General features: G+C 33.6%; 58 protein-coding genes (1 of these 58 cut by a window edge). 35 read left to right on the top strand and 23 right to left on the bottom strand.

Features of this window, described 5'->3' with window-relative positions; all coding sequences use genetic code 11:
- The 7 genes from rsmA to V6624_RS10720 all read right to left on the bottom strand — a co-directional run.
- Nucleotides 1–39, bottom strand: partial view of a 16S rRNA (adenine(1518)-N(6)/adenine(1519)-N(6))-dimethyltransferase RsmA gene (gene rsmA / locus V6624_RS10750; RefSeq protein WP_111284938.1) — the 5' portion only. 747 nt of this gene lie to the left of the window's left edge; 39 of the gene's 786 nt are visible here — the first part of the coding sequence; it begins with the start codon at nucleotides 37–39; its stop codon lies beyond the left edge, outside the window.
- Between the two features lie 177 nt (nucleotides 40–216).
- Nucleotides 217–528, bottom strand: a complete 312-nt coding sequence (locus V6624_RS10745; protein ID WP_111284937.1) for a DUF4286 family protein — start codon at nucleotides 526–528, stop codon at nucleotides 217–219.
- A 118-nt stretch (nucleotides 529–646) separates the two neighbouring features.
- Nucleotides 647–2,428: a tetratricopeptide repeat protein gene (locus tag V6624_RS10740; RefSeq protein ID WP_338841737.1), complete on the bottom strand. Its 1,782-nt coding sequence runs from the start codon at nucleotides 2,426–2,428 to the stop codon at nucleotides 647–649.
- A 205-nt stretch (nucleotides 2,429–2,633) separates the two neighbouring features.
- A complete protein-coding gene (gene lgt / locus V6624_RS10735) occupies nucleotides 2,634–3,467 on the bottom strand; it encodes a prolipoprotein diacylglyceryl transferase (RefSeq protein ID WP_111284935.1) in 834 nt (277 codons plus the stop codon).
- Between the two features lie 88 nt (nucleotides 3,468–3,555).
- Nucleotides 3,556–4,827, bottom strand: coding sequence for a serine--tRNA ligase (gene serS, locus V6624_RS10730; protein WP_338841736.1), 1,272 nt, complete (start codon nucleotides 4,825–4,827; stop codon nucleotides 3,556–3,558).
- A 158-nt stretch (nucleotides 4,828–4,985) separates the two neighbouring features.
- Nucleotides 4,986–5,903: a hypothetical protein gene (locus tag V6624_RS10725; protein WP_338841735.1), complete on the bottom strand. Its 918-nt coding sequence runs from the start codon at nucleotides 5,901–5,903 to the stop codon at nucleotides 4,986–4,988.
- Between the two features lie 78 nt (nucleotides 5,904–5,981).
- Nucleotides 5,982–6,521, bottom strand: a complete 540-nt coding sequence (locus V6624_RS10720; protein WP_111284932.1) for a DMP19 family protein — start codon at nucleotides 6,519–6,521, stop codon at nucleotides 5,982–5,984.
- A gap of 149 nt (nucleotides 6,522–6,670) precedes the next feature.
- On the opposite strand from V6624_RS10720, the gene V6624_RS10715 reads away from it, so the two are divergent.
- Complete coding sequence (locus V6624_RS10715) at nucleotides 6,671–7,357, top strand: hypothetical protein (protein WP_338841734.1); 687 nt, start codon at nucleotides 6,671–6,673, stop codon at nucleotides 7,355–7,357.
- A gap of 187 nt (nucleotides 7,358–7,544) precedes the next feature.
- Nucleotides 7,545–7,994 (top strand): protease complex subunit PrcB family protein, encoded by a 450-nt coding sequence (locus V6624_RS10710; RefSeq protein ID WP_111284930.1) that lies wholly within the window; start codon nucleotides 7,545–7,547, stop codon nucleotides 7,992–7,994.
- On the opposite strand, the gene V6624_RS10705 is transcribed toward V6624_RS10710, so the two are convergent.
- Nucleotides 7,995–9,548, bottom strand: coding sequence for a patatin-like phospholipase family protein (locus tag V6624_RS10705; RefSeq protein ID WP_338841733.1), 1,554 nt, complete (start codon nucleotides 9,546–9,548; stop codon nucleotides 7,995–7,997).
- Nucleotides 9,549–9,571: 23 nt separating this feature from the next.
- Nucleotides 9,572–10,138, bottom strand: a complete 567-nt coding sequence (locus V6624_RS10700) for a hypothetical protein (protein ID WP_111284928.1) — start codon at nucleotides 10,136–10,138, stop codon at nucleotides 9,572–9,574.
- Nucleotides 10,139–10,370: 232 nt separating this feature from the next.
- On the opposite strand from V6624_RS10700, the gene V6624_RS10695 reads away from it, so the two are divergent.
- A complete protein-coding gene (locus V6624_RS10695; RefSeq protein ID WP_111284927.1) occupies nucleotides 10,371–11,273 on the top strand; it encodes a PhzF family phenazine biosynthesis protein in 903 nt (300 codons plus the stop codon).
- A gap of 39 nt (nucleotides 11,274–11,312) precedes the next feature.
- On the opposite strand, the gene V6624_RS10690 is transcribed toward V6624_RS10695, so the two are convergent.
- From V6624_RS10690 to V6624_RS10680, 3 genes are all read right to left on the bottom strand, one after another.
- Nucleotides 11,313–12,203, bottom strand: coding sequence for a DinB family protein (locus tag V6624_RS10690; RefSeq protein WP_338841732.1), 891 nt, complete (start codon nucleotides 12,201–12,203; stop codon nucleotides 11,313–11,315).
- A gap of 373 nt (nucleotides 12,204–12,576) precedes the next feature.
- Entirely contained in the window at nucleotides 12,577–12,804 is a 228-nt protein-coding gene (locus tag V6624_RS10685; protein ID WP_263523607.1) for a CDGSH iron-sulfur domain-containing protein, read from the bottom strand.
- 245 nt (nucleotides 12,805–13,049) lie between these two features.
- Entirely contained in the window at nucleotides 13,050–14,552 is a 1,503-nt protein-coding gene (locus V6624_RS10680) for a family 43 glycosylhydrolase (protein WP_338841731.1), read from the bottom strand.
- Nucleotides 14,553–15,034: 482 nt separating this feature from the next.
- On the opposite strand from V6624_RS10680, the gene metG reads away from it, so the two are divergent.
- The 12 genes from metG to V6624_RS10620 all read left to right on the top strand — a co-directional run bounded on the left by metG (nucleotide 15,035) and on the right by V6624_RS10620 (nucleotide 26,274).
- Nucleotides 15,035–17,170, top strand: a complete 2,136-nt coding sequence (gene metG / locus V6624_RS10675) for a methionine--tRNA ligase (RefSeq protein ID WP_338841730.1) — start codon at nucleotides 15,035–15,037, stop codon at nucleotides 17,168–17,170.
- 25 nt (nucleotides 17,171–17,195) lie between these two features.
- Nucleotides 17,196–18,083, top strand: coding sequence for a DUF488 domain-containing protein (locus V6624_RS10670; protein WP_338841729.1), 888 nt, complete (start codon nucleotides 17,196–17,198; stop codon nucleotides 18,081–18,083).
- Between the two features lie 3 nt (nucleotides 18,084–18,086).
- A complete protein-coding gene (locus tag V6624_RS10665; RefSeq protein ID WP_111284921.1) occupies nucleotides 18,087–18,902 on the top strand; it encodes a hypothetical protein in 816 nt (271 codons plus the stop codon).
- Between the two features lie 97 nt (nucleotides 18,903–18,999).
- On the top strand, nucleotides 19,000–19,275 hold the full coding sequence (locus V6624_RS10660; RefSeq protein WP_111284920.1) for a hypothetical protein: 276 nt from the start codon (nucleotides 19,000–19,002) through the stop codon (nucleotides 19,273–19,275).
- A gap of 117 nt (nucleotides 19,276–19,392) precedes the next feature.
- Nucleotides 19,393–20,280 (top strand): DMT family transporter, encoded by an 888-nt coding sequence (locus V6624_RS10655; protein ID WP_111284919.1) that lies wholly within the window; start codon nucleotides 19,393–19,395, stop codon nucleotides 20,278–20,280.
- 161 nt (nucleotides 20,281–20,441) lie between these two features.
- The gene (locus V6624_RS10650; RefSeq protein ID WP_111284918.1) at nucleotides 20,442–21,149 is read left to right on the top strand and encodes an HAD family hydrolase; all 708 of its coding nucleotides are present in this window, start codon (nucleotides 20,442–20,444) and stop codon (nucleotides 21,147–21,149) included.
- Nucleotides 21,149–21,778, top strand: coding sequence for a chloramphenicol acetyltransferase (locus V6624_RS10645; RefSeq protein WP_338841728.1), 630 nt, complete (start codon nucleotides 21,149–21,151; stop codon nucleotides 21,776–21,778). The genes V6624_RS10650 and V6624_RS10645 overlap by 1 nt, the downstream gene beginning before the upstream one ends.
- A 33-nt stretch (nucleotides 21,779–21,811) precedes the next feature.
- Nucleotides 21,812–23,206, top strand: coding sequence for a hypothetical protein (locus V6624_RS10640; RefSeq protein ID WP_338841727.1), 1,395 nt, complete (start codon nucleotides 21,812–21,814; stop codon nucleotides 23,204–23,206).
- Between the two features lie 180 nt (nucleotides 23,207–23,386).
- Nucleotides 23,387–24,523, top strand: a complete 1,137-nt coding sequence (locus V6624_RS10635; protein WP_338841726.1) for an OmpA family protein — start codon at nucleotides 23,387–23,389, stop codon at nucleotides 24,521–24,523.
- A gap of 190 nt (nucleotides 24,524–24,713) precedes the next feature.
- Nucleotides 24,714–25,232: a ferritin gene (locus V6624_RS10630; RefSeq protein ID WP_111284914.1), complete on the top strand. Its 519-nt coding sequence runs from the start codon at nucleotides 24,714–24,716 to the stop codon at nucleotides 25,230–25,232.
- Nucleotides 25,233–25,313: 81 nt separating this feature from the next.
- Nucleotides 25,314–25,499, top strand: coding sequence for a hypothetical protein (locus tag V6624_RS10625; RefSeq protein WP_111284913.1), 186 nt, complete (start codon nucleotides 25,314–25,316; stop codon nucleotides 25,497–25,499).
- Between the two features lie 82 nt (nucleotides 25,500–25,581).
- Nucleotides 25,582–26,274: a DUF2461 domain-containing protein gene (locus V6624_RS10620; RefSeq protein ID WP_111284912.1), complete on the top strand. Its 693-nt coding sequence runs from the start codon at nucleotides 25,582–25,584 to the stop codon at nucleotides 26,272–26,274.
- A gap of 315 nt (nucleotides 26,275–26,589) precedes the next feature.
- On the opposite strand, the gene V6624_RS10615 is transcribed toward V6624_RS10620, so the two are convergent.
- Nucleotides 26,590–26,922 carry a single-stranded DNA-binding protein gene (locus tag V6624_RS10615; protein WP_111284911.1) on the bottom strand — a complete coding sequence of 111 codons (333 nt, stop codon included), beginning with the start codon at nucleotides 26,920–26,922 and terminating at the stop codon, nucleotides 26,590–26,592.
- Between the two features lie 177 nt (nucleotides 26,923–27,099).
- Here V6624_RS10615 and V6624_RS10610 point away from each other — a divergent pair, with 177 nt between their 5' ends.
- The 12 genes from V6624_RS10610 to V6624_RS10555 all read left to right on the top strand — a co-directional run bounded on the left by V6624_RS10610 (nucleotide 27,100) and on the right by V6624_RS10555 (nucleotide 40,696).
- Complete coding sequence (locus V6624_RS10610; protein ID WP_338841725.1) at nucleotides 27,100–28,629, top strand: bifunctional GNAT family N-acetyltransferase/carbon-nitrogen hydrolase family protein; 1,530 nt, start codon at nucleotides 27,100–27,102, stop codon at nucleotides 28,627–28,629.
- On the top strand, nucleotides 28,626–28,973 hold the full coding sequence (locus tag V6624_RS10605) for a hypothetical protein (protein ID WP_111284909.1): 348 nt from the start codon (nucleotides 28,626–28,628) through the stop codon (nucleotides 28,971–28,973). The genes V6624_RS10610 and V6624_RS10605 overlap by 4 nt, the downstream gene beginning before the upstream one ends.
- A gap of 16 nt (nucleotides 28,974–28,989) precedes the next feature.
- Complete coding sequence (locus V6624_RS10600; protein ID WP_338841724.1) at nucleotides 28,990–31,383, top strand: M28 family peptidase; 2,394 nt, start codon at nucleotides 28,990–28,992, stop codon at nucleotides 31,381–31,383.
- 94 nt (nucleotides 31,384–31,477) lie between these two features.
- The gene (locus tag V6624_RS10595; RefSeq protein WP_338841723.1) at nucleotides 31,478–32,314 is read left to right on the top strand and encodes an NAD-dependent epimerase/dehydratase family protein; all 837 of its coding nucleotides are present in this window, start codon (nucleotides 31,478–31,480) and stop codon (nucleotides 32,312–32,314) included.
- Between the two features lie 129 nt (nucleotides 32,315–32,443).
- The gene (locus V6624_RS10590) at nucleotides 32,444–33,019 is read left to right on the top strand and encodes a hypothetical protein (RefSeq protein WP_338841722.1); all 576 of its coding nucleotides are present in this window, start codon (nucleotides 32,444–32,446) and stop codon (nucleotides 33,017–33,019) included.
- A gap of 216 nt (nucleotides 33,020–33,235) precedes the next feature.
- Nucleotides 33,236–33,712 (top strand): methylated-DNA--[protein]-cysteine S-methyltransferase, encoded by a 477-nt coding sequence (locus V6624_RS10585; protein ID WP_338841721.1) that lies wholly within the window; start codon nucleotides 33,236–33,238, stop codon nucleotides 33,710–33,712.
- A 190-nt stretch (nucleotides 33,713–33,902) separates the two neighbouring features.
- The gene (locus V6624_RS10580) at nucleotides 33,903–34,616 is read left to right on the top strand and encodes a 3'-5' exonuclease (RefSeq protein WP_111284905.1); all 714 of its coding nucleotides are present in this window, start codon (nucleotides 33,903–33,905) and stop codon (nucleotides 34,614–34,616) included.
- A gap of 68 nt (nucleotides 34,617–34,684) precedes the next feature.
- The gene (locus V6624_RS10575; RefSeq protein ID WP_338841720.1) at nucleotides 34,685–35,758 is read left to right on the top strand and encodes a winged helix DNA-binding domain-containing protein; all 1,074 of its coding nucleotides are present in this window, start codon (nucleotides 34,685–34,687) and stop codon (nucleotides 35,756–35,758) included.
- Between the two features lie 347 nt (nucleotides 35,759–36,105).
- On the top strand, nucleotides 36,106–37,545 hold the full coding sequence (locus V6624_RS10570; protein ID WP_338841719.1) for a nucleoside recognition domain-containing protein: 1,440 nt from the start codon (nucleotides 36,106–36,108) through the stop codon (nucleotides 37,543–37,545).
- A gap of 20 nt (nucleotides 37,546–37,565) precedes the next feature.
- On the top strand, nucleotides 37,566–38,246 hold the full coding sequence (locus tag V6624_RS10565) for a hypothetical protein (RefSeq protein WP_338841718.1): 681 nt from the start codon (nucleotides 37,566–37,568) through the stop codon (nucleotides 38,244–38,246).
- A gap of 21 nt (nucleotides 38,247–38,267) precedes the next feature.
- Complete coding sequence (locus tag V6624_RS10560) at nucleotides 38,268–39,011, top strand: hypothetical protein (protein ID WP_111284901.1); 744 nt, start codon at nucleotides 38,268–38,270, stop codon at nucleotides 39,009–39,011.
- Between the two features lie 80 nt (nucleotides 39,012–39,091).
- Nucleotides 39,092–40,696 (top strand): fumarate hydratase, encoded by a 1,605-nt coding sequence (locus V6624_RS10555; protein ID WP_338841717.1) that lies wholly within the window; start codon nucleotides 39,092–39,094, stop codon nucleotides 40,694–40,696.
- A gap of 126 nt (nucleotides 40,697–40,822) precedes the next feature.
- Here the strand turns inward: V6624_RS10555 and V6624_RS10550 are convergent, their stop codons facing one another.
- Together V6624_RS10550 and dinB are read right to left on the bottom strand one after the other, a co-directional pair.
- Nucleotides 40,823–41,323, bottom strand: coding sequence for a PAS domain-containing protein (locus tag V6624_RS10550; protein WP_111284899.1), 501 nt, complete (start codon nucleotides 41,321–41,323; stop codon nucleotides 40,823–40,825).
- A gap of 101 nt (nucleotides 41,324–41,424) precedes the next feature.
- A complete protein-coding gene (gene dinB, locus V6624_RS10545; protein ID WP_338841716.1) occupies nucleotides 41,425–42,507 on the bottom strand; it encodes a DNA polymerase IV in 1,083 nt (360 codons plus the stop codon).
- Nucleotides 42,508–42,646: 139 nt separating this feature from the next.
- Here dinB and V6624_RS10540 point away from each other — a divergent pair, with 139 nt between their 5' ends.
- Both V6624_RS10540 and V6624_RS10535 read left to right on the top strand, forming a co-directional pair.
- Nucleotides 42,647–43,381 carry a metallophosphoesterase family protein gene (locus V6624_RS10540; RefSeq protein ID WP_263523630.1) on the top strand — a complete coding sequence of 245 codons (735 nt, stop codon included), beginning with the start codon at nucleotides 42,647–42,649 and terminating at the stop codon, nucleotides 43,379–43,381.
- Nucleotides 43,382–43,431: 50 nt separating this feature from the next.
- Nucleotides 43,432–43,959, top strand: a complete 528-nt coding sequence (locus V6624_RS10535) for a DUF6646 family protein (RefSeq protein WP_338841715.1) — start codon at nucleotides 43,432–43,434, stop codon at nucleotides 43,957–43,959.
- Between the two features lie 93 nt (nucleotides 43,960–44,052).
- On the opposite strand, the gene V6624_RS10530 is transcribed toward V6624_RS10535, so the two are convergent.
- The 6 genes from V6624_RS10530 to V6624_RS10505 all read right to left on the bottom strand — a co-directional run bounded on the left by V6624_RS10530 (nucleotide 44,053) and on the right by V6624_RS10505 (nucleotide 50,469).
- Nucleotides 44,053–44,496 carry a hypothetical protein gene (locus V6624_RS10530; RefSeq protein ID WP_338841714.1) on the bottom strand — a complete coding sequence of 148 codons (444 nt, stop codon included), beginning with the start codon at nucleotides 44,494–44,496 and terminating at the stop codon, nucleotides 44,053–44,055.
- Nucleotides 44,497–44,668: 172 nt separating this feature from the next.
- The gene (locus V6624_RS10525) at nucleotides 44,669–45,325 is read right to left on the bottom strand and encodes a 3-oxoacid CoA-transferase subunit B (RefSeq protein WP_338841713.1); all 657 of its coding nucleotides are present in this window, start codon (nucleotides 45,323–45,325) and stop codon (nucleotides 44,669–44,671) included.
- Nucleotides 45,326–45,412: 87 nt separating this feature from the next.
- Nucleotides 45,413–46,114, bottom strand: a complete 702-nt coding sequence (locus tag V6624_RS10520; protein ID WP_111284893.1) for a CoA transferase subunit A — start codon at nucleotides 46,112–46,114, stop codon at nucleotides 45,413–45,415.
- A gap of 166 nt (nucleotides 46,115–46,280) precedes the next feature.
- Complete coding sequence (locus V6624_RS10515; RefSeq protein ID WP_111284892.1) at nucleotides 46,281–48,587, bottom strand: penicillin-binding protein 1A; 2,307 nt, start codon at nucleotides 48,585–48,587, stop codon at nucleotides 46,281–46,283.
- 9 nt (nucleotides 48,588–48,596) lie between these two features.
- A complete protein-coding gene (locus V6624_RS10510; protein WP_111284891.1) occupies nucleotides 48,597–49,076 on the bottom strand; it encodes a gliding motility lipoprotein GldH in 480 nt (159 codons plus the stop codon).
- Nucleotides 49,060–50,469, bottom strand: coding sequence for a PSP1 domain-containing protein (locus V6624_RS10505; protein WP_111284890.1), 1,410 nt, complete (start codon nucleotides 50,467–50,469; stop codon nucleotides 49,060–49,062). Before V6624_RS10505 ends, V6624_RS10510 begins: the two co-directional genes overlap by 17 nt.
- A 355-nt stretch (nucleotides 50,470–50,824) precedes the next feature.
- Here V6624_RS10505 and V6624_RS10500 point away from each other — a divergent pair, with 355 nt between their 5' ends.
- Genes V6624_RS10500 through V6624_RS10475 form a run of 6 tightly spaced genes read left to right on the top strand, consistent with a single transcriptional unit; the run spans nucleotide 50,825 to nucleotide 55,868 of the window.
- Complete coding sequence (locus V6624_RS10500) at nucleotides 50,825–52,006, top strand: ankyrin repeat domain-containing protein (protein WP_111284889.1); 1,182 nt, start codon at nucleotides 50,825–50,827, stop codon at nucleotides 52,004–52,006.
- Between the two features lie 28 nt (nucleotides 52,007–52,034).
- Nucleotides 52,035–53,384 carry an ankyrin repeat domain-containing protein gene (locus V6624_RS10495; protein ID WP_338841711.1) on the top strand — a complete coding sequence of 450 codons (1,350 nt, stop codon included), beginning with the start codon at nucleotides 52,035–52,037 and terminating at the stop codon, nucleotides 53,382–53,384.
- A gap of 20 nt (nucleotides 53,385–53,404) precedes the next feature.
- On the top strand, nucleotides 53,405–53,947 hold the full coding sequence (locus tag V6624_RS10490; protein WP_338841710.1) for a hypothetical protein: 543 nt from the start codon (nucleotides 53,405–53,407) through the stop codon (nucleotides 53,945–53,947).
- 43 nt (nucleotides 53,948–53,990) lie between these two features.
- Entirely contained in the window at nucleotides 53,991–54,224 is a 234-nt protein-coding gene (locus V6624_RS10485; RefSeq protein ID WP_338841709.1) for an ankyrin repeat domain-containing protein, read from the top strand.
- 9 nt (nucleotides 54,225–54,233) lie between these two features.
- On the top strand, nucleotides 54,234–55,055 hold the full coding sequence (locus V6624_RS10480; protein ID WP_338841708.1) for an ankyrin repeat domain-containing protein: 822 nt from the start codon (nucleotides 54,234–54,236) through the stop codon (nucleotides 55,053–55,055).
- Nucleotides 55,056–55,115: 60 nt separating this feature from the next.
- Entirely contained in the window at nucleotides 55,116–55,868 is a 753-nt protein-coding gene (locus V6624_RS10475; RefSeq protein WP_338841707.1) for a hypothetical protein, read from the top strand.
- A 276-nt stretch (nucleotides 55,869–56,144) separates the two neighbouring features.
- On the opposite strand, the gene V6624_RS10470 is transcribed toward V6624_RS10475, so the two are convergent.
- A complete protein-coding gene (locus V6624_RS10470; protein WP_111284884.1) occupies nucleotides 56,145–56,375 on the bottom strand; it encodes a ferredoxin in 231 nt (76 codons plus the stop codon).
- Nucleotides 56,375–57,616, bottom strand: a complete 1,242-nt coding sequence (locus tag V6624_RS10465; RefSeq protein WP_338841706.1) for a peptidase U32 family protein — start codon at nucleotides 57,614–57,616, stop codon at nucleotides 56,375–56,377. Before V6624_RS10465 ends, V6624_RS10470 begins: the two co-directional genes overlap by 1 nt.
- Nucleotides 57,617–57,671: the final 55 nt, after the last annotated feature.

Here is a 57,671-nt window from a genome sequence, read left to right as displayed (position 1 = left end):
GTGCTGTCCTAAATGTTTTTTGGCTTTTACTTTTTCCATTTCATTTATCTTGTTTGCCACGAGGCTGCAAAAGTATTCTTTTTACTGTAAAGGCACTAAGAAGCAAAGCTTTATTTTTTGTTTTTTTGCCACGAAGACTCAAAGACGCCAATATTTAGTCCCTTTCTTCTCAATTAAAAAACTGAAAACTGCGACCGTGACTGAAAACTAAAAAAATTAATGCTCCGAAATAACTTCCAATTCTGTTCTGAAAGAAAGCATTTTATCGGCAAATAAACCTAACGCTTCTCTGTGAAATTCTGGTTCGTCTTCGATATAAAACTTCTCTAGGGTTTCTTTACTGTCTGTTACATATTGTACAGAATAGGTAATTCCTCCCATTTCTTCTTCAACTAGAACTTTTACAATTCGCGCCGAAGAAAATTTCTGAGTTGCCAGAATTTCTGGTATGTGTTTTTCCTGCATCCATTTTAACCATTGGTCATGAACGCTTTCGTGTATATTTGTGGTAACGTTGTAAATAATCATTTTTTCTAAGGTTCTGAGATGCTAAGGTTCTGAGTTTTTTTCTGAAACTTAAAAATCAATTCTCATATTACTAATTTTTCTTGTTTAATCGGTTAATCGATTAACCGATTAAACCAAACTATAAATTCTTATCTCCTCTCAATTCTCGGTATTTTTTTCTGGCATCGACAAAGTAAATACTGTCTTGATGGTTAAAAATTACTTTTTCATATAAAGGTTTTGCCTTTTCTGGATCTTTTAGTTCGTCGTTGTAAATTTCGGCTGAGAAAAATAGTGCTTCATCAACATAAATTCCGTCGCTGTGATTGTCTATAATTTGCTGATATTGGCTTAAAGCTGAAGCAAAATCCTTCTGACTTTCGTAAACTTTTCCTAAACGAAGTAAAGTAACCGCTTCAATTTCCTGACCTTTAAAGTTTTTTAGAATATTCTGAAACTGCGTTATTGCTTCTTGCTTTTTATTCTGATAAATTAAAAAATCTCCTTTTGCAAATTGCTTCAGAGCCACTTGAGTCGAATCTGCTGCGGTATTATCATTAATTAAAAGAAAATATTCTAAAGCATCATTGGCGATTAACTGCGTGTTTGCTGCTTTTAATTCTTTAAATTGTTTATTCGCCCACTCAAAATCACCTTTGTAATAACTTGTTTTCGCCGCTTTCAAACTTGCTTCATGTGCCATTACATCATTCTTCAGATCCAATTGAATTTGCGAATAGTAAATAAGCGCCTGATTGTACTTTTCTTCCAAAAGCAAAATATCAGCCAATTCCATTTTAGCATCGGCTTTTTGATATTCGTTTAAATTTAATTCTAAAGCCTTTTTGATTACTGCCTTTCCTTCCTCTGTTTTTTTCAAATTAAAAGCCAGAAAATGGGCTTGAATGATTTGCAAAGATAGGGTAAAAGGATTGATTTGGTAAGTTGCCAGCAATTGCTGCAATTCTTGATCTATGGCTGGATAATCTTTTTCCTGCGCTTTATCGATCTTAATCTGCATCAAATATGCATTTGACTGAATCAATAAATCTAAATCTTTTGTGTTTTGAAGAATGAAATTCAAAATTTCTTCTGCTGTATCAGTATCGTCTTCAGTCAATGCAAACTGACTCAAATTAACAATGCTTAACAGCGATTCTGGTTCGCGTTTGTAAATCGCTTTTTCTTGAATAAACGCTTTTCCGAATTCTTTCTGCTGTACATAAAACCAACTCAAATAATGATTCCAGAAAACATCTTGATCTTTCTGAGTTTTTAAGATTAATGCTTTACGCATAGCATCTTTAAAAGCCGTATTATCGGTTTCGCCGTTCATAAATCGAGACAATTGTGTCTGAATCAGATTGGTGTTCTGCGGATTTGTGAAAGATTCTGTCAATAGTAAATCGATCATCAAATCGGTTTTTCCTAATTGACCGTACAACATTCCGATTTGGAAATTGAAATTAAAATTTGGCTGAACCTGCATTGCCGTTTGATACGATTTTAGAGCATATTCCAACAATACTTTTTTCTCGAATGAACTTGCAATTCCATAAACATCATTCGGATTTACTTTTATTTTCTCGATTGCCTGTTCGTAGTAATTTTTGGCTTTCGAATCATTTTTCTGCAATTGAAAATTATATCCTAATTCAACTAAAAAAACTCCTTGCTTGTAACGGTTGAAACGATCTTGAATCGCTTTTTCAGCATTTGCGTATTGCTGCAATTGCTGATAACAATCAACCGTTCTTAAAAAATATTGGGTATTAGATGGCGCACTTCTTAAAAGCTCTTCATAACTGATTTTAGCTTTTTCGAAATCACCTTTATCGTAGTAATATTGTGCCAGTTGCTCGTTTTGGCCAAACGCAAAACCAGAACATAACAAAACGATACAAATCAATATGTTTCTCATATTTTTTAAGTTTTCAGTCGCAGTCGCGGTTTTCAGTCTAAGTTTAACTGTAAACTGGTACTTTTTTTAGTTTTCAGTCGCAGTCACGGTTTTCAGTCTGGTTAAAACTGCAAATTGGCACTGCCAACTGGCACTTTTTTTAGTTTTCAGTCGCGGTTTTCAGCCTTGTTAAAACTGTAAACTGCGACTGTAAACTGTGACTATTTTAGTTACTGTCCACTGAGACTTTCTTAGTTTTCCAGAAAATCAAACCTAGGCCAATTAAAATGAACGGAATACTCAAAATCTGTCCCATATTAATTAGCATACTGTTTTCAAAAGCTTCTTGGTTTTCCTTGAAAAATTCAATTATAAAACGAGCCGTAAATAATAAAGTTAAGAAAGTTCCAAAGATTAATCCCTGTGCATTTCTAATTTTCTCCGATTTATACATATAAAACAGAATTCCGAAAATCAATAAATAAGCAAAAGCTTCATATAATTGCGTTGGATGTCTCGGAATCAAATCGTCTCTCTGAAAAACTACGCCCCAATTTCCGTTGGTTGGTTTTCCATAGATTTCAGAATTCATAAAATTTCCCAGTCTGATAAAAGCGCCCGTTACAGGAACTGCAACTGCCATTTTATCTAAAAGTCCGAAGAATTTTACTTTGTATTTTCGGCAGTATAAAATCATTGCCGTTATAACTCCAATCGAACCTCCGTGACTTGCCAAACCTTGATAACCCACAAATTGATAAGCTCCTTTTATTTTTTGAATTGGTAAAAGAATTTCTATCGGATGTTTGAAAAAATACTCAGGTTCGTAAAAGAAACAATGTCCGAGTCTTGCACCTAAAACGGTTCCGACAATGACATAAATAAGTAAAGAATCGAGATTGTCTAAAGAAAGGTTTTCTTTTTTATAAATGTTTCTGACGATGTAAAACCCGAGAAGAAGTCCGCAGGCAAAAAGAGCTCCGTAATATTTTAACGGAAAAGTATCTGTGATCCAGAAAATGACAGGATCTACGTTCCAATTTAAAATTCCGTTTTTCATTGGTATGAGTTTTTAGTTTTCAGTCGCAGTCGCAGTTTTCAGTCCAGTATGAAACTGAGACTGAAAACTGCGACTGAAAACTAAAAAACTAGTTTATAATATCAAATCCGCAGTAAGGACGTAAAACCTCTGGGATTACGATTCCTTCTGGAGTTTGGTAATTTTCAATAATTCCAGCTAAAACACGAGGAAGCGCTAATGAACTTCCGTTAAGTGTGTGAGCCAATTGGTTTTTTCCGTCTTTATCTTTAAAACGTAATTTCAAACGGTTTGCTTGGAAAGTTTCGAAGTTAGAAACAGAACTAATCTCTAACCAACGATCTTGAGCAGTTGAAAATACTTCAAAATCATAAGTCAAAGCAGATGTAAATCCCATATCGCCTCCGCAAAGACGTAAAACTCTGTATGGTAATTTTAGTTCTTTTAAAATCTCTTTTACATGTTCTACCATTCCGTCTAATGCTGCATAAGAATTATCTGGATGCTCCACACGAACGATTTCTACTTTATCAAATTGGTGCAAACGGTTTAATCCACGAACGTGCGCTCCGTAAGAACCTGCTTCACGACGGAAACATGGCGTATACGCTGTATGTAAAACAGGAAGATCACTTTCGTTTAAAATAACATCACGGAATAAATTCGTTACTGGAACCTCAGCCGTTGGAATCAAATATAAATCATCAATTGTAGAATGATACATTTGTCCTTCTTTATCTGGTAATTGTCCTGTTCCAAAACCTGAAGCTTCGTTTACCAAATGAGGAACTTGAACTTCATTGTATCCTGCAGCTGTATTTTTGTCTAAAAAGTAATTGATTAAAGCACGCTGTAAACGAGCTCCTTTTCCTTTATAAACAGGAAATCCTGCGCCAGTAATTTTTACACCCAATTCAAAATCGATAATATCGTATTTCTTCACCAATTCCCAGTGTGGCTGTGCGCCTTCGTGTAAGACTGGAATATCTCCTTCTTGAAAAACATTTAAGTTATCGTCTGGCGTTTTTCCTTCAGGAACAATATCTGCCGGAAGGTTTGGTAAAGTGTACAATTTATTGGTTAACTCAACAGCCAAAGCTTCTGCTTTTTCGCTAAGTTCTTTACTTTTCTCTTTTAGTGAAACTGTTTTTTCTTTTAAGATTGCTGCTTTAGCTTTCTCACCAGCTTTCATCAATTCACCAATATCTTTGGACAATTTATTAGATTCTGATAAAGTATTGTCTAATTCCATCTGTGCAGCACGACGATTTTCGTCTAATTGAACCACCTCTTCAACAACGCTTTTAGCATCGATATTTCGTTTTGCTAAAGCTTTGATTACTTTCTCTTGATTTTCTCTAATAAATGCAATTTGTAACATAGCTTGATTTTTATAACTATTGTATTTTTTATAACGGAAGCAAATTTAAGGAAATGTTTGTTAACAATAGGTCAAAGTTTTGCAGGAAAACTGAAATCTCCTATAAACAGCAAAAGCACCTTAAAAGTGCTCTTGTTGTTTTTTGATTTTTTCTAAATTTATTCCAGAAAACGATGCCTATCATCTCTATTGAAAGCATATTCTTTTCCGTTAAACTTGAGCTTTTCAAATTCTCTTTTAGTTTTAAGATCGCTTTTTTCTTCTACTCCATTTTCTAAATCATCTTCAACCGCTTCTTCATAAGAAAAGTTTTTGGTGATCATTAAATCAAAGTAACCATTGGTTTTTTCGTCAGAAAAACTCATTCCGGTTTCTAGAGTTTCGATCTGAAAAGTACCGCTTCCGTTAGAATCTCCATTCGTCAAGCGAATAGGATATTCGTACAATACTTTTTTGATTTCTTTATTAGCCAAAGTTACCAAAGTGAATTTTTGCTCCGAATACAATACAATTCTACTGCTTGCGCTGGCTTCAGTGTAAAAAGCAACTGCAGGAGTTTTTCCGTTTAAAAAAACGAGGTCTTTTAAAATATGAGATTTTGAAAATCGGATGGCTTCATTATCGTAATAACCTAAATTATCATCAAATTCTTCGGCAATTACACTTCCGTTTTCCCGATTTACAAATAAGTACTTGCGCTGAAAATAATTGCCTAACTCTTCCTCATCATTCTTTATCGCTTTTTTATTGTGTTCTACAATTGTCAAAACAAAAAAAGCGGTTTTATCATCGTAGTTAATCGAACTCGTTTCGCTAATCTTGATGGCAGAATATTTAATTTTAAGATTTGTCGCGACTTTCGAAAGCAATGGAAGATCCAATTCTGTTGAATCTTCAATTTCATCTGTGTTTTTAAAAATGAGTTTCTTAATCTCCTTTTTATTTAAATCCGCATCAATTTCGGTCTGGGAAAGTAGTTCTTGATTCTGAATTTGTGTTTCGTCTTTGATCTTATCACTTTTCCCGCAGGAAAGCAAAAGCACCAAAATTCCGTTCAAAAGGGCAGTTTTTTTCATAGGTTTTGGTTTATTAGAAAATTTTAGGGCACTTCAAATATAAAATTTTCTTACAAACCATAACAAAAAATTGAAATTTTAATCTCTCTTAATTTCGTGTCCAACAAACTCTTCCAGTGCTTTAAACATTTCTTCAACCGAAAGAACTTCTGTATCAGGATGCGATTTTAAAAACGTTGCATTTAATTCAGCCAGATTTTCATCCAATTCAAAATAAGCGTTATTATTTAGCAAATCCTTGAAAGCGTTTGGAGCATCAAATTTCTCTTTTAGAAATTTTGCTAATTTGATATTGCTTTGCAAACGAAGCTTTCGGCATTGTTCTTTAAATAATTCTAAATGTTTTTCGGCACCAATTAAAGCCAAACCTTCTTCTATTAATTCATTCAATTCTTTATTCCATCCTGAATCATGAACGAATTTTGAAAAATTTCCTTCGGCATATTTAGACGCATAAAAATCCAGATAATAGCTCATTAAAGCATCTTCATGAATCAAATCATCGTCGATTTTTTCTTCGCGCATTAAATTGATTACCGAAATATTCGAATTTACAACATCTTGTGGATTTTCACTTTTTGCTGCCGTTTCTGAAATAATGATTTTACCGAATTCCATTTACGTATATATTTAGAGGATTATTTTGCAAAGTTGGGGGAAAATTTTGAAGAAAAGAAATTGTTTTCATGATGTAATTTTGAATGTAAACGACCTACTTTAAAGTAAGAAAAAAATTACTATTTTTGCAGTATTTATAAAACTCAAAAATGGATTCAAAAATCATAATTCGTATTCTTCTTATTATTGTTGTTTTAGCTGTTAGTTATCTATTAAAAAAGACTTTAGCAAGGAAACAAGAAGTATTGTTTGATGAGTCAGACAATAATTTAGAAATTGATAATGCAATAGATTTCGGTTACAAAATGCAATGGTTCGCAGTAAAAACAGATAATAAAAAAAGAATTGCAGAAATTTTAAAATTACAAAAAGTATCAAATTGTAATTGGGAACTAGGAATAAAAAAAGCCTACGACAACTCAATTTTTATTACGCCACAAATCGGCAAATGGACATTAGTTTGTGGAAATAATTTTTCTTACGGTACAGAGAAACAAATTTTAATAGAATTAAGTAAAGAATTTGGTGAAGCTCAATTTTTTGCGACACACAGAGTTTCTGATTATCATTGTTGGATGAAAGCTATTGACGGAAAACTGATAAGATTATTTACATATTCTGACGAATATGAAAATGGCTATATTATGGAAGGCGAAACAACTGAAATTGAGAAAAAATATGTAGTTCTAAATAGTTCTACAGAAGATGATGCAGCTCATATTGATTTTATAGATGAAGAAATTGTGATGGAAATTGCAGAAAACTGGAGCATAAATCCAACAAAATTAAGTCAACGCAAAGATGTTAAACATGAATTTGGAATATTGGGTTTATGATGCTATTTAAAAATATTACAATTGTTTTTAATTTTTCTTAACTAACACACAATTTTTAATCAAAACTTCCGTTATGGTTAAATTAGTTTTAAAAAACCTAACACCTTTTTTACGCAACTATTTAGAGACAAATGCATCTATTATAGATAAAGCTTTATACTAAAGTTTCAAAACCAAAACCAAAACCATGAAACAAATTATATTAATTGTTAGTATTCTGCTTGCATTAACTAGTTGCGAAAGTGAAGATTTACCAAACTCTGATGTGCAATTTTCGTTAGTTGCAAAAGGAGATTCTTTTCCAAATGATCAAAGTCTTGCGCCGAGACATTTAATTATCAAAGACCAAAAAAACTGGGATAAACTAGTTAAGGAAATGAATGCTTCAACTAATCTTTCCAAATATTTTAAAGAAAACACTATTGATTTTAGCAAATATCAAATCATTGCTGTTATAGACAAAACGCAAACCAGCGGTGGACATTCTATAGATATTGTTGAAATTAGCGAAAATCGAAATACTATAATTGTAAAAGTCGAAAAACTACAAAACGGTAATAATACTTCCAAATTATCTAGACCTTACGATATTGTAAAAACAGACAAAACAGATAAAAAGGTTATTTTTGAACAGTAGTTATCCTCTATTCTCAATCAATAATTCTTTCAATTCATTCGTTTTCAAATAAGTTGCAAAACGTCCAGCCAAGAGCAACATTTCTTTTTCTTGGGGTGTTATTTTTAGCTTGGTTTCTACGTGAGACGAATATTCATATAACATCAAAAGTTCGGCAGCGCCAAATTCTTTAAATTTTTCTTTGTCTAAACTAGAAAGCTGCACTTCGCCGTATTTATCTTTTTTAAAACTATCTATTCCAAATTTTGCAATTAACTGTGCTCGAAAATCATCATGAAGTTTAAGCCAGCTTGTCGCATCATCATCAGTATTTTTTAATTGCGTTACCAAATCTTCGTAAGCTTGATCTTTGTTTAGCTTTAAAAGATAATCCCGCAATGTTGTAAAACCAATTATCTGGTAATTTGAAGTTGGAATTTTATATTTCTCCAGATCACTTTCGACATCTTTTTCAAAAGTTATGTAACGAGTTTGAACCGTATATAAAGAAGCGGTTTCTAATAAAGAAATCAATCTGATTTTTTCATCATTTATAAAAGGTGCCTTTTTTCCTTGTCCTAAACAATCAATAAATAGCGCTTTTTTGTTTTTGTCTTTAACTTTTGTATCGTTGTGAAGCAGTTCGATCAGGGTTTCGTAACCCATATTATCAGACGCACCGCCATCAATCACACATAAAATTTTATCTTGATTTTTGATTCCGAATTTGGTTTTTGGAAGAACACCAGGAAAAGCAGAACTTGCTGTAATAGCATAAGTCAAAGGAAAATCATAACCATTATTAATATAATTTTCGTCAAGCGAAAGTGACGCTTTATTGGGAGCCAAAGACGAATTGATTTTTAAAGCCCGAATAATATGTGGCATAAACGGAAAACGCTCGCCGTTGTTATAAGCCGTTCCGTTGGCAACCAAAATTGGCAATTGCGGATTCTGTTTACTGTCTTTTGGAATAAAGAAATCAGACAAAAGCATTTGCGTTTTAAACTTATTCTGATTCTCTGGATTGCTGCTGTTATATTGCAACACTTCCAAATCTAAACGTTGTGCCATAGAGATTTTTTCTCCTTTTTCGTTTCTGCTATTATTCAAAAGCGAAAAAAGTGTCGCCGATTTACTGACATCCGATTTAAAGGCATCGGCTTTAGAAAAATAAAATTCGTTGAAGGTACAATTGTCATATTGCAGTTTGTTTTTCAAAATCGTCAAATAATATCCCGCCGAATAACAGCCTCCCGAAACGGTAGAAAAGTAATCTACTTCATTTAGAAAATTACGACTCGAATTGTCTTCCTGAATATCTTCTAAACCTAAAAGAACTCCCATACTAAAAAACTGCGCTCGCGATCCGCCACCCGAAATACCAACTCCTAAAGCAATATTCGGATTCTGAAGCCTACTGTCACGATCCTGAACCGATTTATATTCGCTTAAATCAACAGCAGGAATTGAATTATAATTGATTTCTGAAAAGAGATTTATTTTATTCTGGGTTATTCCTTTATTTATTATAAAAAGAAAAAAGAATCCTAGAGAAAGACTTTTAATTTTCATCTTAAATTCCATTTAATTACTATCTATTCAACATTAAATAATCGCAATATATACGAGAGTTCGTAAACAATAAAAAGTGCCACTAAAATAGTATGAAACTTTTTATTATCTATTTTTATTGCTATTAAACATAAAATTATGTGACTTATAACCCGAACAAAATATTCGTTTTGGTTGTATAAAAAATAGTCTCCGCCTTTGATTGCCGTATCGATTATATCGGCTCCGAAACTTATTGCCAATACCGAAAAAAACCATTTTTTTCTGGAATAAAAATAATCTTCATATCCTGTATAATCTACTAAATCGTCGGGATAAAGAATGGCACAAAGCAAATAATAGATTAAGATATAACAGATAATGAAGAAATAATCTGCAAAATACCACTCATGGATTAATTTTAGATTAAACTCCCACCACCAAAAATGAATAAGCATCAAGAATACGTAAAACACCCATAAAGCATGTACAAAGTAGAATTTCTTGCGCCCGGGATGTTGAATAAAAATTACGGAACCTTTTATAAGATGCGTTAAACTTAAACCCAAAATGATTCCGATAATCGATTTGACATGCGTAAGTTCTTCCATAAATAAAGATTATTTACAATGAACTAAAATTAATTGAATTAATTCAAACCTAAATGTTTTTACACTGATTTTTAAATCTTTAAGATTCTGGCCTAATCTTACTGATTGATTTCAAAAACAAATTTTTAATCAAAAAGTAATATTAAAATAACCGTGAAATGTAAAACCTATAAATAAAATACAAGAATAAACAGTAATTTTATTGCATTCAAACTCAGTTTAGCAGAAAAGTATGAATCAAAGAAAAGTATTAGAATATTACGTTTTAGACGTATTCTCAAACGAGAGCTACAAAGGAAATCCGCTTTCTGTGGTTTTTACAGATGGAAATCTAAAACTAGAAACCTATCAGGATATTTCTAGAGAATTTCGCTATTCTGAAACCTCATTTGTCTATTATTCTACAAGAGAAAAAGCACTTGTAGTCCGTTCGTTTACTCCAATCGGAATCGAAATTGATGGTGCGGGGCACAATTTATTAGGTGCAGTCTGCGGCGCTCTCCTAAAAGGAATGCCCATTTTTGATGAACAAAATGAAAGTGAGCCTTTTGTAATTATGAAACATTCTGCAATTCCAGTAACAGTAAGTATTGATTCTGATACTTTTTCGCCAATGGTTCAAATGCATCAAAAATCGGCAGTCATTAAACAAGAAATTCCAACGTATAAAATTGCAGTTGCTCTGGGCTTAAAGATTGAAGATTTGGATGTAAATGCTTTTGTGCCAACAATTGTTAAAACAGAAGTTGCTCATACAATGGTTCCTATAAAAAACAGCCAGATACTTAACAGCTTTATTCCTGACAACCAACTTTTAATTGAAATCTCAAAAGAATATGATTTTGAAGGGTTTTATTGTTTCACCCCAGCTGAGGAAGGCCTAGATCACATAGTCGAAACAAGATTTTTTAATCCCATAATCGGAATAAACGAAGACCCTGCAACAGGAACTGCAGCTGGACCATTAATTGGTTTTTTAACGCAAAAGAAATTCACTAAATCTGAAAAGGAATATAAAATTCTTCAAGGCGTAAAATTAAAACAGCCTTCAATGATCGAAGTTATGAATCGCGAAGAAGATATTTTGGTAGGCGGTTCTTCGATTATAACTATGAAAGGAGAGCTTTATATTTAAAGTAAAAAGCTGCATTGTATAATGCAGCTTTCATCTATTCTATTTTTTAATTTCCTGTGGTAACGTTTTTTTCTGTTCTGGCGGAATTCTCTTTTTCAGAAACAAAATCTGACCTAAATGACTCGATTGATGTTCCATAACATGAAACCAGCAATATTGGTTTGTCCAATCGTATCTTGTTTGTACTTCTGCAAACCAAGCATCGTCTCTTTTCTTTAATTCTTCAATTGTTTTTGCTCTTACTTCATTATAGATATCCAAATAATATTGAATATCATGACCTTTAAATTCGTCTCTTCCGCCTTGATCCAAATCTAAAGCATTTCCCCACTTTTTCTTTTCTTCTTCATTAAAATCTCTATTTTCAAAAGTAAAGACCTGATAATATTTTTCGGCTGCAGCCAAATGCATTACCAAAGCTCCAATTCGGTTTGCTTCTGCATCATGAAGATAATCAATTTCATATTGGCTCATGTTTTTTACTGTTCTCTCAACACGAGCTTTTAAATCTTCAAGCATAGAAATCATATCTGCAATTTTTGGAGATGCTCCTTCAACATTTCCAATTTTAGCTTCTAATCTTGGTTTTATTCCTTTTCCTTCTATAAGTAAACTGTTTTTTCCATCAACACTAGATTTGTCCGAAGTAATTTTATATTCTTTTACTTTAACAATTGCATCGTTGCTTATTCCTTGAATCCATTTTGGAACATCTCCATTACTTATCGGACTTTCAAAACTTGAATTTAAAACAGTCACAGGTTCGTAAACACCTTTATCATTTTCAATAAAAAGTTCAAATTTGTCAAAGTAAAACTTCCCGTCAAATAGACATAAACCTCCAAAACTTAATGATTTACTATTCTTATCGACAGTTCCTTCAACAGTGTATGAATTCCATTCTTTAGATTTTACTGGTCTGTCGCTCATATTATCAAAAAAACCATCTTCATCGTTTTTGGTATCAACACGAGCCCAAACTCCCGCCCATGATTTTGGTTCTGTAGTTTCGACTTTAACATAAGCAGTTACTTTAAATTTTTTCTTTACAGAAGTCTAAATAGCAATAGTCTGACTTATAGATGTCCAATCTGTAGAAACTGTTTTTACAGTTTGAGCCTGACTCATACTAAAAAATAAAAACAGCAGTGGTATTATTAGTTTTTTCATTTTTGGAAAATTAATGTTGCTGTAAATGTAATATTGTTTTCCTAAGTAATAACTTACTTTTACAAAAAAAACTTCATAAAAAAACCGCATCAGGCAGGATGCGGTTTAAAATATTTAAAACTAGAAAAACTTCTTAGTTCGTTTTCATTGGCGGTAAATCAAATGCCTTTGAATCGTGTTCGAAGCTGTTTCGGTGTGCTCCATCGCAAAATGGTTTGTTTGCAGAATGTCCACAACGGCAAAGACCTAATGCAGTTCTTCCTTGTAAGCCATAAAGTGTTCCTTCTGGATCCATAATTTCGAAATCTCCTTCGATTTTTATTGAACCATTTTTATTGATGATTAATTTAGCCTTGCTCATAAATTTTGTTTTTTTCGACTGCAAAGATTGCGAAATATATTCTCATTTATAAGCGTGAAACGTAGTTTAAACTGGTTCTATTTTATGTGGGTTTTGCCACGAAGACGCGAAGGCGCAAAGTTTAATCCCAATCTTGTCATCCTGACGAAGGAAGGATCTCACGCGTAACTCCGCAAAGAATATTCACCAATCTTTGTCGAATTTCTAGTGTGATCCTTCGTTCCTCAGGATGACAAACGGAACGATTACTCTAAAGTTTTATAAACAAAATTCTTAAACTTCACACTTCCCTTTCCAATCGAACAAAGACCAATTCTTAATCCCAAAAACCCGCTTAAGACATTATGATTATATCCTGAAACTTCTACAGAGTTTTCGATTTTCTTCCAATCTTTTCCATCAATGCTGTAAAACATATCTACTGTGTTCTTGATGTTTTTTAGTTTAAGAAAGACTTTTCGCGTATGAGTATTTTTCTCCGTTGGAAACTGCCAACCCCTCAAATTCGCCAAGATATTGTTTTGATCGGCTAATATTCCAGAGTAATATCTATTATCGTAAAAAAGCGTTAATCCGCCTACTGCATTGCCTTCTATTTCCATTTCTACTTCCGCAGAATAAGAATGTCCGCCCGGAACAATTACAAGAGGCGAACTGTTTCCTACTCCGTCGCCTTTTCCTTCAATAGTCAAAGTGTTATTCGCAACTTTAAATCTTGAAGCTTCTACCCCACTATAAAATTTCCATTGCGGTTTAAGAGCCGAACCTTCAAAATTGTCGCTTAAAGAAAATTCAGGAAGTGTTTTACCTTCTGGTTTTGCAATTGGTTTATCCGTCTCGATATTATCTGGAATTTTATACCAGCCGTCTTTTGTCCATTCTACTGGCTGAAGTAAAGTTTGTCTTCCTAAGTTGTAATAATCTTTTTCATAACCGTGAAAAATCATCCACCATTTTCCGTTGGCATCTTCAAAAATAGTACTATGTCCTTTTGACCACCAAGTTTCAGAACTGCTGTTGGTTCTCACAATCGGATTATGAGGCGAGTTTTCCCAAGGTCCAAAAGGCGATTTTGATCTTGCTGAAATTACCATATGACTTGTCGCTGGGCCTGCAGTTCCGCCTTCAGCAACAGTTAAATAATAATATTCTCCACGCTTGAATAATTTTGGCCCTTCCATACAAAAACATTCAATACTCCATTCACGCGGAATTTTCCATCCGTCGTAAACATGTTTTAACTCGCTTGTTACCGAAAGTCCGTCTTTGGATAAAGCCACATAACCTCCATTGCTAAAATATAAATATCTATTCCCGTTATCATCTGTTACGTGCCCGGGATCAATATTTCCGATTTTCAAATCGACAGGTTCGCTCCAAGATCCATTTATAGAATCGGCTGAAACTACGAAGTTGGTATTATTCGCAGGAAAATAGATATAATATTTATTGTTGTACTTAATTAAATCTGGCGCCCAAACTGCTCCAACATATTTATGAAGTGCATTTGTAACAGGTTCCCAATTCATCAAATCGGTCGAATGCCAGATTAAAAGTCCAGGATAATAATCGAACGAAGAATGAACGACATAATAATCTTTTCCGTCACGCAACAAACTCGGGTCTGGATAATCTCCCGCAAAAATTGGGTTTGAATATTGATTTTGTTTTAGACTTTTTTCTGGTTGTGATTGAGAATAAACACAATACGAAAACAGTATTAAAAAGGTTAGATATATTTTTTTCATGTTTTGATATTTTTTTCAAATATAGTCAAAAAGACTATAAGATATAATTTAGCCACAGATTAAGAGGATTAAAATGATTTTTGAATTGCGTCCAGCTTTAGCTGGATGTAATAATAATGATGCTACAAAATGGCTTTAGCCAAAAATACGTGTGTTTGGCTAAAGCCCTACCCCTTCAAATTACATAACCTCCGGCTAAAGCTGGAGGCAATTCATATCTAAAATTAAAATCTTTTTAATCCTTTTAATCTATGGCTTAATAAAAAGCTTAGCCAATCTTTGTCGAGCTACTTGCGGAGATTTCTCCTTCGTCGAAATGACAAATATTTACGATTACCTATTTACTTAAAACAAAAACTTTGCGACTTTGCGACTTTGCGAGATTAAAACATCACAATTCTCAGTAAAAACTCCAGTGAATCTCCGTGCAATATTAAAATCTCAATTCTATTGCTTATTTTTGCACTCTAAAATTCATATTAATGACACAGAATCCAAAGAGATATACGATCACGGCGGCATTGCCTTACACCAACGGACCTATTCATATTGGGCACTTGGCGGGAGTTTATGTGCCTGCAGATATATATTCGAGATATTTAAGATTGCAAGGAAAAGATGTAGCATTTATTTGCGGAAGCGATGAACACGGGGTTGCAATTTCGATGAAAGCCAAAAAAGAAGGAATTACACCACAGCAGGTTATTGATAAATATGATGGAATTATCCGTAAATCGTTTTCAGATTTCGGAATTTCATTCAACAATTATTCTAGAACTTCGGCAAAAATTCATCATGATACGGCTTCGGAATTCTTTAGAACTTTGTATGATAAAGGCGATTTTATTGAAGAAGTTACCGAACAATTATACGATGCAAAAGCAAATCAGTTTTTAGCAGATCGTTTTGTTGTGGGAACTTGCCCAAAATGCGGTAATGATGGAGCTTACGGAGATCAGTGCGAAAATTGCGGATCTACTTTAAATGCTACGGATTTAATTAATCCAAAATCGACCATTACTGGAGAAACTCCAATTCTTAAAGAAACAAAACACTGGTTTTTACCTTTAGACAGATATTCTGATTTCTTAACCGAATGGATTTTAGTTGGACATAAAAACGACTGGAAAACCAATGTTTACGGACAAGTAAAATCTTGGATCGACGCAGGATTAGAACCTCGCGCCGTAACACGTGACCTTGATTGGGGAATTGACGTTCCGGTTGAAGGTGCGGAAGGAAAAAAATTATATGTTTGGTTTGATGCGCCAATTGGCTACATTTCTTCTACAAAAGAATGGGCTGCGCGCGAAGGAAAAGACTGGGAACCGTATTGGAAAGATGAAGAAACCAAATTGGTTCACTTTATCGGGAAAGACAATATTGTTTTCCATTGTATCATTTTCCCAGCGATGTTAAAAGCTGAAGGAAGTTATATTTTACCAGACAACGTTCCTGCAAATGAGTTTTTGAACTTGGAAGGAAACAAACTTTCGACTTCTAAAAACTGGGCCGTTTGGTTGCACGAATATTTAGAAGAATTTCCAGATAAGCAAGATGTTTTACGTTATGCCTTAACATCAAACGCTCCTGAAACAAAAGATAACGATTTTACTTGGAAAGATTTCCAAGCTAGAAATAACAATGAATTAGTTGCTATTTTCGGAAACTTTGTGAATCGTGTTGTCGTTTTAACCAACAAATATTACGACGGTGTTATTCCAACTCCAAACGAATTTACAGAAGTTGACGAACAAACTTTAGCAGAATTAAAAGCGTACCCAGCCGTAATTTCAAGTTCGGTGGAACGTTACAGATTCCGTGAAGCTTTGGGCGAATTGATGAATGTTGCTCGTTTAGGAAATAAATATCTTGCAGACGAAGAGCCTTGGAAAGTAATGAAAGACAATCCAGAGCGTGTAAAAACTCAAATGTATGTGGCGTTGCAAATTGCTGCTGCGTTGAGCGTTTTGGCTGAACCGTTTTTACCTTTTACTGCTGCGAAACTTTCTAAAATCTTGAATTTGGCTGATCTTAAAGAGCATTTTGCAGGTTTCAGTAAATTCTTAAAAGAGAAAGATCGTGATGCAAAAGATATATTTATTGAGAAAACTTTAGGTTGGAATGATATTTCTGAAAACTCAGATTTAATTCCAGCAGGACATAAAATTGGTGAGGCAGAATTGCTTTTCGCTAAAATTGAAGACGAAGAAATACAAAAACAAATAGATAAATTGGAAGCAACAAAAACAGCTAATTTAGCTGAAAGCAAACAACCAGAACCGCAAAAAGATTTAATTCAGTTTGATGATTTTGCGAAAATGGATATTCGTATCGGAACTATTTTAGAGGCTGAAAAAATGCCAAAAGCAAACAAACTTTTAGTACTAAAAGTAGATACAGGAATTGATGTTCGTACAATTGTTTCAGGAATTGCTGAGAGTTTTTCTCCAGAAGAAATCATCGGAAAACGTGTTTCTGTATTAGTAAACCTTGCTCCAAGAGCTTTACGCGGTGTTGAAAGTCAAGGAATGATCTTAATGACAACAAACGCTGAAGGAAAACTGGTTTTTGTAAATCCAGATGCTGATGCACCGAACGGAGCTACGGTAAACTAAAGATTTTTAAAATTATATCACAAACATGTATTACAGAAGAAAAATCTTACTATCTTTGATTCAGGTTTTTGACGGTGAATTAGAAAAAATTCAACTTCAAAAACTCTTATTTCTATATACACGTTCACAAAGACAAAAGAAAACATATGATTTCGTGCCATATAGAATGGGATGTTTCTCTTTTCAAGCAAACGCAGACCTATTTACATTAAAAAAATATGGAAATGTAAGTGAAAGTGATAAATCTTGGAAAAAAGAAGACGATGTAAATTATTTGAATGAATTAACGAAAGAAGATAAAAAGATAATTAGTGATTTTAGAATAATCTATGCTAATAAAACAAGCGAAGATTTGATTAATCTTACATATAAAAGATATCCTTATTTCGCTATAAATAGCATAATTGCACAAAATTATTTAAGTGAATCTGAAATTGAAAACTTAAATAATTATCGATCTTTTGACGAGGAAGTTGTTTTATTTACCATTGGTTATGAAGGAATATCTTTAGAAAGTTACCTTAACAAACTAATAAAAAATAATATAAAGGTTCTATGTGATGTCAGAAAAAATGCACTAAGTATGAAGTATGGCTTTAGTAAAAGTCAATTAAAAAATGCTTGTAATGGTGTAGGAATAGAATACATCCATATTCCTGAAGTAGGTATTGATTCTGATCAAAGGCAAGAACTCAAATCTCAAATAGATTATGATGTTTTGTTTGACAAATATAGAGTACAAAATTTAGGTGAAACATTAGATAATCAAATAGAAATTCTAAATCTGCTTAAAACTAATAAAAGAATTGCTTTAACTTGTTTCGAAGCTGATGTTTGTCAATGCCATCGAAAGCATTTATCAGAAGCAATAACAAACTTAAAAGGTTTCAACTATAAACTAGAGCATCTATAATTTATGCCAATAAAGAAAATTCTAATAACGGTTACTACTTATCCATTACCATCTAGAAGCTATGATGAATTGGTTTGTACAGCTGGATTATTAGAAGATGGAACTTGGATAAGAATTTATCCTGTTCCATTAAGTTTTCTTAATCAAGTAAAAAAAGAAACCGGATTTAAAAAGTATACTTGGGTAGAATTAGATCTAAAAAAAAGAACAGACGATTTTCGTCCCGAAAGTTATTCTCCAAATAACTACGACATAAAAATTTATAATACTATAAACACAAATAACTTTTGGGAAGAAAGGAAACTTTTCTGTCTAAAAAATATTTATACCAATAGAGATAAACTTATAAATGATTCTAAAGCTCCTGCAAATATTTCCTTAGCAACTTTTAAGCCAACAAAAATTACTGCTTTTGAAATTGAAAATGATTCCAAAGAATGGAAAAATGAATGGCTTGAATTAAGAAAACAAACTAACCTTTTTGCAGAAATTGATAGTAATCCTGAAAAAATTATCAGGAAAGCACCATATAAATTTTATTATTTATTTGAAGATGACGAAGGCAAATCTTGCCGATTGATGATTGAAGATTGGGAAATTTTTGAATTATATTGGAATTGCTTGGCTAAGAGTAATAACAATGAAAAAGAAGCTATAGAGAAAGTTAAAAATAAATACTTTGATACTTTTTCTAATGAACATGACATATATCTTTTTTTAGGAACAACTATGCAATGGCATAGAAGAAGATCTAATAATCCTTTTGTAATTATTGGCATTTTTTATCCTAAAATAAAAAGCCAATACTCTCTCTTTTGATAAAAAATACAGGTTTTTCTTATTTATTAGGTTTTTGTTTTATAAGTTTGCTCCGCAAAAAATACCCTTAAGGATTTTTAATTAAAACTTTAAGAGAATGACTAAAGAAAATCAAAAACGGACACATCAAGATGTAATACCATCGATGGCAAAATTTCTTTCAGACCTTTGGTTTGAAGGAGATTTTAGAGAACAGCCCAATTATCTATCTGAAATTTTCAAGCGAATTCTTGAAACAGAATTGGGAGATGACAAAGAGCTAAGATCAAAAATGATGGAATGCATCAAAACCAGTGAAATGCTTGCCGAAACACTCGAACCGTTTTCGGATAAACAAATTCAGAAAGCCTGCAGTAAAATTTTAGCTGCTTAAAACAACAAAAAAGCGTGAATCACTTACTATTTTTAATCGATTCACGCTTTTTAGTTTCAAAATACTCGCTTTCTAAGCTATCTTTGAAAAAAAATATCAAAGAATAAAATACATCTAATGAAACTCACAAAACCAAGATTAGCTTTAATCTGCGGTATACTCTGCATATCTATTTTCCCGATATTGGTAAAATTACGTTTAACACCAGGATTAATTTCGGCTTTTTACCGAATGTTTTTTGCAGTTGTTTTGCTTTTGCCTTATGTTATTTTAAGCGGAAATTTTAAACTTCCAAAACTAAAATTTGCTCTTTTGGCAATACTTTGTGGTGTTTTATTTTCGTCTGATGTTGCGGTTTGGAATATCGCCATTCAGGAATCAAGCGCGACTCAAGCTTCTTTGTTGACCAATTTATCTCCGGTTTGGGTTGGAGTTGGTTCTTTCTTTTTTCTAAAAGCAAAACCCGCAACAAATTTTTGGATCGGAACATTAGTCGCTTTATTCGGAATGGTCACTTTGGTCGGTTTTGAATTTTTTATCGATTTAAACTTTGATAAAGCATTTCTATTTGCCGTTTTATCTGGCATTCTGTATTCCATTTATCTTTTGGTTAGCAAAAATGTACTTTCAGAAGTCGATGTTCTTTCGTTTATGACGATTAGTTTATTCGCTTCAAGCATCTATTTAGGAATTTTATGTTATGCATTGGGCGAACCTTTTACTGGGTTTTCAAATGCTGGCTGGTTTGTTCTCGTGCTTCAAGCTGTTATTTGCCAATTGTGTGCTTGGCTTTCGATTAGTTACGCCACTCAGCACATGCGTGCAACAAGAGTTTCACTAAGTTTGTTAAGTCAAGCTGTAATTACCTCAATTTTAGCTTGGTTGTTTTTGGAAGAACAAATAACTTTACAGATGGTTTTCGGCGGAATTATATTACTTTTCGGAATCCGAATTACATTTTACGATAAAACGATTTCTTTGAAAAGGCTTTTTTCTAAGAATTAAGATAAAAGGTTTCACGCAGATTCAACAGATTTGAGCAGATTTTAATCTCATAATCTGTGGCTAAAAAATTAGTTTAATTCGTGAATTGCTTCGCCTGTTCGCTATCGCTCGGGTCGTGGCTAAAAACCTGAAATAAAAAAACACTTGAAACAAAAAACTCTATGTTACATAAAACTAAAATACCAAACTTAAAAGTAATCGCATTTGATGCCGATGATACTTTGTTTGTGAACGAACCTTATTTTCAGGAAACCGAACATAAATTTTGCGCTTTGATGGAAGATTACCTTTCGCATCAAGGCATTTCGCAGGAATTATTTAAAATCGAAATTGCCAATCTTCCTTTGTACGGTTACGGAATCAAAGGTTATATTCTTTCGATGATTGAAGCAGCGATGAACATTTCGAACAATACTATTCCGATTGAAGTCATTGAAAAAATCATTCAATACGGAAAAGAATTACTCGAAAAACCAATCGAATTACTGGACGGAATCGAAGAAACACTTCAAGCCTTAAAAGGCAAATACAAATTGGTTGTTGCCACAAAAGGCGATTTAAAAGATCAGCACAGTAAATTACACCGTTCTGGTTTAGGGCATTATTTTCACCACATCGAAGTAATGTCAGACAAACAAGAAATTGATTATCAAAAATTACTTGGTCGTTTGGATATTCAGGCGCATGAGTTTTTGATGATCGGAAATTCATTAAAATCAGATGTTTTGCCAGTTTTAGGAATTGGAGGTTACGCCGTTCATATTCCGTTTCATACTACTTGGGAACACGAAAAAATTAATCACACTATCGAGCACGAACACTTTAGTTCATTTGAAACTATTGCAGAAGTTGTTCCGAATTTATTATAATGAAAACACTTTTAGACCTAGAAAATTGGAATAGAAAAGAGCATTTTGCCCATTTTAAACAAATGGAAGAACCTTTTTTTGGTGTTACCGTAGAAATAGATTGCACAAAAGCGTATCAAACTGCAAAAAGCATCAATTCTTCTTTCTTCATTTTCTATTTGCATAAAACTTTGGTTGCAGTAAATGCCATTGAAAATTTTAGATATCGAATTTCAGAAAACGAGATTTACATTAACGACCAAATAGATGCATCGGCAACTATTGGCCGTGAAGATGGCACTTTTGGGTTTTCTTTAATCGAATATCATCCAGATTTTAAAACATTTGAACAAATTGCCTTAACCGAAATTGAGCGTATTCAAAATACAAGCGGACTTTTTACAAGATCTTTCGATAATGATAATCTGATACATTTCTCGGCAATTCCGTGGATAAATTTTAGTTCGATTACCCATGCGCGCAGTTTTACGTACCCAGACAGCTGTCCGAAAATTTCTTTTGGAAAAATGATGGTCAATGAAACTGGCAAAAAAACAATGTCAATGGCTGTTTATGTACATCACGGTTTAATGGACGGAATACATGTTGGTCAATTTATAGATACTTTCCAAGAGCTTATGAATCAATAAAATAAGCGGAATGATTTTTGAGCGTAAAAACATATGAAACAAATCTTCCTTTTTTTGTCTTTAATCTCAAGTACTGTTTTGTTGAGTCAAACGGTACTTCACTCTTATCCCATAGATTTAAAAAACAAAATAGGACAGACTCAAGTTTTAAATGCCGAAAATACTACAACTCATGATGTATTTGCTTTTGTCGCAACTCCAGATAGTCTTTCAATATTAAAATACAACAACGCTTTATTTCTAAATGATAAGTTTATAACTTCTCGAAAATATGTCGAAAACAGATCCTTAATGGGATGCAGTTTTAGCGAAGACGGAAATCCAACCTTATATTGGTTTTCTGGAGAAGAAAAAAACATCATTTTGGTTAAATATTTCATGGAAACCAAGACATTTAGGGCTTTAAAATTTCCTGTTCCTCTTGACGAACAATTTATTGTAACACAATATCAGAGAGACAACCATTTCTATTTATTAATGCAGAGCAAAACAAAACAATCCTTAACTGCATTTGTTTTTAAAAATGGAATAGCAGAAGAAAGGCTTCTTGATTTCAGTTCTTTTGTTTTTCGAGATCGTAAAACCCAGCAAAGAACATTCAATCAAATTCTGAATGAAAATCCCATTGAAAAAATGGATTCTGGAGAAAATAATCCGTTATATAAAGCTACTTCAAAAACTAAAATTTATACTTTGCCTAATCGTTTGATTCTAACATTGGATCAAAGTTTTAGAAAAACACAACTATTTGAAATAAATTTAGATAGTTTGGAGATTACCGAAAAGACTTTTATGAAGCCTATTGGAGAAAAAAATCCAAAAACCTCCAATTCTTTTTATCATGAAAACAAACTGTATCAGATCAATGTAAATGCAGATGAACTCTTATTTGACATCAAAGATTACACAACTGGCGAATCGATAAAAACATTTGCCGTTTCAAAAAAAGATACGATCCGTTTTAGTAATTCGCCATTATTAATGCAGATTGAAGATCGCGCGCCCAGACAATTAAAAAACACAGCCAAGTTTTTAAAAGAATTATCCAATCTTGATGCTGGCCTTTCTGTATTCAAAAACAAAAAAAATCTCTTTATAACTTTAGGAGGAACGGGCAGCGATTTAAAAACAGTTTCCATGAGTGGTTTCAATTTTGATGATTTTTTTGGAGATTTTCCTTCTCGCGGTTATTATAATTTAGAAACCAACTATTCTGTGTTTATTGAAAGTATTTGGACTAAAAAACTAGAATTGACTCAAGAAACGCATGAACCATTTGCGAGTGATAAGATTTATTATTTTTTAGATTCTCATAAAGAAGCTCTTCTTTCTAATACCCTAAAATTAAGTAATTACACTCTTTTAAGTTATTACGACTTAGTTACCAAACAACTTGTCTTGCGCAAGTTCACAGATGAATTTAATTAAAACAGATTCGCTATCAGTGACTTAGCTCTAAAAAGACGAATTATAGCCATTTACAACCTCTTTTTTCAACTATTTCATAATCAAGGAGTAAGCTTATTCTAATACCTTTTTGGCTTTTAGGGGAAGTATTTACTTACAAATTATTGTTGTTTTGACCCAAATTTAAAATCTCAGATAACAATGAAAAAAGTTGTAATGACCCTTGCACTTGCCCTTGCATTAACAGGAGTACGTGCTCAAACAGAAAACAATAATAGTTTTAATAAGTGGTCTGTAGAATTAGGTGCTGGTTTTAATAAACCACAAAAACCTTTTAGCGATGGATATTCAACTAATACTGTAAGTCCATGGACTGGAGATCTAGGTGTTCGCTACATGTTTAATAACAAATTTGGTTTGAAGGCAGATTTTGGGTACAATAGTTTAACTGCAAAAGGCAGCTCTATCGATTTTGATTCAAAATACTATAGAGTAGATTTACAAGCCGTTGCCAACTTAGGCCGTATCATGAATTTTGAAACCTGGACTAACACTATTGGTTTATTAGGCCATGCTGGTTTTGGTTATGGTCAATTAAGAAATGATAATTTTAAAGGAGCAGATGAAGTGGGTAACTTTATTGCTGGTGTAACTGGACAAATAAGATTATCAAATAGACTTGCTTTAACTGGTGATTTCTCAACTATCTTAAACGCATCTCAAGATCGTACTTTTGATGGGGCGTACGTTCCAGGTAACAGAGGGTTTTCAGGAGTTTTATTTAATGGAACTGTTGGTTTAAATGTGTACTTAGGAAAAAACACAAAACATGCTGACTGGGTTGTTACTGAAGGTAATAACAATTATGCTGATCTTACTGCTTTAGAAAATAAAGTATCAGATCTTGAAGAACAAATCAAAAACAGACCAGTTCAAAAAGAAGTTGTTGTTGAAAAACAAGTTAACAATGCACAGCTAACGGATAATGATTTGATCAAAAGAATGATCAACGATAAATATTACAGTGTGTATTTTGACTTTAATAAAACAACTCCAATCGAAAATTCAACTGCTGCGATCGATGTTGTTTTAAATTACTTAAGAAAAAATCCTTCTGCATCTCTAGACCTAGTAGGTTATGCTGATCAAGTTGGAAAAGCGGAGTACAATGAAAAACTATCTCGTACAAGAGCAACTAATGTAAAAACTATTTTTGAAAAAGCAGGAATCGCTTCTTCTCGTTTAAATGTTGTTGCAAATGGTGCAGATACATCTATCCAAAAAGATTCTGATGAAGCTAGAAGATTAGCTAGAAGAGTTACTTTTATTGTAAAATAATTTCTTTTTAAGATTTGACTAAAAGTCCTTAAGGTTTGTTCTTAAGGACTTTTTTTGTTTAAGAAACAATTTCAGAAATTGTCCGCTTACTAAAATTTAATTGAGTGTTAATCCAAAAGGCTCATGTTTTCGAGGTTTCTGAAAAGGGTAATCAATAATTTTTCTTAATTTTACAAAAAAGACATCTATTATGCTATCAAAAAATATTGAATCAGCTTTAAACAAGCAAATCCGCATAGAAGCAGAATCTTCGCAAACTTATCTTTCTATGGCTTGTTGGGCTGAAGTACAAGGATTAGAGGGAATTGCTCAATTTATGTACACACAGTCAGACGAAGAGCGTGCACATATGCTTAAACTAGTTAAGTATGTAAATGAACGCGGAGGTCACGCTCAGGTAACAGATCTTAAAGCGCCAAAAACAACATATTCTACTTTCAAAGAAATGTTTGAGGAGCTTTACAATCACGAACTTTTTGTTTCGAAATCTATCAATGAATTGGTGCATATTACTTTTGAAGAAAGAGATTATGCGACTCACAATTTCTTGCAATGGTACGTTTCTGAACAAATTGAAGAAGAAGCTACAGCAAAATCTATCTTAGATAAAATCAACTTAATTGGAGATGACAAAGGTGGACTTTACTTGTTCGACCGTGATATTCAGCAATTAACAGTTACTAGCTCAATCGCTATCAATCCCAAATAAAAAAGTTAAAGTTTATTTAGAATATTTAAAAATAACTTTTTTGGTTTATATTTGTCTCTGTTTTTATAATACAGAGGAAAATTGAGCAAGAAAGAAAAAGACAAGGACAAGAAAAAGGATAAAAAAGACAAAAAGAATAAAGTTATCCTTGATAAAATTAAGAAGATTGAAAATTGTAAATCTTCTTGCTGTGAGAAATATAAGAAAAGTGAAAAGAAACGCTGCTCACGTTGTCCTATGTTTGATTTATTCAAAAAAACTGCTTAACAAAATATACAAAACCCACCAGAATTCTCGGTGGGTTTTTTAATTTTAGAAAATAATTATCTTCCGATTTTTAAACTGCATTATGGAAAACACCAATACAATCCCAAAATCGAGCTTGGATTTTTTAGTCCAGCTTAAAGAAAACAATAACAGACCTTGGTTTGACGAGCACAAATCTGAATATTTAATTGAGTTAAATCATATTGAGAATTTTGCAGGCGCTTTATTAAAAGAACTTTCCAAAACTGATGTCTTAGAAAATACTTCAGGCAAAAAAAGCGTTTATAGAATCTATCGTGACATTCGTTTTTCTAAAGATAAAACTCCTTTTAAAACATTTTGGGGCGGAAGCTATACTCGTGCCACTGCTGCGAGACGTGGTGGTTATTATTTTCATCTCGAAAAAGGAAACAGCTTTTTTGCAGGTGGCTTTTGGGGTCCAAATACAGCAGATTTAAAACGAATAAGAACCGAATTTGCTCACGATCCAGAAACCTTCCAAGAAATACTGAATTCGAAATCTTTCAAAAGCAATTTTGGAACTCTTCAAGGCGAACAATTAAAAACATCTCCAAAAGGTTTTGATTCAGATCATCCCGCGATTGATTTACTTCGCTTCAAACAGTTCTTGGTGATAAAACGTTTTACTGATGACGAAGTATTAAGTCCGCAATTTTTAGAACTGGCTCTTGATGCTTTTAAAAATATGAGGCCTTTTTTTGATTATATGAGCGAAGTGCTGACGACTGACGCTAATGGGGTATCAATTTTATAAAAATAATTTTCTGTAAAATATAAACCCGACAAGTTTTTGAAACCTGTCAGGTTTGGTATGATTATTCCGTTAGGAATATCTCGTTGGTAGAAAAAAAATGATTTTGTTTAGGTAGTGTCCTGTAGGGACACCTGTTATGCGGAATAACATCCGCTTTAACAATCAAACGTTCCTACGGAACGTCAAACCATAATTCAAATCGAGTTCTACCAACGAGACATTCCTACGGAATGAATTGTTTTTAGAGATAAACAGCGATTAGCTAAACCCGACAAGTTTCAAAAACTTGTCGGGTTTAGCTATTTTGTAAAAGCATTATTTACTCAGCAGTAAAATTTCATTTATTACAACCTCAGTTATATATCTCTTTTCTCCGTTTTTGTCATCATAGCTTCTGTGCGTCAGTTTTCCTTCAACAGCAATTTCTTTTCCTTTCACAACATACTTTTCAATTATCTCAGCCGTTTTCCCCCAAGCTGTTATACGATGCCACTCGGTTTGCTCTACTTTTTCGCCTTTATCATTTCTATAAATCTCATTTGTTGCGATTGTCAGATGTGCTAGTTTTCTACCGCTTTCTAATGTTTTAATTTCTGGATCATTACCAACATTCCCGATTAATTGTACTTTGTTTCTAATTGCACTCATGGCGTATACTATTTTTATGTTACTATTAAATTGAATCGTTCATCAAATTCAACACGGCAAAGATGCAAAACCCAAGTACTGACAGTCGGTTGCTAACTATTTACTATCGACTGTAAGTATTTGTAAGCGTTTGTAAATGGAAATTGTTTTTTGTATATTTGAGATAAATCTTACGATATGCAGACAAAAATTAAAAAAGTCGAATTACGAAATCTTGAAATTGAAGACTATAAACAATTAAAAAAATCAATGATCGAATCGTATCCAGAAATGGCCGATTCGTATTGGGGATCTGATGATATTGAAAGACTGCTTTCAATTTTTCCAGAAGGACAACTGGTGATTTTGGTTGACGGAAAAGTTGTTGGCTCTGCCCTATCTCTTATTGTCGATGAAAAATTAGTAGAGAAGAGACACAATTATCAACAGATTAGCGGTGACTACACTTTCTCTACTCACAATGATAATGCTGAAATTTTATACGGAATTGATGTTTTTATTCATCCAAACTACAGAGGTTTGCGTCTTGGCCGTCGATTATACGATGCAAGAAAAGAACTTTGTGAACAATTAAACTTAAAAGCGATTGTTTTTGCGGGAAGGATTCCGAACTATAGAGAACATGCCAAAAAAATGTCTCCCAAAACGTATATTGAAAAAGTACGAACCAAAGAATTATACGATCCCGTTCTTTCTTTCCAATTAAGCAATGATTTTCACGTTTTGAGAGTCATTAAAAATTATTTGGAAGGAGATGAAGAATCGAAAGAATTTGCAGTTTTACTGGAATGGAATAATATTTATTATGATGATAGTCCGAAACTGATTAATCTGAAGAAAAACATTATTCGTTTAGGATTAATTCAGTGGCAGATGCGTCCGTTGAATAATGTTGAAGCCCTTTTTGAACAAGCTGAATTTTTCATTGATGCCGTTTCGGGTTATGGATCTGATTTTGCTTTATTTCCAGAATTGTTTATTGCGCCGTTAATGGCCGATTATAATCATTTGTCTGAAGCAGAAGCCATTCGTGAATTAGCACGTCACTCTGACCCTATTAGAAAGAAGTTTCAGGAATTTGCCATTTCATACAATATCAATATTATTACTGGAAGTATGCCTTATTTAGAAGGCGGAAATCTCTATAATGTTGGTTTCTTATGCAAAAGAGACGGGACTTCAGAAATGTATACCAAAATTCATATCACGCCAAACGAAGTTGTTCATTGGGGAATGAAAGGTGGATCGGAATTTAAAACTTTTGACACTGATTGTGGTAAAATTGGAATTTTAATTTGTTACGATGTCGAATTCCCAGAAATTTCAAGACTTCTGGCAGATGAAGGAATGAATATATTGTTTGTACCATTTCTAACCGATACGCAAAATGGTTATACACGCGTAAAACATTGTTCTCAAGCACGCGCCATCGAAAATGAATGTTACGTTGCAATAGCGGGCTGCGTTGGAAATCTTCCGAAAGTAAATAATATGGACATTCAATATGCGCAGTCATCTGTATTTACTCCTTCTGATTTTGCTTTTCCAAGTAACGGAATCAAAGCTGAAGCTACCCCAAATACAGAAATGACATTAATTGTAGATGTTGATCTTAATTTATTGAAAGAACTTCATGAACACGGAAGCGTCAAAACATTAAAAGACCGAAGAACAGATCTTTACGAAATTAAAAAATTGAATTCATGAAAACATGCCTCGAATGCTCAGCCAAAATTTTCGGTCGCGAAGACAAGAAATTCTGTTCAGATAGCTGCCGAAATGCCTACAATAACAAAATAAATAAAGATAGTACGAATTTCATGCGAAATATAAACAACAAGTTACGCAAAAATTACCGTATTTTGGCAGAGTTAAATGTAGACGGAAAATCGAAAGCTTCAAGAGACAAAATGCTGAACAAAGGCTTTGATTTTGAGTTCTTTACAAACATTTTACAAACCAAGACAGGAAATACATATTATTTCTTGTACGATCAAGGCTATCGTTCCTTGGACAATGATTATTTTATGCTTGTTAAAAAAGAAATATAGTTAGTATTTATTCACCATGAGAAAAAACCAAACCTCAATTCTAGCCATAGCCTGCGTTTTAGCTTTACTCGGCATTATATATGCCACGATGATGCCGCAAGGAATCTCTAAAGATGACGAAGCGCTTGCTGAATTCTCGACCGAAAGAGCCTTAAATCAGGTTGAGATTATTGCGCAGAAACCGCACTACGTCGGATCAACAAATCACGAATTAGTTGCCAATTATCTAAAACTAGAATTAAACAGAATAGGCTTAGAAACGAGTATTCAGGAAGGTTTTACTCTAAATGATAAAGGTCTTTTAGTAAAGTCAAAGAATATTTTAGCTCGAATTAAAGGAACGGACAATACAAAAGCACTTTTGCTTCTTTCTCATTACGATAGCGCGCCACATTCTTTCTCAAAAGGTGCAAGCGACGACGCTTCTGGTGTCGCAACAATTTTAGAAGGTGTACGTGCCTTTTTATATTCTAAACATCCTCAAAAAAACGATATTATCATATTATTCTCAGATGCTGAGGAATTAGGATTAAACGGAGCAGCACTGTTTGTGAATAAGCATCCTTGGGCAAAAGACGTTGGTTTAGTTTTAAATTTCGAAGCAAGAGGAACTTCTGGTCCAAGTTACATGTTACTGGAAACCAATAAAGGAAATGAGGCTTTGGTTAGAGAATTTTCAAACGCAAAACCTTCTCATCCAGTTTCAAACTCTCTCATGTACAGCATTTACAAAATGCTTCCGAATGATACTGATCTAACCGTTTTTAGAGAACAAGGAAATATCCAGGGTTTCAATTTTGCTTTTATCGATGGTCATTTCAATTATCATACACAGCAGGATGATGTACAGCATTTAAACAAAACAACACTCGCACATCAAGGCACTTACATCATGCCTTTGATAAAATACTTCTCAAACATTGACTTAAACCAAACAGAATCTACTCAAGATAATGTTTATTTCAGTGCCCCATTTTCTTTCATCAATTATCCGTTTTCTTGGGTAATGCCAATGACACTAATTGCTTTTGGCTTATTGGTTTTCTTTATTTTCGTTGGAAAAGTAAAAAGAATCATCACTTTTACAGAAATTTTCAAAGGCTTTGTTCCTTTTCTTGGCTCAATTATAATTGCGGGATTGGTAACCTTTTTAGGATGGAAGTTAATGCTTGAAATTTATCCGCAATATTCTGATCTTTTAAACGGATTTACTTATAACGGACATGCTTACATAGGCGCTTTTGTTACTTTGAGTATCGCAATTTGTTTTGCTTTCTACCACCATTTCTCTGAAGCTAAAATTACCATGAATCATTTTGTGGCTCCTTTATTGCTTTGGATTATCATTAACGGGTTTTTAGCAAACAGCTTAACCGGCGCTGGCTTCTTAATCATTCCCGTTTATTTCGGAATACTTTTATTCGGAATATTTGTCTTTACACAGCATTACAGTTTAGGAATGAATTTAATTTTCAGCATTCCAGCTTTAGCCATTATTGCTCCCTTTATCGTAATGTTTCCAATTGGCTTAGGGCTTAAAATTTTATATGGAAGTGCTATTTTAACCGTTTTATTATTCGGATTGCTGCTTCCAATTTTTGGAGCATTTGCTAAAAAAGGCGCTTGGATTGTAATTTTCTTTATCGCTTCGATCTCATTTTTCGTCTACGCAGGATATAATTCAGGTTACGAACAATTTAAAGCCAAATCAAACAGTCTATTGTATGTTTATAATGCAGATAATAATTCTGCTGTATGGACAACTTATGATACTAATTTAGACGAATGGACTAAATCTTATTTAGGGCAAACGAATCAGAAAGCGATTGGTTTGAATACACTGCCTCTTTCAAGCAAATACAATTCAACATTTACTTACAGCGCTATAGCGCCAGTTGTGGAGGTTCCAAAACCAACAATTCAATTTTTGAGAGACAGCGTTATTGGAAACAATAGATATTTGAAAATCAGGATTACTCCAAATAGAAAAGTAAATCGTTATGACATTTACGCTAATCCAAAAATGACGTTTTATAACTTTAAAGCAAATGGCGTAGCGACTTCAGGAGAAAAAGGAAATCGTCTGCAGAGAGAAGACAGCAAAATTTTATGCTATTATGTTGTAGGCAATGAACCGCTTGAAATGGAATTCTACATCAATAAATCGTCTATTTTTGATATGGATTTAATCGAAAGTTCATTTGATTTAATGAGCAATCCATTATTAAATGTTAAACCAAGAGAAAACTGGATGATGCCAACTCCTTTTGTTTTGAATGATGCGGTTTTAATACAGCAGAAAATCAAAAGATATACACCTCCAGTAAAACCGATCGAACCAGTTGTGGTTAAAGATAGTTTAACGGTTGCAAAAGATAGCGTAACAGCTCCAGCTGTAAAACCAGAATAAAAAACACAAAGGCAGATTTAAATCTGCCTTTTTTATTAACTGTAACCAAAAATTCTTTACTCCTCTTTACCTTTGTGTCTTTGAATCTCAAAAAATGAAACAAATAAGCATATTAGGCTGTGGCTGGCTTGGCCTTCCTTTAGCAAAAGCATTAATTGAAAAAGGAAATTCAGTAAACGGATCAACAACTTCAGAAAACAAACTTTCTATTTTAAAAAATTTAGGAATAAATCCTTTTCTTGTCCTCCTAAACGAAGTCGAAGGAAGACTTGAAAGCGAAAGTGTTTCTGAGAACATCAATACTTTTTTAGCGAAAAGCGAAATTTTAATTATTGATATTCCGCCAAAATTAAGAGCTGCCAATCCAAATTCTGAAAAGAAAATTTTTGTCGAAAAAATCCAAACTTTAATTCCTTTTATAGAAAAATCAACCATTAAAAAAGTGCTTTTTGTGAGTTCAACTTCTGTCTATGGTGATGATAATCGTTTTATAAACGAAGAAACTATTCCTAATCCAGAGACTGAGAGTGGTAAACAATTGGTTTTAGCAGAAAATCTTCTTCAAGAAAATCAAAACTTCGAAACGACAATTCTACGTTTCGGCGGATTAATTGGAGAAGATCGTCATCCTGTAAAATTTTTAGCTGGAAAAGAAAACCTTGAAAATCCAGATGCGCCAATCAATTTAATTCACCAAAAGGATTGCATTAGAATTATTGAGGAAATAATAATCCAATCGAAATGGAATGAAATTTTTAATGCCGTTGCACCTTTTCATCCAACGAGAGAAGAATATTACACAAATAAAGCGATCGAAATGAACTTGGAGAAACCGAAATTCAGTTCTGAAAAATCGAATATCAAAAAGGTTGTTTCGAGTGAAAGGATAGAAAGCTATTTGAACTATAAATTCTGTTTAGATAATTATTAAACTCTAAAATATTAGGTTTGGTAAAGTTGAAATTCTCATTTAAACTTAAAGTGATATAAATACATCTTTTTGAGGCTATTAAAAACGCATCCATAAAACATTTTTGCAAAAAATTTTAAAGCGAAAATCATGTCAATGGAACACAAATCATTTTTGTTTAATACATCAGCCTTTACAAAAGAATTATCAGAAATTATTCTTACTGCTGGAGAAACAGACAACGAAAAATTGCTAATTTCTTTTATAAACCAAAATTTAAACGATTTAAAGTCACCTTATTCAGGAGAAGAACTTACCGCTCAATGGATAGAAGAATTAGAAATCGAAGACATTCAAGAACTAGCCGATTTTGCAATGACAAAATATTATAATCCTGATGAAGAATTAGGGTTATCCTATAGCTGGGAATTATTATTAGAATCATTTGATGAATTAGACCTTAAGTTCAATAATGAATATTATATACTTGGCAAATCATTAGATTCTGAAAATTTTACTCTAGACCCAGGCAAAATGGGACTTGGTTTTATTGACTCTCAGCAAATTTCTAGCATTCATAAAGAACTAATAAGTTTAAAACAAAACTTCATAGATATCTTCGAGACTGAAAGCTTAGATAAAGAAATTATACAAGCTTATGAAGAATTAATTGAAATTTACGAAGAAGCAAAAGAATCAAACTGTGGTTTATTAATGACTTTTTAATTGATTATTTATATTTCTATATTTAATAAAGTCAGAGAGAGATATTATTTTTCACAAACCTTCGACTTCATTCAGGCTAACAATCGTATAAACCGTGCGATGCAAAAACAATAAACTTAAATTACTTTATGTAATTTATATGGTTTAAAAAAACTTTGCTCCCGATAACTATCGGGATTGCGAAACCTTCCTATCTTTGTAATTAACTCAAAAATCATGGAAACAGTCTACATCAATTCACCTCTAGGAATCACCAAAATCATTGGAGATGAAAATGGTATTGCCGTGATTTCTGTTTCTGATGTTGGTACAAATGAAGTTTCTAAGAAAATTCCAAAGGTTTTACAAGATGCCGTTTCTCAATTAAATGAATATTTTGAAGGCAAAAGAACCGATTTCGATCTAAAACTAAATCCGCAAGGAACCGAATTTCAGCAAAAAGTCTGGAAAGCATTATTAGAAATTCCATATGGGAAAACGGTAAGTTATATGGATCAAACCAAAAAATTGGGAGATGTAAAAGCGATTCGCGCTGTAGCGTCTGCAAATGGTAAAAATCCGCTTTGGATCGTTGTGCCTTGCCACCGCGTTATTGGCACAAATGGATCTTTAACTGGATACGCCGGCGGATTATCACGTAAAAAATGGCTTTTGGAACACGAAAGTCCATCTGCACAGCAAAGCTTGTTTTAGTATTTGCTACTAATTACACAAATTATCCCTTATTTTTCTTCCCTTTAACTTTCTTTATTTTTTACATTTCAATATTTAAATAAGAAAATTCATTCAATTATATATTTCATGCTCCATAAAAAATCAAATTTGTGTACATTTATAGCAAATAAAAATTAGAATAAATTCGTGAATTCGTGGCTAAAAAAATATGATTGAAAAGATAAACCTTAATAACATTCTCTTTCTTGATATAGAAACTGTTCCTGAAGAAGAGAATTTCAATTCGCTTGACGCGGAAATGCAGTCACTTTGGGATTTAAAAACGCAATATCAACGTAAAGATGATTTTACACCAGAAGAATTTTACGAACGCGCCGGAATTTGGGCTGAATTTGGAAAGATTATTTGCATTTCAGTTGGCTTCTTTACGATTAAAGGCGATGTTCGTAATTTTAGAGTGACTTCTTTTTTTGGTGAAGAAAAGAAAATCCTAAAAGACTTTTCAAATCTGATCAACAATCATTTCAAACAGCCACAGCATTTGTTGTGCGGACATAATTCTAAAGAATTCGATATTCCGTTTATTGCAAGGCGAATGATCATCAATCAAATGCCAATTCCAGACAAACTTAATTTATTCGGGAAAAAACCTTGGGAAATTCCACATCTCGACACTTTAGAATTATGGAAATTTGGCGATTATAAGCATTTTACTTCTTTAAAATTGTTGACTAAAATTCTTGGTATTCCTTCTCCAAAAGGAGATATTGACGGAAGTCAGGTTGCTCATGTCTATTATGTCGAAAAAGATATTGACCGAATTATTACCTATTGCGAAAAAGATACAATTGCTGTTGCCCAAATTTTCTTGCGCTTACGCCGAGAAGATTTGCTTATTGAAGATGAAATTATTCATGTTTAACTAGAGGTACAAAGGGTCAAAGTTGCAAAGGAACAAAGGTTTAAACTCATAATCTTTAATTTTTTTAAATGACGCATTCTGAAATTTCACATCATCGTTTGGTTGCCCAAAAGCTTTATAAAACAAGTTCTTGTTTGCCACAAGAAATTGTAAAACATTTTGGTGCTATGCAGGCTCAAGATTACGCAATGGCGAAATGGGCTATTGGCTCTCGATGCGATTTTTCAGAGAAAGAAATTGAAGAAGCTATTAATTCGGGCCAAATTGTTCGGACCCATATTCTGAGACCAACTTGGCATTTTGTTTCGGCAGAAGATATTTATTGGATGATGGATCTTTCTGCACCTCAAGTGAAACGTTTTACAGCTTCTGCAGCGAAAAAATTTGGTTACGATGACAAAAAGCTAAATCAAACCAATAATTCGATTGAAAAACTATTAACAGGAAATAATCATTTGACTCGAAATGAAATCATGCAGGAACTTGGAATTACCAAAACTGGAAGTGACGATTTTTTGAGCGCGGCGATTATGATGAATGCCGAATTGGATGGTTTGGTTTGTAATGGAAAAATGAAAGGCAAACAAATCACTTATGCTTTGCTCGAAGAAAGAGTTCCTAAACCAAAAACTAAATTGACCAAAGAAGAAGCGTTAGCAAAACTTGCTCAACGTTATTTTGAAAGTCATGGACCAGCAACAGTCTCCGATTTTTCGTGGTGGTCAGGTTTTCCGCCTACAATTTGTCAAAAAACAGTTAACGCAATAGAGTTGCAATTAAATCATGTTACCATTGATAATCAGGAATATTGGTTTAAAAAAGATGGTTTTGATGCGGATGTCTTTCGCGAAAGCGTACATTTTCTTCCTGCTTTTGATGAGATTTTAATTTCGTATAAAACACGTGAAGCGTCTTTCAATACAGAACATCAATCGAAAGTTTTTACCAACAATGGCATTTTTAAGCCCATAATTTTAGAAAATGGAAAAGTAATCGGAATCTGGAAAAGAACCGTCAAAAAAGATCATGTTAAAATAGAAACAGAATTTTTCAAAGAAACTGAAAGTTCGAAAAAAGAAATCCTGTTTGAAGGGATTAAAGCTTTTGAGACCTATTTGGAAACCAAAATTGTGATTGGATAATCAATTTTCAAAAAATAGATAATTTAGATTTCGCCCCGCTGGGGCTTTTTAATTATAGCCTAATTGATTTCTATAGATATTTCGCTCTTCCAGAGCTTTTTCATTTACATATAATTTTGTTTTCTAAAGTTAAAAATAGCTCTGGAAGAGCGAAATATCTATCGCAAATTTAATTTCCCCAACATCCAAAAGCTCCAGCGGAGCGACACATAAACATTTTGGGACAGTTTAAAAATACAAATACTCAAAACATTAATATCACATCCATAATCATCAAATACCGCTCATTAGACAAAATATTTATGCATTTTATTGCTAAATAATTACATTTACAAAAAAATGTAATTATGGTATTAAGCAGATTTTGGTTAACGATTTTTATTTCTTCGATAGTTTTTATTGTAGTCAGTTTGTTTACTGCCAATACTTATACCATTGATTCTGTTTTGAATGGAAAGAAAGACGATCCTGTTTTAGTTTCTGAAAAATACCTTGAAGAACTTCCTGCTTTTATCAAAGACAGCATAAAAAAAGCGCCAGATCAAACCATGATTATCAATCGTGATACGCTAAATGCCGACACGACTTACGTTTTTAAAAGCAAAACAGTAAAAATTTACAGCGGTCTGCAAAAATCAGATGGTTTATTGCCAACTTGTAAAAGCACTTTGGTTGATTTAATTCTTCCGCTTATTGCATATTTAGCTTTTTTCTGCGGATTAATGGAGCTTTTAATCGTTTCTGGAGCTTCTGGAAACTTAGCCAAAGCTTTGAGTCCGGTTTTTGTGAAAGTATTTCCGACTATTCCTGAAAATCATCCTTCGATTTCCTATATGACTTTGAACTTCGCTGCCAATTTCCTCGGATTGGACTCGGCTGCGACGCCATTTGGGTTGAAAGCAATGGAAAGTTTACAGGAAATAAACCCCGAAAAAGATAAAGCGAGTGATGCGCAAATCATGTTTATGTGTCTTCATGCTTCTGGATTAACTTTAATTGCAACTTCGATTATTGGATATCGCGCTGCGGCAAATGCAAGTAATCCTGCCGATGTAATGCTTCCGTGCATAATTACTTCGTTTATTGGAACCATTGCGGCTTTCTTGATTGTTGGAATCAAACAAAAAATCAATTTCAAAAGTGCTTCGCTTCTTATTGGTTTAATGGTTTTGATCGCGGCTATTGTTGGTTTGCTGATGTATGTGAATCACTTGGATTTAATTGGAAAAAACTACTTTACTTCTAACCTTTCGGGATTAATTTTACTTTCGATTATTGTTTTCACTTTGATCTTCTCATTCAAACATGAGAAAAAATTCAAAGATGCCAATACAACAGTATTTGACACTTTTGTGGTTGGAGCCAATAACGGAGTTAAAACCGGAGTTACTATTTTTCCTTATGTTTTAGGGATGTTAGTTGCGATTTCGCTATTTAGAAATAGTGGCTTATTTGAAATTATAAGCGACGGAATCGGATTTATCTTTTCGAACTTAGGCGTAAACAAAGAAATTACCAATGCGTTGCCAGTTGCCATGCTTCGTCCGTTTAGTTCTGCTGGATCAAGAGGTTTCTTAATTGATTCAATGAATACCTTTGGAGCAGATTCTTTAACAGCAAGACTGAGCAGTATTTTCCAGTGCAGTGCTGAAAGTACTTTTTATGTAATTGCAGTTTATTTTGGATCTGTAAATATCAAAAACACACGTTACGCTTTAGGCACAATGCTTTTGGTTGATTTGATCTGCGTTATTACGGCGATTTTTGTAGCGACTTGGTTTTTTTAATTTAAACCCGAAAACGAAATATGAATTTATTCAAGAAAATTTTTGCTAAAGAAAAACAGGTCGAAAACAAAGAAGAAGATCAAATTTTAGAACAAACTCCAATTGTTGAAGAAGAAAAGCCCGTTGAAGAAGTAAAATCGGAAGAAAAGCAATTCGAGCCCAACAAAATTGATTGGCTTATAAATGATTCTATTTTGACTTTTTTGCCTCGTGAATTATTTATGCATTATTGGGACAGCAATACCGAAAAAAACCTGCAAGATCCTTCTTGGCAAAATCAGGGTATTTATTTTTGGGATTACAATGAACCATTTGAAAGAAAGTCTCTTCCTGATTTTTTTGAAAATTTCGAGAAGAAACCATTTGTCTTTAATAAATTTCCTGACTATATTTCACTCATGTCTGCAAAAGTTATTCCGTGGTTTGGAATGCCTGGCGGAGGAGACAAACTTTCTCTTCGATATGAAGACAGCTCAATAACTTTAGAAGAAGCTCATAAATTGGATATTATAAATTATATTGAAATTATAGAGTTAAATTATGATAATTTAAGTGTTTTGAATGATCGAGATAATTATCATTTTCTAATAAATCCTAATGAAGTTAAATTCGAAAACCAGCTTTTTTATCTCAATGGAGTAAGTATTTCTTTAGCAGAACTTTATCAAAAAAAGAAGCTTTTAGTAATATCTTTAAAATAAATAATCTTAACCACTACAAATATGAAACTAGCCCCCCTCTTCTTCGTATTGCTTTTGATCGGATGTCAAAAAACAAAACCTACAGACGCTGCTCCAACAATTGCAGAAATTATTGAACCACAAGAAACAGTAGCTGTTACAAATGATGAAAAGATCATTAAAACTGACACTGTAGCCATTTACACTGACGGAACAGAATCTACAACAGATTATATTCTTGCGAATTTAATAGATCAGCAGGCAGATAAAGACAGTATTGTAACTGTAAAATACAGATTAGATTTTTATCAGAATAAAACCAAAACAGCATCTTCAGGAATTGCAATTACAGGCTTTCAAAAAGGTTCTGAATGGATCGCCTCTTACGGGTTAACATCTGAAACTTCTAAAAACTCTCCTTTCATACAAATCTCAGTTGGATATCCTGCTTGCGGTTATACGCATGATAATTACTTGTATTATTTAAAAAATAAAGAATTGCAACAGGTTCACCAATGGAGTACAATGTCTGACAGCGGCTGGGGAAGCTGGGTCGAAATTGTAAATCCTACAGCTAAATCTGAGCCAAAATCTTTTTATTGCAAAACTGTTGCATTTACCCCTGCAGATGAAGATGAGAATATAGACATGGGAATCCTACAGCATTCAGATTCAATATCTTTCGAATTAAAAGACAGTAAATGGAAAAAGATTTTGCTGTCTGCAAAGGACAAGCCTTACTTCGAAAAAAAGATGACTTTTGATCAATTCAACAGTACAGAATAAAATGCATAAAACTGTTTAAGAGTTCTTATTCAAATTCTTTCTTAGGTAAATAATTTCTAAATTTGTAAAAAAACAAAACAATGATCGATTTTATATACCAAGATCCTTACCCGATCTTAAAGGATGATACGCAGTATCGCAAAATCACTTCTGATTTTGTGAAAGTTGAAAAATTTGGAGAACGCGAAGTTTTAACCGTTGACCCAAAAGGTTTGGAATTATTGGCTGAAGAAGCATTGACAGATGTTTCATTTATGCTAAGAACAACACATTTAGAAAAACTTAGAAAAATTCTTGACGATCCAGAAGCAACAGACAATGATCGTTTCGTGGCTTACAATTTGCTTCAAAATGCATCTGTAGCTGCCGAAGGTCAGCTTCCAAGTTGTCAAGATACAGGAACTGCGATCGTAATGGCTAAAAAAGGCGAAAGCATTTTTACTGGTGTTGATGATGCAGAATGGTTAAGCCGAGGTATTTTTAATACATATCAAAAAAGAAACTTACGTTATTCGCAGATTGTTCCGATTTCGATGTTTGAAGAAAAAAATTCAGGATCAAATCTTCCGGCGCAAATTGATATTTATGCTAAAAAAGGAACTTCTTACGAATTTTTGTTCATGGCAAAAGGTGGAGGATCTGCAAACAAAACTTATTTATACCAACAGACAAAATCTTTATTGAATGAAAAATCGCTTGACGAATTCATTCGAACAAAAATCAAAGATTTAGGAACTTCTGCTTGTCCTCCGTACCACTTAGCGTTGGTAATTGGCGGAACTTCTGCTGAAGCAAACTTAAGCGCTGTTAAAAAAGCATCTGCTGGATATTATGATCATCTTCCAACTTCAGGAAACATGGCCGGTCAAGCTTTCCGTGATTTTGAGTGGGAAGAAAGAGTTCAGAAAATCTGTCAAGAAAGTGCAATTGGAGCACAATTTGGAGGAAAATATTTCACACACGACGTTCGTGTAATTCGTTTGCCACGTCACGCAGCTTCTTGCCCAGTTGGACTTGGAGTTTCTTGTTCTGCAGATAGAAATATCAAAGGAAAAATCACGAAAGATGGAATTTTCGTTGAGCAATTAGAAGTAAATCCAAAACAATTTTTACCAGAAACGGCTCCGCATTTAGAAGCTCCTGTAGAAATTGATTTGGATCAGCCAATGGCAGATATTTTGGCGAAATTGTCTCAATATCCAGTTAAGACTCGTTTAAAATTAAACGGAACTGTAATTGTTGCCCGAGATATTGCTCACGCAAAAATCAAAGAATTATTAGACGCTGGAAAACCAATGCCTGATTATTTCAAAAATCACCCTGTCTATTACGCAGGTCCAGCAAAAACTCCAGACGGAATGGCTTCAGGAAGTTTCGGACCAACAACTGCTGGACGTATGGATGTTTATGTAGATGAATTCCAGAAAAATGGCGGAAGTATGATTATGCTGGCAAAAGGAAACCGTACAAAACAAGTTACTGACGCTTGCAACAAATACGGCGGATTCTATTTGGGTTCTATCGGAGGGCCTGCTGCTATTTTGGCTCAAGACAACATTCTAAAAGTAGAAGTTGTTGATTTTGAAGAATTAGGAATGGAAGCTGTTCGTAAAATCACAGTTAAAGACTTCCCTGCATTCATTATTACAGATGATAAAGGAAATGACTTCTTTGCTAACTTATAATTTCTTTTGCCACGAAGGCACTAAGACACTAAGTTCTATAAATATAAAAACCGCTCAAAAAGCGGTTTTTTTTGTTTCTTGGATAAAAAACTTAGTGTCTTAGTGCCTTTGTGGCAATCACAAAACCTAAGCGCTTAAATCTTGCTTTTCAAAAGCTATAAAATGCGATGCTTCTCCTTTCAGGTTGAAAACAGGAAATGCATTGATTATACATTTATAAGTATTTCCATTTTTTCTATAATTTTCGAGTGTTTTCTCAAAAGGAATTTTCAGTTTCACAGCATCTCTGATTTCTCTCAAGTCTTTTTGGGAAGTTGCAGGCCCTTGAAACATTTTTGGAGTTTTACCCAGAATTTCCTCTTCTCTGTAACCTGTCATTTTCTTTATTCCGCTTGACGCGAAAACGATCCTCAAATCCAAATCTGTAACCAAAACAACTTCATCCTTAATTCTTTCCTGAATATTGAGCTTTTTCTCATCCCAAGTAAATTCAGTCGAAATTTGGCTTACTTTTTTTAGATCAGCACTTAACGCTTTTAGCTCATTCACATATTCATAGTGAAAATCCCAAGCTAAGATTGGAACTGAATTTCGCTCTAAGAAATCGTCGATGTTTTTATTTTTCATATAAAATGCATTAAATGATCAATAAATCTTTTTACTCAAAGATAGAGGAAAAATCTTGTTATTAGTCGCGAAAACTATCATTTTTAATATCGAAAGTGTTATCAAAATGTAAATTTTAATTGAACCACAACTGCTTTTTTTACTTCATTATTCAAATTACTCAATGAAATGCCAAGAAGCCGCACAGAATCTTTCATTTTTTCCTGATATAATAACTCTTCTATATTTTCCATAATTAATTTTTTATCTGAAATAAAATACGGCAGCGTTTTACTTCTTGTTTGTTGAGAGAAATCACTGTATTTGATTTTCAGTGTAATTGTTTTTCCAGAAAGATTGTGTCTTTGAAGCCTCTTTTCTAAAGATGCGGCAATTCGTTCCAATTGTTCCATCATAAAAATTTCAGAAGACAAATTCACATCAAAAGTATGTTCTGCAGCTACAGATTTAGTAATTCGAGAAGATTTCACTTCACTATTGTGAATACCTCGAACAACATGATAATAAAATGCTCCAGATTTCCCGAAATGCTTTTCTAAAAACTCTAAAGATCTACTTTTTAAATCGGTTCCTGTGAAAATTCCGAGTTGATACATTTTTTCGGTTGTCACTTTTCCAACTCCATAGAATTTACGAATTGGCAAATCTTCCAAAAAAGCTTCCACTTCATCTGGATTTACCGTTTTCTGTCCGTTTGGTTTGTTGTAGTCGCTTGCGATTTTAGCCACAAATTTATTTATCGAAATTCCTGCTGATGCGGTTAAACCCACTTCATTAAAAATTCTTGCTCGAATTTCCTGTGCCAAAAGACTTGCGCTTGGATTTCCTTTTTTGTTTTTGGTAACATCCAAATAAGCTTCGTCAAGCGAAAGAGGTTCAACCAAATCAGTATAATCGTGAAAAATTTTATGGATTTTGGATGAAATCTCTTTGTAACGATCAAATCTCGGCCTAACAAAGATAATGTCGGGACAATATTTCTTGGCCAAAACTCCACTGATGGCACTTCGAACACCAAATTTTCTAGCCTCATAACTCGCCGCCGAAACCACTCCTCGATTTTCTGAACCTCCAACTGCAACCGGTTTTCCTCTTAACTCTGGATTGTCCATCTGCTCTACCGATGCATAAAAAGCATCCATATCAATGTGAATAATTTTGCGATATGTTGGTGTTTCAGACATGCTACAAATTTAAAAAGGATAGCAATAAAAAAGTGCTGTAAATAGTTATAAATCATATCAATTTTTAAAGAATAGAAATTCGATGAGCCCAAACCAATTATTCTTTTTATTTTTGTTCTTCTACTCGAAAAATTAAATAATGCGAACATTTGTTATAGGTGACATTCATGGCGGATTACTTGCACTTGAACAAGTGATACAAAGAGCCGAAGTTACTACAGAAGATACTCTAATTTTTTTGGGCGATTATGTTGACGGCTGGAGTCAGTCTGTTGAAGTAATCGACTATTTGATTGATTTAAAAAGCAAACAAAACTGCATCTTCATAAGAGGAAATCACGATCAGCTGGCATTAGACTGGCTAGAAAACAGGCATGACGATTTTGATGAAGAAATGTGGTACAAACATGGCGGAAAAGCAACTGTTGAAGGATACGCCAAAATCTCTGAAGAGAAAAAAAGAACTCATATCGAATTTCTAGAAAATCTTCAGGATTATTATCTTGATGATCAAAACCGTTTATTTGTTCATGCCGGTTTCACCAATTTGAATGGCGTAAAATGGGAATACTTTTCAAAACTATTTTATTGGGATAGAACGCTTTGGGAATCAGCTCTTGCATTAGACCCAAATTTAAAGGAAGACGATTTACACTATCCGAAACGTTTTACCGTTTACAAAGAAGTTTATATTGGCCACACGCCCGTGACAAGAATAGGAAAAACGGTTCCAATAAACAAAGCCTGCGTTTGGAACGTAGATACGGGCGCAGCATTTAGAGGTCCGCTTACAATTTTAGACGTCGATACCAAGGAATATTGGCAAAGCGAACCGTTAAACGAACTGTATTTTAACGAAAAGGGTAGGAATTAATTTATTTAAAATTTACATTTGCCCTGCAAAATATTAATATTTAAAATTTTATGAAAAAGGTTATTACATTCTTGTTTTTAGTTTCATTCGGATTTATTAATGCACAAAGCGCCTTTACAGGAAAAGGTGACACGAGAGTAAACGTAGGTGCTAATTTACAAGATGGTGGTTCTGGAATTCAGGGTTCTATTGATTTTGGTTTAGGAGAAAATTTCTCTGTTGGTTTTGTTGCAAATTACTTATTAGGAGTTGATAATTTCAACGGTTTTTATCATGGAAGTTCTTCTGCTTATTATGATGAGTCTCCAGATTTCTCAGATCGTTTTGATGCAAAAGCAAGAATGAATGCTAACTTATCTAGTGTAATTGGTGTTGAGCAATTAGACGTTTACCCTGGATTAAGCTTAGGTTTACATAATTTTGGAGGTCACGTTGGTGGTCGTTATTTCTTTACTGACGGATTTGGTGTTTTCACAGAAATCGGATTTCCAATTGCAAAATATGGTTCAAACAATGATCCTTTTTATCATTTAAATAATCAAGCTACTTTTAGTTTAGGAGCTTCGTTTAGTTTATAGTTTTTAAAAGTTGCTAAGATTCTTAGCTTCTAAGACTTTAAAAAGAAAAAACCGCCTTTAGGGCGGTTTTTTCTTTTTTTATTTAATGTGAATTTATGATCTGCTGAACTTTCTTTTTAATGCGATAATAAACTCATTGAGTGTAATTCCGTTATATTCTTTTGGATCATCTTCTACTAATAATTCTGCAATATCTTTTTTCCTATATGGCACAAATAAAGACAAGTACCAACTATCTGTCTCCGTAATTGCATTCCCATTCAAAAATGACGTCAGAAGATAAAAGAACATTAAAAGCCTAACAAAAACAAAAAACTTTCTATAACCTTTACTTAAATCATTCTTTTTGTTTTCCGATATCGCTTTAATAGTAAAATATATTAATTGAATGATAAAAACTAGTATAAGAATATTTGACAAATATCTTAAACTTTGATAGTCAACTAACAACATTAAAAGTGATATTACAATTGAAACTACTGCATTTGCTATAAACAAATAACTTCCCCATTTAATATCGATTTCAAACTTTTCCAAAGGCGTATTTTTTTAAATCACAGCAAATGTAAAGAAAAAGATTACGTTTCCATTATACGCTCTAGCAGAAAACAAAAAAGAGAACTCCATTAATGAAGTTCTCTCTATCTAAATCACTGTACAGCTTTGCAACTTGAACCTTTGCCCCTCTGAACCTTTCTACCTAAAAAAATCAAATCACCATTTCAGGAATTTCACCTTCAATGATCAAATCAGCTTCTGTTGATGCGATGATGTGCTCGACTGAGATACCTGGCGCTCGTTCTAAGAGCTTAAAACCTTTTTCTGTTACTTCGAGAACTGCAAGCTCAGTTACAACCTTTTTAACGCATCCTACGCCCGTTAATGGCAAAGTACATCTTTTTAAGATTTTTGACTCACCTGCTTTGTTCACGTGCATCATGGCAACGATTATATTTTCGGCGGAAGCCACCAAATCCATTGCGCCTCCCATTCCTTTAACCATTTTGCCCGGAATCTTCCAATTGGCAATATCTCCATTTTCAGAAACTTCCATTGCTCCTAGAATTGTCAGATCTACTTTCTGACTGCGGATCATTCCAAAACTAAAAGCCGAATCAAAGAAACTTGCACCAGGAAGTGTTGTAATGGTTTGTTTTCCTGCATTAATAATATCTGCATCTTCCTCTCCTTCAAAAGGGAAAGGTCCCATTCCGAGAACGCCATTTTCACTTTGAAATTCTACCGCAATATCTTCTCTGACGTAATTCGCAACCAAAGTCGGAATCCCAATTCCAAGGTTTACAAAATATCGGTCTTCTACTTCTTTTGCAATTCGTTTTGCTATATCTTCTTTACTAAGTGCCATAATAATTTGTCAATTAGAGAATTTGATAATTAGATAATTCTTTTACGCAATGTGTTTAATTATCTAATTGTCACATTTTCTCATTATCTAATTTCTAGTTCTTACTGTGCGTTGTTCAATTCGCTTCTCAAATTTTTCTCCTTGAAAAATGCGCTGCACCATAATTCCCGGAATATGAATCTGATTTGGATCTAAAGTCCCAACGGGAACCAGTTCTTCAACTTCCGCAATTGTAATTTTTCCAGCTCCAGCCATACAAGCATTAAAGTTTCTAGCTGTTCCTTTGAAAATCAGATTTCCTGCTTCATCACCTTTCCAAGCTTTTACAATAGCAAAGTCAGCTTTGAAAGCTTCTTCCATGATATGCATTTTTCCGTTGAATTCTCTTGCTTCTTTTCCTTCTGCCACTTCAGTTCCGTAGCCTGCTGGTGTAAAGAAAGCTGGAATTCCGGCCTGAGCCGCACGACAGCGTTCTGCTAGAGTTCCTTGAGGCGTTAATTCAACTTCAAGTTCTCCAGAAAGCATCTGACGCTCGAATTCGGCATTTTCGCCCACATAAGACGAAATCATCTTTTTGATTTGTTTTTTCTGCAACAATAATCCCAATCCAAAATCATCGACTCCTGCATTGTTAGAAATACAAGTTAAATCTGAAATCGAAGTATTTACTAAAGCCGCTATTGTATTTTCAGGAATACCACATAATCCAAAACCACCAAACATGATGGTCATACCGCTTTTAATTCCGTCAATAGCATCCTGAACGCCATTTACTTTTTTTGTTATCATAACAAACTGTCTTTATTGCTGAATATTTTTGATAAAAATAAGATTTTTAGATGGAATTATAACGATTTCGTAAAAATAAAACCAAAAGAAAAATCCCTTTACTAATCTTTTGAAAAGAGTTGTAAAGGGACTGAAATATAATTAGATACGTTTTATTGCAACATTGTTACAATTCAAATTCGTCTGTATTTTGTTCCGTTTGTGTAGTGTCTTTTACCACAGCTGGCCTAGCATAACAATCTACTTTTATTGAAAGGTTTGCTGGACGCTCAAATTCTCCTTTAGAAATCTGAAGGTTTTTATCGGCATAACATTTTTTCATGTAATACCCCCAAACAGGTAACGCGGCAGTTGCTCCTTGTCCATAAGTCAAACTTTTGAAACGTGCTGAACGGTCTTCGCATCCAACCCAAACTCCAGTTACCAAGTTTGGAACCATTCCCATAAACCAACCATCAGATTGATTTTGAGTTGTACCGGTTTTACCTGCAATAGGATTTGTAAACATGTATGGATAACCTGTCCAACGATTGTCTCCACTTCCGCCGCCTTGAGTACGTAAACGTACACCAGAACCACTTTCTGTTACCCCTTGAAGTAATTTGATTACTGCAAAAGCAATATCTTTATTTAAAACGTCATGAGATTCTGGAATTGGTTCGTAAATAACCTCTCCACTTTTGTTTTCAATTCGGCTTAAAAACTGTGGTTTTACATAAACTCCCTGGTTCGCAAATGTACTATATGCCGCAACCATGTCTTCAACTGTAATATCTACAGCTCCCAATGCGATTGAAGGCTGAACTGGAATTTCTGTTTTTACTCCTAATTTCTTCGTCAATTCTACAACAGCTTCTGGACTAGTTCTATCAATTAATTTAGCTGAAACTGTATTGATAGAAGCCGCTAGAGCTTGTTTTAAAGTTACCATTCCGCGGTATCTGTAATCTGAGTTTCTTGGTTCCCAGTCTTCTGTTACGTGGTGACGTCCTTTATGAATCATGAAAGGTCCATCCAAAATAGAATCACATGGAGACATATTTAATTGTTCAATAGCTGTTGCGTAAACGAAAGGCTTAAAAGTCGAACCAACTTGTCTTGCTCCTTGTCCTACGTGGTCGTATTGGAAATATTTGTAATTGATTCCTCCAACCCAAGCTTTAATTGCTCCAGTCTGAGGCTCCATTGACATTAAACCAGATTGCAAAAAGTGTTTGTAATAGCGAATAGAATCAAGCGGTGTCATAATCGTATCGCGTTCCCCTTTCCATGTAAAAACACGCATTTTTGTTTTTACTTTGAATGAAGCAATGATATCATCTTCGCTTTTATCCATATCTTTCATCTGAGCCCAACGAACAGAATTTTTCATTGCCTGCATCATGATTCGGTCTGTTTCTGCTTGTGTAATATTCACGAAAGGAGCATTTTTATTGTTTTTCATATCAATAAAAAATTGTTCCTGCAGATTTTTCATATGTGCCGCAACAGCTTCTTCCGCATATTGCTGCATTCTAGAATCTATCGTTGTATAGATTTTAAGACCGTCTTTGTAAATATCATATTCCGATCCGTCAGGTTTTTTGTTTTCAGTAACCCATTTTTTCATGTAATCACGAAGATACTCTCTAAAATAAGTTGCCATACCTTCACGGTGGCTTTCTAATTTAAATTTCAAAGTAATTGGTAAAGCTTGAAGTCTTTCTTTTTCAGATTCTGAAATCATTTTTGCTTTTGCCATTTGAGACAAAACCACATTACGACGGTTTTTTACTCCCTGCGGATTTCTTACTGGATTGTATAAACCTGAATTCTTGAACATTCCAACCAAAATAGCAGATTCGTCTACTGTCAAGTCTTTCGGCTCTTTAGAAAAATAAGTCTGAGCTGCAGAACTTACACCAACAGAGTAATTTCCGAAATCATAAACGTTACAGTACATCGCCAAAATTTCATTCTTCGTGTATTGTCTTTCTAGACGAATGGCGATAATCCATTCTTTAATTTTTTGAACAATTCTAAACGGTAAAAACTTAGATCCTTCACCGTGAAACAATTGTTTTGCAAGCTGTTGTGTCAATGTACTTGCACCACCATTTGTTCCTAAAGTAAAAACTGCTCTTAAAGTTCCGCGTCCATCAATTCCCGAATGTTCGTAGAAACGTGCGTCTTCAGTTGCAACAAGCGCTTCAACCAAATTTTTAGGTAAATCTGAATATTTAAGCTGAGATCTATTCGTTTTGAAATATTTACCAATTACGACTCCATCAGAAGAGATAATTTCAGTAGCAAGATTTGAATCTGGATTTTCTAAATCTTCAAAGGAAGGCATAGAACCAAATAATCCCCAAGAAGCAAATAAAAAGAAAGCTAAAACTCCAAGTAAAGAGTAGGCAAAAATTCGCCAAAATTTCTTTTTGTAATAATTGATATCCTTAACGGTATTGGATTGATTGTTTTTTTTAGCAGCCATATTATTTATCTAATCTTTTTGTTCTATTCTAAAACCAACGTCTGTAATTCCTTCTAAAGCTTCAACACCAGGAATTTTACCTGATTGTCTTACAGCTTGTTTGATGTGAACTTTATAATTTCCTCTAAACTTTACATCTTCTTTGTAATAAAGCTTACTTTCTTTTATATCTGAAAATCCGTTTCCTAATAAAGTTCCGTCTGGCTCAGCCATTTGGTATTCTAAGGTATCCACTTTTGTAAATCCGTTTGGCATTTCCATTGAAACAATCAAAAACAAATTATTAAACGGATAATTGTTATTGTCTCGTATGTTTACAAACAGATTGTATTTTTTTGTAGAATCTAAAACCGGCAGATTAAAAGTTACAATACTGTCTTTATGCCAAGCACTTCCAACAGATTTGTACTCATCGAATACTCTTTTTTTATCGCAAGAAAAAAGAAGTATCGCTGCCAAAAGAAGAATTCCGCTATTTTTTATTCTCATTTTTAGTATTCGTTATTGGTTTTCTAGGTTCAGCAGGTTTATTTTCATTTGAATTTTGCTTATTCGGATTGTTTTTGTTCGAATTATGCTTTTTCTTATGATTTGGCTTGTTTGGATTGTTTGGTTTAGCCACATTTCCGTTGTTCACATTTCCGTTGTTCGCATTACCATTGTTCGGATTATTATTTCCTGCTGGTTTAGCGTTATTAGCATTTTTTTCTTGCTGTGGTTTCACTGGAACTGCAACACCAGCCGCCTCTGCATTTTGCTTACGTTTGCGATTTGGTTTTTTCTTTCTTTTTGGCTGATCAAAACGAGTTAAACTCTCTTGACCCATTGCATTATTGAAGTCTTTTTCAGGCTCTGAAGTAACCTCAACAGCAAAATCTTCTAAAGAAGAAACCTTATTTTTCTGCTTGTTTTCAGCTATAATTTCTTTTACCTGATCGATTTTTAAAACATGCCAGTTTGCAAAGTTGTTTGTATAAGCAAACCACATTAACCCTTTAAAAATATCTTGTTTTTGGCAGACAGCATCTCCTTTTTCAGTGATCAGTTTTGTATCATAATCAGGGAAATCTTTTAATGCGTCCATGTAAGTATCTAACTCATAGTTCAGACAGCATTTTAATTTCCCACATTGTCCCGCTAATTTCTGCGGATTCAATGATAACTGCTGATAACGCGCTGCAGAAGTATTTACACTTCTGAAATCGGTTAACCAAGTCGAACAGCAAAGTTCACGTCCGCAAGAACCAACTCCACCTAAACGAGCCGCTTCCTGACGGAAACCAACTTGTTTCATTTCTACTCTCGTACTGAATTCTTTAGCAAAATCTTTAATCAGCATTCTAAAGTCAACACGATCGTTTGCTGTGTAGTAAAAAGTCGCTTTTGATCCGTCTCCTTGAAATTCGATATCCGAAATTTTCATTTCCAATTTGTGCTGAATCGCCAATTCACGTGCGCGAACCTTCATTGGCTCTTCACGATCACGCGCTACAGACCAAATATCGATATCTTTTTGAGATGCTTTTCTGTAAATTTTTGGAACTTCGTTACTTTCGTAATTCACCCCTTTTTTCTTCATTTGAATTTTAACTAATTCTCCTGTAAGAGTCACAATTCCAATATCATGTCCTGGCGAAGCAACAGTTGCTACAATATCGCCAATACTTAAAGTTAATTTCTCCGAATTTCTAAAAAATTCCTTACGTCCGTTTTTAAAACGAACCTCAACACAATCAAAAATCGCCTCTCCATTAGACGGGCTCATGTTTGAAAGCCAGTCAAAAACCGTCAATTTATTGCAGCTATCGGTGCCGCAAGTCCCATTATTTTTACAACCTTTTGGTGCGCCACCGTCTGAGGTTGAACAACTTGTACATGCCATAATTATATATGTAGTGCTGCCAGAATGCAGCTTAAGTTCATAAACGTTTGATCGGTAAAGATAGTATTTTTTTTATTTGGCTATTTATAGATTAGTTGTAAAGGGTTGTTAAATAAAAAATGAATTGTTTTATAAATCAAATTCATTACAAAATAGAAGCTTATTCCTACTTTAAAACAAAAAAGCCTACAAATGATGTTTATGTTTGTTAATAAGTTGTAAAAACCCCTTTTTAATTTTTATCCTGAAATATATTTCTCATTTTTATGTTTTATCTTACAGCATGGTTTGCGAAGCCAACAATTACAAGCCAAATTGCAATTAAAACTTATCATCATTTTTAAATATATTTCAAATGCAAACACAAAACCAGATTGAAAACTTCCTTTTTCAGGGAAAATTTGACGCGGCCAGAGAATGCCTAAATAACGGGGAAAAATTTAACGATCAATATCTTAAAAACAATTTTTCTCAAATATCAGCCAAAATTATTGAAGCCAAAGAAATTGATTTCATTGAAAGACTAATTAAAGCCGGATTTATCGAAACCGACATTTATGAATTAGACAGTTTTGACCAATCGATTTTTAGTCCTTTAACCCGATATTTAAAAGATGACGACGAATCGATCATTTTTTTCAAAGAATTGATGTCGAAAATGGATAACCTTAACGACGAAATCAGCGACAAAACTCTTCTTGGTTATTTTCTTGAAAAAGGAATTTCGCCAAAAATAGTTCAAGTTTTAGTTGAAGATTTTGGAGCTAACACACAGTATAAGAACAATGCAGGAGAAAATTTTATCTATAACATTTTGAATACTTATGGTCTTGATCCAGAAAAAGTAAAAGAATATATTACCATTTTGATCAATAATGGCGTTGACATCAACGAGAAAAATATTGTTGGAACTACTCCCTTAATGTGCGCAGTTAAAAGAAATCGAAAAGAACTTCTTCCATTTTTACTAGAAAACGGTGCCGATGCCAACGAAACCGACAACCAAAACAATACTGCTTTTTATTATGCTGTTGCAGAGCAGCTTTCGTATGATATGTACGACGCTTTAGCATCTGTCTCCTCGCCAGATTTTAATATCGTGAATAAAGACGGACGAACTTTGTTTACTAATTTCATCAGTTCTGTTTCTGTTTCTCCAAACGATATAACTTTTTTAGAAAGACTTTTATCTGATGGTGCTGATGTGAATTTCTGCGCGCAATATTACGGACAACCCAAATCAGGAATTGATTTTATTGTCGAAAAGAAATCGGATATCTTGAAATCGGTTTTAGAGAATGTTTCTTTAGATGTGAACGAACAAGACAATCAAGGAAATACCATTTTGCATAAAGTCTGCGCTTACAATGTCAACTACGATGCAGAAATGGCTAAAGAAACCTATAGAAAAGTGAAATTATTACTAGATCAGGGCGCAGATATTTCGATTACGAACGATAAAGACGAAACGGCCTTGATGCTTGCCTCTGGAGACAACCTGAAAATTAAAACGGTTGAGCTTTTAATGAAACAATAAAACAATCATTTACTAAAATACCACATACATGTCAATGTCATTTATAATTGCCTGTGAAAACGGCAACCGAAAAATAGCCGAATTACTGCTTCAAAATAAAGAAGTAGATGTAAAATATACAGATGAAAAAGGAAGAACGGCTCTTCATTACGCCGCGCACAGAGGTTATCTTGATATCGTAAAAATTCTAACCGAAGATGGTGCAGATATTAACTACGAAGATCATCAAGGAGAAACGCCTTTGTATTTTGCTTGTCTTCAAAAACAGAAACAAACGGCCCTGTATCTTTTGGAAAATGGTGCTGACATTACCAAAAATGATAAATACGGAAATAGTCTTCTGCATTTAGTTGTTCAAACGGCTCAAATCGAAATTGCAACAAAGTTGCTTCAATGTGGAGTCGATGTTAATTTACTGAATAACAATGGAGAAACTCCTTTATTATTGGCTTCAGCAAAACTAAATCGAGAAATCATTCAATTGCTTTTAGACAATAAAGCCGATATTAATGTAACCGATAAACAAGGAAATACTCCATTACTTTATGCTTGTTATACCAAATCGATTCCGATGGTAACTTTGCTTTTAGACAACGGCGCTAATATAAACCATACGAATCATTCTGGTGAAAATGCACTTTTAATTGCCTGTTATGAAACCAATCGAATGTTAGCTAAATTATTGATTGAAAGAGGATCAGATGTATTTACTTCTAGTAATAATGGATATTCTCCAATTTGGTACGCCTGCGCGAATAATCAAAAGGAGATTGTCTCTTTATTTTTAGAAAATGGAGTTGATGTAAATTACAGTAAACCTGTTGCGGGCGATACCTCATCTATGAATGATTATTTGGATTGGATTGTCAGCGCTACTAATATTTCTAACGAATCTAGTTTTACACTAAACAGTTCTTATAATTATGGCGGAGAAAGTCTTCTGCATGTAGCAACCAAAAAAGGCAATCTGAGTATGGTAAAATTGCTTATCGAAGCTGGAGCAGACATCAACATTCAGGACGAATCTGGAAATACGCCTTTACATTACAGCGCAGCCAACGGAAAGAAAGATGTTGTAAAATATCTATTGGATAATAAAGCCGATGCTTCTATTGTAAATGTGAAAGAGCAAAAAGCAATTGATTATTCAAACGTAAAAGGCTTTAATGAAATTACAGAATTGATTCTGAAATATGCGCCTTCGGGAACAGTTGTAAACCCAATTCAAACAACACAAACTGAAACTTCAAAAGCAGACGCTTTAAATTCGATGGAAACCAAAAAGAAAGCATTATTAGACTTAAAAGAACTTTTGGATGCTGGAATTTTGAATTCAGAAGAATTCGAAAGTGAAAAAAGTAAAATTTTAAAAGGATAAATAATAAAATGAATTTAAAAATGAAAAAAATCTTAAATACCACAATTCTATTCTTAGTATTAATCGCTGGAAGTTTAGTTTCTAGTTCTTGCACCAATCTTTCGCCAGAAAAAACCTTTGAAATAGCTGTTTTAAATTCGAACTTATTATCTCGTTTTGGAAGTAAAGAAATCAATGAAAAACTGCAATCTGAAGCACAGATTTATGATGAAAACCAAAAAAAGATGGTTCCCTCTTCTTACTACGATTCTTTTAAATATGATATTACCAATTTAGAAACTCGTTTTCAAACTATTAAAGATATAGCCGAAGATGATGACAATAAAGAACTTCTTCAGGCATCAAAAGATTTATTCGCGTATGCGATTGCCAAACAAAAAGAAGGTTATTTACCAATTGCAAAGCTGAAAGACGAAAAAGCTTCACAAGAACAAATACAAAAAGCAATTGCCGATTTCGACGCATCAACTCAAAGCGAAATTGATGCAAAGTTTACCAAATTGATGAATGTTGCACAAGCTTATGTAGATAAACATGATATCAATGCTAAAATAGGTATTTGAAATCAAATATCTTGATCAAAGATTTTAAAAAGTAATAAGAATAATGGCAAAGAAAAAGAAAACACTTCCCAAGAATTTTAACGAATTAATTGAAAAGAAAGACATTGAAGCGTTAAAAGCAGTATTTGAAACTTGTGAATTGGATGCAAGAGGCGGCTACGGAAAAACAACAGCATTAAGCTTTTGGGGTATTCCTGATGAGCTTATACATTGGCTAGTGCAAAATGGCGCAGATTTAGAAGCCATTGATACTTATAACCGTACTGCATTACATTAAAACGCAATGATGCGCACTGGCAAGGTTTCGACTTTATTAGAACTCGGTGCAAATGTACATGCAAGAGACAATTATGGAGATACACCTTTACATTTTGCTGCTGGAAGCGGTTTTAATGCAGATGCCGTTAAAAAACTTATTGAATACGGAGCAGATATCAATACTTTGAATAACTACAAACAAACTCCTTTAGAAAGGGCTTTGATTAGAGCAAACAACATTGACCTTCCAAATTTGGCCGAAATATCAAAAATACTTTTAAAGTCTAACGGCGAAATAACTCAAACCATGAAAGATGCTGTCATCCGAAAAGGAGAAGATTTTGAATTTCATCGAGAAAATTTCAATAAAGATTATTTAGAAGAGACAGACAATGCATTAAGTGAACTTTATAAAATGTATAATGTTCCGCCAGTAAAAAGACGAATTCTGCATGATGGCGAATCGCCAATTTTTGTAACAGGAACAACTTGGGAAAAACAGTATGAAGAACTATGGGAACTCTTAATACCATCTAGTGGCAGTTCAAAAACCGTACAAGGCGAAGTGGTACGTATTGCGGGAAAAGTAAGAGATGAAATATATAGAAATGGCGGTGGAAATTGGAATATCGATTTTAAAAAAATGCTAGATGCTTTTTTTATCCATTTGTCTTCAAATAATTCACTTTCTGATAATGAACTTGCAAAAGCAGATTTAATTATAAAAGATGTTCGCAAAAATGGAGACGGAGAAACAGATGATCTTAATTTTTTATGCGAACTCGCAACTAAATGGGTTCTTGCAAATACGACGCCCATTTTGCTAAGCAAACCAAATTACAAAAGATAAGATCATCAAACGCTTTGAACGACACAAAATGGTCGTTTTGATAAAATATAAAAAACTATTATGATTAGAAACCTACTTTTTACAGTCAGTATCTTAATCCTTATTGGATTTTCAAGTTGTAACAAAACCAAAGAAAAAACCGAATCTGGTCAGGTTTCAGAAATTCCGACTATTCCAGAAGTTTTTGAGGGAGACACAACTTCAATCGAAATAAAGAAAAAGCCTGAAGATTTTATTCCGAAAGGATATGTTCCTTTTGATACAATTAAAGGCGATTTTAACAAAGACGGACTGGAAGACTGCATATTAATTATTAAAGGAACAGATAAGAGTAAAATAATTCAGCATGAATATCGTGGAGAATTAGACAGAAATCGCAGGGGAATTATAGCATTATTAAACAAAAATGGTGGTTATGAATTAGCTGCTAAAAATTACAGCTGTTTTTCTTCCGAAAATGAAGAAGGTGGTGTTTATTATGCCCCAGAACTTGACCTTGAAATAAAAAACGGAAAATTGTACATAAACTATGCTCACGGAAGATACGGTTATTGGAGTTACACTTTCAGATATCAAAATTCGGATTTTGAACTCATTGGTTACGATGCAAGTAGTAATCACGGACCAATTGTACTAACAGAAACTAGCATCAATTTCCTTACTCGAAAAAAGATTGTAAACCAGAACGTAAACGAAAACACATACGACGGAGATGAAATTTTTGAAAAAACCGAAACTAAAATCAGCAAAAACAAACTTCTGAAATTATCTGAAATTAAAGATTTTGATGAACTTGAATTTTCAGAAGAATGATTTGAAAAGACGAAATTATAAATGAAAATCAAAACGTTCCTATGGAACGTAAATAACATTTTAATCTGGACTACCAATGAAATGTTCCTATGGAACAAAATCTATACTTCTTTTCTCGTTCCGTAGGAACGTTTTATCGGTAGAAAAAAAATTAAGGTATTCAATTACGTCCTGTAAGGACGTTTGAAATTTGCGTAAACATTGAACGCAAGATAAAAATCAATAAAAAAGACTTCCTTAGAGAAAGTCTTTTTTATTATTATTTCTAAAATCTTATTATGTTTCTTTAACCGTAATAATCTTTACTGGACAAGCTTTTGCGGCCAACTCACAACTTTCTACAATTGTATGATTTGGTGATTTTAAAGTAAAAAAGCCTTTTGCATTCTGCGAATGAAGCAATACCGATTTACCATCTTTTTTTGACATTTGAAAATGAACTGGATCCATTTCAACGCAATAATTACAGCCAATGCATTTGTCTCTTTGTAAAGTAATGATAACCATTATGACTCAACAATTTTATATAATTTGTCCGACATTCTGATTCTAAACGGAAGTTTGAAAGTACAATCGTCTCCTTTTGTTGCTTTTTCTGCCGTAAGATCGTTCACAAACATTTCGTCGATAATCATTTCCTGAGCACCTGTACTTGGACCTGTTACCAAAATTTTATCTCCGACTTTAATATCGTAAGCTTCAATTTTGAATTGTCCAACTTCTGCTTTTGGGAAATAATGCGTTCCTTTTCCAACATAAACTTTCTTTTGAGTTGCTGCAGATCCAGGAATATCACTCCATTCGCCTAATTCTTGTCCCAAATAATAGCCTGACCAGAATCCACGATTGTAAACCGTATTTAAAGCTTCCATCCAAACTGCGCTTTTTTCTTTTGAGAAAGTGCCATCATAATAGGCGTCGATTGCTTCACGATACGTTTTAATGACAGTTGCCACATATTCTGGCGCACGTCCTCGCCCTTCGATTTTTAAAACCTGAATTCCAGAATCAATTACTTGATCTAAAAAGTCGATTGTACATAAGTCCTTTGGTGACATCATGTACTCGTTATCCAATTCGATTTCGAAACCCGTTTCCTGATCAATAACAGTATACTTTTTTCGGCAGTTTTGTTTGCATGCGCCACGATTCGCAGATGAATTATGCGAATGCAGACTCAAATAGCATTTTCCTGAAACTGCCATACACAATGCTCCGTGTCCAAAAATTTCGATTTCAACTAAATTTCCGTTCGGCCCTTTGATTTGTTCTTTTTCAATTTGTTCCGTGATTTTCTTTACTTGACGTAAACTCAATTCACGGCTTAAAACCATCGTATCGGCAAATAAACTGTAGAATTTAATGGTTTCAATATTGGTAACGTTCAATTGGGTAGAAATATGAACTTCCATTCCAATCGATCTTGCCATTGCGATTACCGCTTGATCGGATGCAATTACTGCAGTTACATTCGCTTCTTTGGCTTTAGTCAATAATGTTTTTACGACAGATAAATCGTGATCGTAAATAATGGTGTTTAAAGTCAGATAGCTTCGAACATTTTTTGCTTCGCAGCGATTGGCAATTTCTTTTAAATCTTCGATAGTAAAATTCACTGTCGATCTTGCACGCATGTTGAGTTGTTCAACACCAAAATATACAGAATCACAGCCATTATCTAAGGCAGCCTGAAGTGACTCAAAATCTCCAGCGGGAGCCATGAGTTCAATTGTATTGTTAATTGTCATTTTTGATTTATTATTCAAATGACAAAAATAATGTGGGTATAGATTAGATTTCTAT

It is taken from the genome of Flavobacterium ginsenosidimutans (genome assembly GCF_037478105.1).
Taxonomy (GTDB): Bacteria; Bacteroidota; Bacteroidia; order Flavobacteriales; family Flavobacteriaceae; genus Flavobacterium; species Flavobacterium ginsenosidimutans.
Note: the sequence above shows the minus strand (reverse complement) of the source record. Positions and strands in the feature narration are given on the sequence as shown.

Coding starts and splice junctions, on each gene's coding strand:
- V6624_RS10745 (WP_111284937.1), bottom strand. CDS start 528: ATGATTATTTACAACGTTACCACAAATATACACGAAAGCGTTCATGAC.
- V6624_RS10740 (WP_338841737.1), bottom strand. CDS start 2,428: ATGAGAAACATATTGATTTGTATCGTTTTGTTATGTTCTGGTTTTGCG.
- lgt (WP_111284935.1), bottom strand. CDS start 3,467: ATGAAAAACGGAATTTTAAATTGGAACGTAGATCCTGTCATTTTCTGG.
- serS (WP_338841736.1), bottom strand. CDS start 4,827: ATGTTACAAATTGCATTTATTAGAGAAAATCAAGAGAAAGTAATCAAA.
- V6624_RS10725 (WP_338841735.1), bottom strand. CDS start 5,903: ATGAAAAAAACTGCCCTTTTGAACGGAATTTTGGTGCTTTTGCTTTCC.
- V6624_RS10720 (WP_111284932.1), bottom strand. CDS start 6,521: ATGGAATTCGGTAAAATCATTATTTCAGAAACGGCAGCAAAAAGTGAA.
- V6624_RS10715 (WP_338841734.1), top strand. CDS start 6,671: ATGGATTCAAAAATCATAATTCGTATTCTTCTTATTATTGTTGTTTTA.
- V6624_RS10710 (WP_111284930.1), top strand. CDS start 7,545: ATGAAACAAATTATATTAATTGTTAGTATTCTGCTTGCATTAACTAGT.
- V6624_RS10705 (WP_338841733.1), bottom strand. CDS start 9,548: ATGAAAATTAAAAGTCTTTCTCTAGGATTCTTTTTTCTTTTTATAATA.
- V6624_RS10700 (WP_111284928.1), bottom strand. CDS start 10,138: ATGGAAGAACTTACGCATGTCAAATCGATTATCGGAATCATTTTGGGT.
- V6624_RS10695 (WP_111284927.1), top strand. CDS start 10,371: ATGAATCAAAGAAAAGTATTAGAATATTACGTTTTAGACGTATTCTCA.
- V6624_RS10690 (WP_338841732.1), bottom strand. CDS start 12,203: ATGAGCGACAGACCAGTAAAATCTAAAGAATGGAATTCATACACTGTT.
- V6624_RS10685 (WP_263523607.1), bottom strand. CDS start 12,804: ATGAGCAAGGCTAAATTAATCATCAATAAAAATGGTTCAATAAAAATC.
- V6624_RS10680 (WP_338841731.1), bottom strand. CDS start 14,552: ATGAAAAAAATATATCTAACCTTTTTAATACTGTTTTCGTATTGTGTT.
- metG (WP_338841730.1), top strand. CDS start 15,035: ATGACACAGAATCCAAAGAGATATACGATCACGGCGGCATTGCCTTAC.
- V6624_RS10670 (WP_338841729.1), top strand. CDS start 17,196: ATGTATTACAGAAGAAAAATCTTACTATCTTTGATTCAGGTTTTTGAC.
- V6624_RS10665 (WP_111284921.1), top strand. CDS start 18,087: ATGCCAATAAAGAAAATTCTAATAACGGTTACTACTTATCCATTACCA.
- V6624_RS10660 (WP_111284920.1), top strand. CDS start 19,000: ATGACTAAAGAAAATCAAAAACGGACACATCAAGATGTAATACCATCG.
- V6624_RS10655 (WP_111284919.1), top strand. CDS start 19,393: ATGAAACTCACAAAACCAAGATTAGCTTTAATCTGCGGTATACTCTGC.
- V6624_RS10650 (WP_111284918.1), top strand. CDS start 20,442: ATGTTACATAAAACTAAAATACCAAACTTAAAAGTAATCGCATTTGAT.
- V6624_RS10645 (WP_338841728.1), top strand. CDS start 21,149: ATGAAAACACTTTTAGACCTAGAAAATTGGAATAGAAAAGAGCATTTT.
- V6624_RS10640 (WP_338841727.1), top strand. CDS start 21,812: ATGAAACAAATCTTCCTTTTTTTGTCTTTAATCTCAAGTACTGTTTTG.
- V6624_RS10635 (WP_338841726.1), top strand. CDS start 23,387: ATGAAAAAAGTTGTAATGACCCTTGCACTTGCCCTTGCATTAACAGGA.
- V6624_RS10630 (WP_111284914.1), top strand. CDS start 24,714: ATGCTATCAAAAAATATTGAATCAGCTTTAAACAAGCAAATCCGCATA.
- V6624_RS10620 (WP_111284912.1), top strand. CDS start 25,582: ATGGAAAACACCAATACAATCCCAAAATCGAGCTTGGATTTTTTAGTC.
- V6624_RS10615 (WP_111284911.1), bottom strand. CDS start 26,922: ATGAGTGCAATTAGAAACAAAGTACAATTAATCGGGAATGTTGGTAAT.
- V6624_RS10610 (WP_338841725.1), top strand. CDS start 27,100: ATGCAGACAAAAATTAAAAAAGTCGAATTACGAAATCTTGAAATTGAA.
- V6624_RS10605 (WP_111284909.1), top strand. CDS start 28,626: ATGAAAACATGCCTCGAATGCTCAGCCAAAATTTTCGGTCGCGAAGAC.
- V6624_RS10600 (WP_338841724.1), top strand. CDS start 28,990: ATGAGAAAAAACCAAACCTCAATTCTAGCCATAGCCTGCGTTTTAGCT.
- V6624_RS10595 (WP_338841723.1), top strand. CDS start 31,478: ATGAAACAAATAAGCATATTAGGCTGTGGCTGGCTTGGCCTTCCTTTA.
- V6624_RS10590 (WP_338841722.1), top strand. CDS start 32,444: ATGTCAATGGAACACAAATCATTTTTGTTTAATACATCAGCCTTTACA.
- V6624_RS10585 (WP_338841721.1), top strand. CDS start 33,236: ATGGAAACAGTCTACATCAATTCACCTCTAGGAATCACCAAAATCATT.
- V6624_RS10580 (WP_111284905.1), top strand. CDS start 33,903: ATGATTGAAAAGATAAACCTTAATAACATTCTCTTTCTTGATATAGAA.
- V6624_RS10575 (WP_338841720.1), top strand. CDS start 34,685: ATGACGCATTCTGAAATTTCACATCATCGTTTGGTTGCCCAAAAGCTT.
- V6624_RS10570 (WP_338841719.1), top strand. CDS start 36,106: ATGGTATTAAGCAGATTTTGGTTAACGATTTTTATTTCTTCGATAGTT.
- V6624_RS10565 (WP_338841718.1), top strand. CDS start 37,566: ATGAATTTATTCAAGAAAATTTTTGCTAAAGAAAAACAGGTCGAAAAC.
- V6624_RS10560 (WP_111284901.1), top strand. CDS start 38,268: ATGAAACTAGCCCCCCTCTTCTTCGTATTGCTTTTGATCGGATGTCAA.
- V6624_RS10555 (WP_338841717.1), top strand. CDS start 39,092: ATGATCGATTTTATATACCAAGATCCTTACCCGATCTTAAAGGATGAT.
- V6624_RS10550 (WP_111284899.1), bottom strand. CDS start 41,323: ATGAAAAATAAAAACATCGACGATTTCTTAGAGCGAAATTCAGTTCCA.
- dinB (WP_338841716.1), bottom strand. CDS start 42,507: ATGTCTGAAACACCAACATATCGCAAAATTATTCACATTGATATGGAT.
- V6624_RS10540 (WP_263523630.1), top strand. CDS start 42,647: ATGCGAACATTTGTTATAGGTGACATTCATGGCGGATTACTTGCACTT.
- V6624_RS10535 (WP_338841715.1), top strand. CDS start 43,432: ATGAAAAAGGTTATTACATTCTTGTTTTTAGTTTCATTCGGATTTATT.
- V6624_RS10525 (WP_338841713.1), bottom strand. CDS start 45,325: ATGGCACTTAGTAAAGAAGATATAGCAAAACGAATTGCAAAAGAAGTA.
- V6624_RS10520 (WP_111284893.1), bottom strand. CDS start 46,114: ATGATAACAAAAAAAGTAAATGGCGTTCAGGATGCTATTGACGGAATT.
- V6624_RS10515 (WP_111284892.1), bottom strand. CDS start 48,587: ATGGCTGCTAAAAAAAACAATCAATCCAATACCGTTAAGGATATCAAT.
- V6624_RS10510 (WP_111284891.1), bottom strand. CDS start 49,076: ATGAGAATAAAAAATAGCGGAATTCTTCTTTTGGCAGCGATACTTCTT.
- V6624_RS10505 (WP_111284890.1), bottom strand. CDS start 50,469: ATGGCATGTACAAGTTGTTCAACCTCAGACGGTGGCGCACCAAAAGGT.
- V6624_RS10500 (WP_111284889.1), top strand. CDS start 50,825: ATGCAAACACAAAACCAGATTGAAAACTTCCTTTTTCAGGGAAAATTT.
- V6624_RS10495 (WP_338841711.1), top strand. CDS start 52,035: ATGTCAATGTCATTTATAATTGCCTGTGAAAACGGCAACCGAAAAATA.
- V6624_RS10490 (WP_338841710.1), top strand. CDS start 53,405: ATGAAAAAAATCTTAAATACCACAATTCTATTCTTAGTATTAATCGCT.
- V6624_RS10485 (WP_338841709.1), top strand. CDS start 53,991: ATGGCAAAGAAAAAGAAAACACTTCCCAAGAATTTTAACGAATTAATT.
- V6624_RS10480 (WP_338841708.1), top strand. CDS start 54,234: ATGCGCACTGGCAAGGTTTCGACTTTATTAGAACTCGGTGCAAATGTA.
- V6624_RS10475 (WP_338841707.1), top strand. CDS start 55,116: ATGATTAGAAACCTACTTTTTACAGTCAGTATCTTAATCCTTATTGGA.
- V6624_RS10470 (WP_111284884.1), bottom strand. CDS start 56,375: ATGGTTATCATTACTTTACAAAGAGACAAATGCATTGGCTGTAATTAT.
- V6624_RS10465 (WP_338841706.1), bottom strand. CDS start 57,616: ATGACAATTAACAATACAATTGAACTCATGGCTCCCGCTGGAGATTTT.